The 55,143-nt window shown below is 63.4% G+C and carries 59 protein-coding genes and 1 riboswitch (2 of these 60 running past the window's edge); of the genes, 24 read left to right on the forward strand and 35 right to left on the reverse strand.

All coding sequences use genetic code 11. The features are described from left to right. Positions 1 to 445, reverse strand: partial view of an MFS transporter gene (locus V1294_RS05575; RefSeq protein WP_334495687.1) — the 5' portion only. The gene continues 794 nt to the left of window position 1, outside the view; 445 of the gene's 1,239 nt are visible here — the first part of the coding sequence; it begins with the start codon at positions 443 to 445; its stop codon lies beyond the left edge, outside the window. Here V1294_RS05575 and V1294_RS05580 point away from each other — a divergent pair. Further along, positions 435 to 725 carry a hypothetical protein gene (locus V1294_RS05580; protein ID WP_334495689.1) on the forward strand — a complete coding sequence of 97 codons (291 nt, stop codon included), beginning with the start codon at positions 435 to 437 and terminating at the stop codon, positions 723 to 725. The two genes, V1294_RS05575 and V1294_RS05580, sit on opposite strands and share 11 nt — an antisense overlap. After that, on the forward strand, positions 718 to 1,968 hold the full coding sequence (locus V1294_RS05585) for a hypothetical protein (RefSeq protein ID WP_334495691.1): 1,251 nt from the start codon (positions 718 to 720) through the stop codon (positions 1,966 to 1,968). Before V1294_RS05580 ends, V1294_RS05585 begins: the two co-directional genes overlap by 8 nt. Positions 1,969 to 2,083: 115 nt before the next feature. On the opposite strand, the gene V1294_RS05590 is transcribed toward V1294_RS05585, so the two are convergent. Continuing rightward, the gene (locus V1294_RS05590; RefSeq protein ID WP_334488569.1) at positions 2,084 to 2,239 is read right to left on the reverse strand and encodes a hypothetical protein; all 156 of its coding nucleotides are present in this window, start codon (positions 2,237 to 2,239) and stop codon (positions 2,084 to 2,086) included. A gap of 167 nt (positions 2,240 to 2,406) precedes the next feature. On the opposite strand from V1294_RS05590, the gene V1294_RS05595 reads away from it, so the two are divergent. Continuing rightward, positions 2,407 to 2,649 carry a hypothetical protein gene (locus V1294_RS05595; RefSeq protein WP_334488572.1) on the forward strand — a complete coding sequence of 81 codons (243 nt, stop codon included), beginning with the start codon at positions 2,407 to 2,409 and terminating at the stop codon, positions 2,647 to 2,649. 121 nt (positions 2,650 to 2,770) lie between these two features. Here V1294_RS05595 and V1294_RS05600 read toward each other — a convergent pair whose 3' ends face one another. The 4 genes from V1294_RS05600 to V1294_RS05615 all read right to left on the reverse strand — a co-directional run bounded on the left by V1294_RS05600 (position 2,771) and on the right by V1294_RS05615 (position 6,826). Further along, entirely contained in the window at positions 2,771 to 3,061 is a 291-nt protein-coding gene (locus tag V1294_RS05600) for a hypothetical protein (protein WP_334488575.1), read from the reverse strand. Between the two features lies 1 nt (position 3,062). After that, positions 3,063 to 3,308: a transcriptional regulator gene (locus tag V1294_RS05605; RefSeq protein ID WP_334495693.1), complete on the reverse strand. Its 246-nt coding sequence runs from the start codon at positions 3,306 to 3,308 to the stop codon at positions 3,063 to 3,065. 114 nt (positions 3,309 to 3,422) lie between these two features. After that, complete coding sequence (locus tag V1294_RS05610) at positions 3,423 to 4,427, reverse strand: DUF6925 family protein (protein ID WP_334495695.1); 1,005 nt, start codon at positions 4,425 to 4,427, stop codon at positions 3,423 to 3,425. A gap of 128 nt (positions 4,428 to 4,555) precedes the next feature. Beyond that, positions 4,556 to 6,826 (reverse strand): TonB-dependent receptor, encoded by a 2,271-nt coding sequence (locus V1294_RS05615; RefSeq protein ID WP_334495697.1) that lies wholly within the window; start codon positions 6,824 to 6,826, stop codon positions 4,556 to 4,558. 112 nt (positions 6,827 to 6,938) lie between these two features. Then, positions 6,939 to 7,138, reverse strand: a riboswitch (cobalamin riboswitch). A 146-nt stretch (positions 7,139 to 7,284) separates the two neighbouring features. Here V1294_RS05615 and V1294_RS05620 point away from each other — a divergent pair. Genes V1294_RS05620 through V1294_RS05630 form a run of 3 tightly spaced genes read left to right on the forward strand, consistent with a single transcriptional unit; the run spans position 7,285 to position 9,958 of the window. After that, positions 7,285 to 8,328 (forward strand): FecCD family ABC transporter permease, encoded by a 1,044-nt coding sequence (locus V1294_RS05620; RefSeq protein ID WP_334495699.1) that lies wholly within the window; start codon positions 7,285 to 7,287, stop codon positions 8,326 to 8,328. After that, positions 8,325 to 9,107 (forward strand): ABC transporter ATP-binding protein, encoded by a 783-nt coding sequence (locus V1294_RS05625; protein ID WP_334495702.1) that lies wholly within the window; start codon positions 8,325 to 8,327, stop codon positions 9,105 to 9,107. The genes V1294_RS05620 and V1294_RS05625 overlap by 4 nt, the downstream gene beginning before the upstream one ends. After that, positions 9,107 to 9,958 carry an ABC transporter substrate-binding protein gene (locus V1294_RS05630; protein ID WP_334495704.1) on the forward strand — a complete coding sequence of 284 codons (852 nt, stop codon included), beginning with the start codon at positions 9,107 to 9,109 and terminating at the stop codon, positions 9,956 to 9,958. Before V1294_RS05625 ends, V1294_RS05630 begins: the two co-directional genes overlap by 1 nt. A gap of 118 nt (positions 9,959 to 10,076) precedes the next feature. Here the strand turns inward: V1294_RS05630 and V1294_RS05635 are convergent, their stop codons facing one another. The 10 genes from V1294_RS05635 to soxC all read right to left on the reverse strand — a co-directional run bounded on the left by V1294_RS05635 (position 10,077) and on the right by soxC (position 18,028). Beyond that, positions 10,077 to 11,117, reverse strand: coding sequence for an MBL fold metallo-hydrolase (locus tag V1294_RS05635; protein WP_334488594.1), 1,041 nt, complete (start codon positions 11,115 to 11,117; stop codon positions 10,077 to 10,079). 138 nt (positions 11,118 to 11,255) lie between these two features. Beyond that, positions 11,256 to 11,714 carry a DsrE family protein gene (locus V1294_RS05640; RefSeq protein ID WP_442895318.1) on the reverse strand — a complete coding sequence of 153 codons (459 nt, stop codon included), beginning with the start codon at positions 11,712 to 11,714 and terminating at the stop codon, positions 11,256 to 11,258. Next, positions 11,714 to 13,462 (reverse strand): thiosulfohydrolase SoxB, encoded by a 1,749-nt coding sequence (gene soxB, locus V1294_RS05645; protein WP_334495706.1) that lies wholly within the window; start codon positions 13,460 to 13,462, stop codon positions 11,714 to 11,716. Before soxB ends, V1294_RS05640 begins: the two co-directional genes overlap by 1 nt. Before the next feature lie 84 nt (positions 13,463 to 13,546). Next, positions 13,547 to 13,852 (reverse strand): hypothetical protein, encoded by a 306-nt coding sequence (locus tag V1294_RS05650; RefSeq protein WP_334490173.1) that lies wholly within the window; start codon positions 13,850 to 13,852, stop codon positions 13,547 to 13,549. Positions 13,853 to 13,860: 8 nt separating this feature from the next. Next, on the reverse strand, positions 13,861 to 14,727 hold the full coding sequence (gene soxA / locus V1294_RS05655) for a sulfur oxidation c-type cytochrome SoxA (protein ID WP_108519630.1): 867 nt from the start codon (positions 14,725 to 14,727) through the stop codon (positions 13,861 to 13,863). Continuing rightward, a complete protein-coding gene (gene soxZ / locus V1294_RS05660; protein WP_334488602.1) occupies positions 14,724 to 15,035 on the reverse strand; it encodes a thiosulfate oxidation carrier complex protein SoxZ in 312 nt (103 codons plus the stop codon). The genes soxA and soxZ overlap by 4 nt, the downstream gene beginning before the upstream one ends. A gap of 83 nt (positions 15,036 to 15,118) precedes the next feature. Beyond that, complete coding sequence (soxY, locus tag V1294_RS05665) at positions 15,119 to 15,607, reverse strand: thiosulfate oxidation carrier protein SoxY (RefSeq protein WP_334495708.1); 489 nt, start codon at positions 15,605 to 15,607, stop codon at positions 15,119 to 15,121. A gap of 60 nt (positions 15,608 to 15,667) precedes the next feature. Continuing rightward, positions 15,668 to 15,985 carry a sulfur oxidation c-type cytochrome SoxX gene (gene soxX, locus V1294_RS05670; RefSeq protein ID WP_442895426.1) on the reverse strand — a complete coding sequence of 106 codons (318 nt, stop codon included), beginning with the start codon at positions 15,983 to 15,985 and terminating at the stop codon, positions 15,668 to 15,670. Positions 15,986 to 16,065: 80 nt separating this feature from the next. Further along, the gene (locus V1294_RS05675; RefSeq protein WP_334488607.1) at positions 16,066 to 16,737 is read right to left on the reverse strand and encodes a c-type cytochrome; all 672 of its coding nucleotides are present in this window, start codon (positions 16,735 to 16,737) and stop codon (positions 16,066 to 16,068) included. Then, a complete protein-coding gene (soxC, locus tag V1294_RS05680; protein ID WP_442895319.1) occupies positions 16,721 to 18,028 on the reverse strand; it encodes a sulfite dehydrogenase in 1,308 nt (435 codons plus the stop codon). The genes V1294_RS05675 and soxC overlap by 17 nt, the downstream gene beginning before the upstream one ends. A gap of 155 nt (positions 18,029 to 18,183) precedes the next feature. Between soxC and V1294_RS05685 the strand changes: the two genes are divergently transcribed. Together V1294_RS05685 and V1294_RS05690 are read left to right on the forward strand one after the other, a co-directional pair. After that, complete coding sequence (locus V1294_RS05685) at positions 18,184 to 18,549, forward strand: ArsR/SmtB family transcription factor (RefSeq protein WP_334495710.1); 366 nt, start codon at positions 18,184 to 18,186, stop codon at positions 18,547 to 18,549. A gap of 51 nt (positions 18,550 to 18,600) precedes the next feature. Then, positions 18,601 to 19,287: a DUF938 domain-containing protein gene (locus tag V1294_RS05690; RefSeq protein ID WP_334488614.1), complete on the forward strand. Its 687-nt coding sequence runs from the start codon at positions 18,601 to 18,603 to the stop codon at positions 19,285 to 19,287. Between the two features lie 15 nt (positions 19,288 to 19,302). On the opposite strand, the gene V1294_RS05695 is transcribed toward V1294_RS05690, so the two are convergent. Then, a complete protein-coding gene (locus tag V1294_RS05695; RefSeq protein WP_334495713.1) occupies positions 19,303 to 20,172 on the reverse strand; it encodes a protein-L-isoaspartate O-methyltransferase family protein in 870 nt (289 codons plus the stop codon). 87 nt (positions 20,173 to 20,259) lie between these two features. On the opposite strand from V1294_RS05695, the gene V1294_RS05700 reads away from it, so the two are divergent. After that, entirely contained in the window at positions 20,260 to 20,754 is a 495-nt protein-coding gene (locus V1294_RS05700) for a type II toxin-antitoxin system HicB family antitoxin (protein WP_334488619.1), read from the forward strand. An 87-nt stretch (positions 20,755 to 20,841) separates the two neighbouring features. Here V1294_RS05700 and V1294_RS05705 read toward each other — a convergent pair whose 3' ends face one another. Then, positions 20,842 to 22,908 (reverse strand): prolyl oligopeptidase family serine peptidase, encoded by a 2,067-nt coding sequence (locus V1294_RS05705; RefSeq protein ID WP_334495715.1) that lies wholly within the window; start codon positions 22,906 to 22,908, stop codon positions 20,842 to 20,844. 216 nt (positions 22,909 to 23,124) lie between these two features. On the opposite strand from V1294_RS05705, the gene V1294_RS05710 reads away from it, so the two are divergent. The 3 genes from V1294_RS05710 (at position 23,125) to V1294_RS05720 (ending at position 26,162) form a co-directional block, all read left to right on the forward strand. Beyond that, a complete protein-coding gene (locus tag V1294_RS05710; RefSeq protein WP_334495717.1) occupies positions 23,125 to 24,372 on the forward strand; it encodes an MFS transporter in 1,248 nt (415 codons plus the stop codon). A gap of 26 nt (positions 24,373 to 24,398) precedes the next feature. Then, positions 24,399 to 24,761 (forward strand): nuclear transport factor 2 family protein, encoded by a 363-nt coding sequence (locus V1294_RS05715; protein ID WP_334495720.1) that lies wholly within the window; start codon positions 24,399 to 24,401, stop codon positions 24,759 to 24,761. Positions 24,762 to 24,929: 168 nt separating this feature from the next. Further along, positions 24,930 to 26,162, forward strand: coding sequence for an MFS transporter (locus tag V1294_RS05720; protein WP_334495721.1), 1,233 nt, complete (start codon positions 24,930 to 24,932; stop codon positions 26,160 to 26,162). Here V1294_RS05720 and V1294_RS05725 read toward each other — a convergent pair. Continuing rightward, positions 26,154 to 26,609 carry a helix-turn-helix domain-containing protein gene (locus tag V1294_RS05725; RefSeq protein ID WP_334495722.1) on the reverse strand — a complete coding sequence of 152 codons (456 nt, stop codon included), beginning with the start codon at positions 26,607 to 26,609 and terminating at the stop codon, positions 26,154 to 26,156. The genes V1294_RS05720 and V1294_RS05725 overlap by 9 nt on opposite strands. Before the next feature lie 74 nt (positions 26,610 to 26,683). On the opposite strand from V1294_RS05725, the gene V1294_RS05730 reads away from it, so the two are divergent. After that, positions 26,684 to 27,559, forward strand: coding sequence for a class I SAM-dependent methyltransferase (locus V1294_RS05730; protein WP_334495724.1), 876 nt, complete (start codon positions 26,684 to 26,686; stop codon positions 27,557 to 27,559). Beyond that, on the forward strand, positions 27,552 to 28,064 hold the full coding sequence (locus tag V1294_RS05735) for a DUF2938 domain-containing protein (protein WP_334495725.1): 513 nt from the start codon (positions 27,552 to 27,554) through the stop codon (positions 28,062 to 28,064). Before V1294_RS05730 ends, V1294_RS05735 begins: the two co-directional genes overlap by 8 nt. A 46-nt stretch (positions 28,065 to 28,110) precedes the next feature. On the opposite strand, the gene V1294_RS05740 is transcribed toward V1294_RS05735, so the two are convergent. After that, the gene (locus V1294_RS05740; protein WP_334495728.1) at positions 28,111 to 28,605 is read right to left on the reverse strand and encodes a VOC family protein; all 495 of its coding nucleotides are present in this window, start codon (positions 28,603 to 28,605) and stop codon (positions 28,111 to 28,113) included. A gap of 177 nt (positions 28,606 to 28,782) precedes the next feature. Beyond that, the gene (locus tag V1294_RS05745) at positions 28,783 to 29,328 is read right to left on the reverse strand and encodes a carboxymuconolactone decarboxylase family protein (protein WP_334495729.1); all 546 of its coding nucleotides are present in this window, start codon (positions 29,326 to 29,328) and stop codon (positions 28,783 to 28,785) included. A gap of 161 nt (positions 29,329 to 29,489) precedes the next feature. Between V1294_RS05745 and V1294_RS05750 the strand changes: the two genes are divergently transcribed. After that, positions 29,490 to 30,674 (forward strand): acyl-CoA dehydrogenase family protein, encoded by a 1,185-nt coding sequence (locus tag V1294_RS05750; RefSeq protein ID WP_334495731.1) that lies wholly within the window; start codon positions 29,490 to 29,492, stop codon positions 30,672 to 30,674. Between the two features lie 168 nt (positions 30,675 to 30,842). Next, positions 30,843 to 31,982, forward strand: coding sequence for an acyl-CoA dehydrogenase family protein (locus tag V1294_RS05755; protein ID WP_334495733.1), 1,140 nt, complete (start codon positions 30,843 to 30,845; stop codon positions 31,980 to 31,982). Between the two features lie 168 nt (positions 31,983 to 32,150). Here the strand turns inward: V1294_RS05755 and V1294_RS05760 are convergent, their stop codons facing one another. The 14 genes from V1294_RS05760 to V1294_RS05825 all read right to left on the reverse strand — a co-directional run bounded on the left by V1294_RS05760 (position 32,151) and on the right by V1294_RS05825 (position 45,444). Then, positions 32,151 to 33,191, reverse strand: a complete 1,041-nt coding sequence (locus V1294_RS05760) for an amino acid ABC transporter substrate-binding protein (protein ID WP_334495735.1) — start codon at positions 33,189 to 33,191, stop codon at positions 32,151 to 32,153. Positions 33,192 to 33,244: 53 nt separating this feature from the next. Next, entirely contained in the window at positions 33,245 to 33,844 is a 600-nt protein-coding gene (locus V1294_RS05765; protein ID WP_334488648.1) for a L,D-transpeptidase, read from the reverse strand. Between the two features lie 176 nt (positions 33,845 to 34,020). After that, entirely contained in the window at positions 34,021 to 34,152 is a 132-nt protein-coding gene (locus V1294_RS05770) for a DUF2474 domain-containing protein (protein WP_334488651.1), read from the reverse strand. Then, complete coding sequence (cydB, locus tag V1294_RS05775) at positions 34,149 to 35,156, reverse strand: cytochrome d ubiquinol oxidase subunit II (protein WP_334495737.1); 1,008 nt, start codon at positions 35,154 to 35,156, stop codon at positions 34,149 to 34,151. Before cydB ends, V1294_RS05770 begins: the two co-directional genes overlap by 4 nt. After that, entirely contained in the window at positions 35,153 to 36,562 is a 1,410-nt protein-coding gene (locus V1294_RS05780) for a cytochrome ubiquinol oxidase subunit I (protein WP_334504506.1), read from the reverse strand. Before V1294_RS05780 ends, cydB begins: the two co-directional genes overlap by 4 nt. A gap of 146 nt (positions 36,563 to 36,708) precedes the next feature. Beyond that, the gene (locus tag V1294_RS05785) at positions 36,709 to 37,677 is read right to left on the reverse strand and encodes a hypothetical protein (RefSeq protein WP_334495739.1); all 969 of its coding nucleotides are present in this window, start codon (positions 37,675 to 37,677) and stop codon (positions 36,709 to 36,711) included. An 86-nt stretch (positions 37,678 to 37,763) separates the two neighbouring features. Next, positions 37,764 to 38,330, reverse strand: a complete 567-nt coding sequence (locus V1294_RS05790; RefSeq protein ID WP_334488658.1) for a thioredoxin family protein — start codon at positions 38,328 to 38,330, stop codon at positions 37,764 to 37,766. Positions 38,331 to 38,346: 16 nt separating this feature from the next. After that, entirely contained in the window at positions 38,347 to 39,036 is a 690-nt protein-coding gene (locus tag V1294_RS05795; RefSeq protein ID WP_334495741.1) for a cytochrome c biogenesis CcdA family protein, read from the reverse strand. 264 nt (positions 39,037 to 39,300) lie between these two features. Beyond that, a complete protein-coding gene (locus tag V1294_RS05800; protein WP_247782850.1) occupies positions 39,301 to 39,501 on the reverse strand; it encodes a hypothetical protein in 201 nt (66 codons plus the stop codon). Positions 39,502 to 39,678: 177 nt separating this feature from the next. Continuing rightward, complete coding sequence (locus V1294_RS05805) at positions 39,679 to 40,290, reverse strand: sigma-70 family RNA polymerase sigma factor (RefSeq protein ID WP_108519611.1); 612 nt, start codon at positions 40,288 to 40,290, stop codon at positions 39,679 to 39,681. 432 nt (positions 40,291 to 40,722) lie between these two features. Beyond that, entirely contained in the window at positions 40,723 to 41,466 is a 744-nt protein-coding gene (locus V1294_RS05810; protein WP_334495743.1) for a response regulator, read from the reverse strand. Continuing rightward, the gene (locus V1294_RS05815; RefSeq protein ID WP_334495744.1) at positions 41,463 to 43,208 is read right to left on the reverse strand and encodes an ATP-binding response regulator; all 1,746 of its coding nucleotides are present in this window, start codon (positions 43,206 to 43,208) and stop codon (positions 41,463 to 41,465) included. The genes V1294_RS05810 and V1294_RS05815 overlap by 4 nt, the downstream gene beginning before the upstream one ends. Beyond that, entirely contained in the window at positions 43,178 to 45,271 is a 2,094-nt protein-coding gene (locus tag V1294_RS05820) for a sensor histidine kinase (protein WP_334495746.1), read from the reverse strand. Before V1294_RS05820 ends, V1294_RS05815 begins: the two co-directional genes overlap by 31 nt. Continuing rightward, positions 45,268 to 45,444 carry a hypothetical protein gene (locus V1294_RS05825; protein WP_334495748.1) on the reverse strand — a complete coding sequence of 59 codons (177 nt, stop codon included), beginning with the start codon at positions 45,442 to 45,444 and terminating at the stop codon, positions 45,268 to 45,270. Before V1294_RS05825 ends, V1294_RS05820 begins: the two co-directional genes overlap by 4 nt. 302 nt (positions 45,445 to 45,746) lie before the next feature. On the opposite strand from V1294_RS05825, the gene ugpB reads away from it, so the two are divergent. From ugpB to V1294_RS05865, 8 genes are all read left to right on the forward strand, one after another. Next, positions 45,747 to 47,123, forward strand: coding sequence for a sn-glycerol-3-phosphate ABC transporter substrate-binding protein UgpB (gene ugpB / locus V1294_RS05830; protein WP_334488677.1), 1,377 nt, complete (start codon positions 45,747 to 45,749; stop codon positions 47,121 to 47,123). A gap of 137 nt (positions 47,124 to 47,260) precedes the next feature. Then, on the forward strand, positions 47,261 to 48,217 hold the full coding sequence (locus V1294_RS05835; RefSeq protein WP_334495749.1) for an aminoglycoside phosphotransferase family protein: 957 nt from the start codon (positions 47,261 to 47,263) through the stop codon (positions 48,215 to 48,217). Positions 48,218 to 48,447: 230 nt separating this feature from the next. Beyond that, positions 48,448 to 50,067 carry an ABC transporter substrate-binding protein gene (locus V1294_RS05840; protein ID WP_334495751.1) on the forward strand — a complete coding sequence of 540 codons (1,620 nt, stop codon included), beginning with the start codon at positions 48,448 to 48,450 and terminating at the stop codon, positions 50,065 to 50,067. Positions 50,068 to 50,079: 12 nt separating this feature from the next. Then, entirely contained in the window at positions 50,080 to 51,093 is a 1,014-nt protein-coding gene (locus tag V1294_RS05845) for an ABC transporter permease (RefSeq protein ID WP_334488683.1), read from the forward strand. Between the two features lie 9 nt (positions 51,094 to 51,102). Beyond that, positions 51,103 to 52,002, forward strand: coding sequence for an ABC transporter permease (locus V1294_RS05850; RefSeq protein WP_334495753.1), 900 nt, complete (start codon positions 51,103 to 51,105; stop codon positions 52,000 to 52,002). Between the two features lie 109 nt (positions 52,003 to 52,111). Then, the gene (locus V1294_RS05855) at positions 52,112 to 53,926 is read left to right on the forward strand and encodes an ABC transporter ATP-binding protein (RefSeq protein ID WP_334495755.1); all 1,815 of its coding nucleotides are present in this window, start codon (positions 52,112 to 52,114) and stop codon (positions 53,924 to 53,926) included. Positions 53,927 to 53,935: 9 nt separating this feature from the next. Then, positions 53,936 to 54,118: a DUF4089 domain-containing protein gene (locus V1294_RS05860; RefSeq protein WP_334488691.1), complete on the forward strand. Its 183-nt coding sequence runs from the start codon at positions 53,936 to 53,938 to the stop codon at positions 54,116 to 54,118. A gap of 7 nt (positions 54,119 to 54,125) precedes the next feature. After that, a protein-coding gene (locus tag V1294_RS05865) for an AtzE family amidohydrolase (RefSeq protein ID WP_334495757.1) crosses the window boundary here: on the forward strand, positions 54,126 to 55,143 show its 5' portion. It continues 380 nt past the right edge of the window; 1,018 of the gene's 1,398 nt are visible here — the first part of the coding sequence; its start codon is at positions 54,126 to 54,128; the stop codon falls past the right edge of the window.

Here is a 55,143-nt window from a genome sequence, read left to right on the forward strand (position 1 = left end):
AGGTGTGGACCGAAAACGCGCGGCCCATCCGCGCTTCGTCCATATGCGTCGACAGGATCGCGTAGTCGCACGGGTGATAGACGCTGTTGGCGAGCCCAAGCAGCACGGCGCAGACGATCAGCGAGACGTAGCTCAGATGCAGGCCGAGCATGATCAGCGCCAGGCCGCCGACGGTGAGGCCGATCAGCAGGACCTTTCGCGCGCCGATATGGTCGGCGAGATAACCGATCGGCGCCTGCGTCAGGCCGGAGACGACGCCGAACACGGTGAGCGCAAAACCGAGCTCGATATAGCCGACGCCGAGCTGTTCTTTCAGGAACGGAAACAGCATCGGCAGCACGAAGAGATGGAAATGGCTGACCCAATGGGCGACCGAAATCGCAGCGAGCGTACGCAGCGAAGTGTCCGCTTTGGCTTGTTGCGGTGCGGCCAGAATGTCGACCATGTCAGCTCAAAATCCCGTGTCACTTCCGGCCCCTGGAGCGTTTTCCAGCGAAGTGGAGCCGGTTCGCGTCAAGAAAACGCGTCAAATCAAAAATCTAGAGCCCCGTTCCGATTCCATCGGAACGAAAAAGGCTCCTGGCAGCGGCGAAAATATCGTCCAGCCGTTATTTGTCCATGAATACCGCTGCATGGCTGCCCCGGCGGAGGGCAGGGACACGCCGATTGCATCATTAAATCGGGAGACAAAGGCGGCCGGCGCGGCAATGATCCGGCATGCCTGATCCCGCAAAACCGCTCCGGGTGCTCGTCTCCGAAGGTTCCTCTACCTCGGCCCGGGAGGCGATTACGATTCTGGGTCTTTCGGGCCACCACATCGAGGTCTGCGATCCCTCGCCGTGGTGCCTTTCACGGTTCTCGCGGTTGGTTGCGAAGTTTCACCGTTGCCCCGGACTGCGGGATGACCCCGCCGGCTATCTGGCCTTCATCGAGCAGCGACTGGTCGACGGGAAATTCGATGTGCTGCTGCCGACGCATGAGCAGGGATTTTTGTTTGCCCGGGCGAGGCAGCGCATGGAAGGCTGCGTCGGCCTCGCGCTGCCGAGCTTCGAGAGCTACCGTACCGCGCACAGCAAGGCAGGCTTCAGCCGGCTGCTCGATCGATTGGGACTGCCGCAGCCGCCGACGCAAATCGTGACGTCGGCGCAGCAATTGCGTGAAGCCGTCCGATTTCCTGCCGTCGTCAAGACGTCGGTCGGCACCGCGAGCCGCGGCATCTGGTTCATACGCAATGCCGACGATCTCGAAAGCCCGCTGCACGATCTCGGCGCCGGCGATGCACTTGCCGACGAGATTTTGGTGCAAGACCTTGTCGCGGGCACGACCGAGAAGGCGCAGTCGGTGTTTTGCCGCGGCCAGATGATCGGCTTTCATGCCTATCGGCAGGTCATGCCCGGCACAGGCGGCGGCGAGGCGATCAAGCAGAGCGTGAGGCGGCCCATCGTGCGCGCGCATCTCGAAAAGGTCGGACAGGCGCTCGATTGGCACGGTGCGCTGTCGATCGACTACATCATGCCGGATCATGGCGACGCGCCTTTGCTGATCGATGGCAATCCGCGTCTGGTCGAGCCAATGAACGCGTATCGCTCCGGCATCGATCTGGTTGGATTGCTGCTTCAGATCTCGCTCGGAGAGACACCTGCGCCCTTGCCGGAGAGCCGCGAGGGCGTGCTCACACATCTGGCGATGCAGGCGCTGCTCGGATGTGCCGCGCGCGGTGGGAAGCGGTCCGACGTCGTCAGGGAAATCGTGCGTCTGTGCGCGAACAGCGCGCCCTATGCCGGCAGCAGCGAAGAACTCACGCCGATGCGATCAGATTGGATCAGCGCCGTGCCGCTTGCGGTGACGGCAGCTTTGCTGCTGGCTTCGCCAAAGTCAGCGATAAAACTCGCGCGTGGCGGATTTGGTGCGCATCTGCTCGATGTCGGGAGTATTCGAGTGATAGAGGGGGAGGGGTTTGGTGCGTGAGTCGTAGGGTCGGCAAAGGCGCTCTTGCGCCGTGCCCACCATCTATCCTCGACCGTCATCTCGAATGGTGGGCACGCTTGCGCTTTGCCCACCCTACGAAGTTCCAGCTGTTGTGCTACAACGGCTCATCATCATTGCCGTGGCGGTCGCGCTTCGGCGTGGCGATGTCGCCGTCCTCGTAATCCTCGTCCTCGACCGGCGCACGTTCCGGCTTTTTCGGCTTGTCGTCCGCCGGCTTCGGAGGCTCGTTCTTCCTGCCAGTTCCGCCCATCTGATGCCTTTTTCGTCGGATGAATCGACGTTGCTCTGCTTGCCGATTCGGAGTATCGGCATGATCTCAATCCGATCGCGTTGGGCCGGCATGTTAGCGCCGGCCACAAGAACTTTCCTGCCCTTTTTGCGGCGTTCAGTCCAAAAGGGCCTTCACACGGAGCCAGCATGAAGAAGCCCCGCCCTGCGGCGGAAGAACCGCAGCCGCGCAAAACCATCCGCGCCGACAAGGCGCCGACCACCGGTTACTCGCTGGTGGTGGACGGTCATTTCAAATCGCATCACGACACAGTCGAGGCCGCCGAAGAGGCGGGCATGGCCCTGAAGAACAGGTTCCAGATGCTTCAGGTGCAGGTCTACGATGCCGAGAACAAGACGCGTTCGATGATCGATTGGCCTGGGCCGGCGTAAACGCGGCGGATATCTGACCGACTTTTCGTTTCGGCCCGGCAAAAGCGCGAAGCGCGTCTTCGCGCTTTTGTCCGGGCGTGACGAGACGCCCGCATGACGAGACACCCGTAAGAGTCCGACCTCAGGTTCGCCGTCCGCCGTTTTGTTGGCTCGCCAGCCAGTCGGACAAGGCCACCGGCTTCTCGTTCGAGCGCTTGGTGCTGGCGGGCGCCTTTCTTGCGGCCTTCGCGGCGGGAGCTCGTTGCGGCTCGGCTGCCTCGCGCGCGAGACGCAACGCCTTCAGCTTCGCCATATTGTCGAGCACAGCCTTGGCGCTGGCGTCGCGTTCGGCCTTGCCGGATCTCGCGTCCTGGGCGGCCTTTGTCGCCTTGTCCACACGGGCCTGGGCGCGATCACGATCTTCTTTCGTCATTTCAGGTCACACCTCTTTTCGCGGCCCGGGTCTTGGCCTTGCTTTTGACCACCGGTTCCGGCGGGTTTTCACGTTCGGCCGCTTCCTTTGCCAGACGGAGCGCGCGCAGCTTCTCGGTCCGCTTTCGGATCGCGATGTCGGCGGCCGCGATCTCGGCCATCGCCTTGATGCCTTCGACTTCCTGCGCGCGCTTGCGATTCAGCCGAATCTCCTTCAGTTCGGCGGCGCTCTTCGGCTCATCGTCCATGTCATACCTCTGAAATCACGACAGATATCGTCGAGCGGTCTGCCGGCGGTTTACCACGGATCGGGGCGTAGAGGACGTTATTTTCGGTCGAAAAAGCCGCACTTTCTTGTCAAATCAGCCCTCATTTTGAAGGGCCGCGTCGTCGTCGGCCTCGTCGGGCGCCGCAGCATCGAAGCTCGCCAGCCAGGCGCTCAGCGCCGCCGACGCATGGCCCTGCGACTTCATCTGCCGCAATGCGATGCGGACGCTGATCCGGCCGTGGCGGTCACCGGCCACCGCCGTGGGCGGCTCGCCGGCAAGCACCGCATCGACCACCCGCTGCTTGGTCGCAAGGGCTGCGGGATCGCCGCACGCGGCCATCATCCGCTGAAAGGCATGATGGTGGGTGGCGTCGAACGGCCGGGCCTCGCCCAGGCCGTCCCGTGCCGGATGCGGCGGATAGAGGTGCGCGCAGGGAATCCACCCCTGAGGCACCGGCTCGGTCGCGGGATGGGTTCGCCGGCTTTGCAGGAGCCGCGGCAGCACATGCGTGTGCGGTCCCTCCGGGCTCTTGCCCAAGGGCGGCGGGATCGGCTGATAGACCTCGATGCGGCCGAGCCGGCTGATGAAGACGCGGTGCGGATTGGCCGCGAGGATCATTGCCATGGCGGGATTGCCGGGCTCGAACACGGCGCGGCCGGCATGTTCGCGCAATCGCGCGGCGAGGCTGTGATCGTCGATTCGAATACAGCAATCGATCTGCAGCGCGCCGAAACCCAGATCGAACAGAACGCAATTCCGGTCTTCCTCACGCGGCGCTTCGTGATCAGGGCCGATCTCCGTCAGCGCAATGCGCTGGTGCATGGCGCAATCATCTCGCGGCAGGCAAAGCGCGACCCGTTGATTCCACCCGGTCCTGGTGATGCCTTCCGACGCGAAGGGGCGGATGGCGGGATGAGATTTGAGGGCAATGCCGCCGCGCGCCGTCACGGCCGAAACGGCCTCAGGCGTTTGGCTCAAGCGCACCGGCTCGTCAGGGGCACGCGAAAATTCGGCGATGGCGCCGAAGGTGCCGAGGCTCCATTGCGTATCGGGATTGGATATCTCCCGCGGCAGGAGATCGATGGCTGCGGCGCTCATCGCCGCCTGCGGAACGGAAGCGGGGCAGGCATGAAAAAACATTCTCCCGGGCAATAGGCGCAAGGAGAATACCGTCTTGTCAGGTCAGGACAAGCCGGTTCGGCATGGCGCCGAACCGGCTATTGCGGTCAGAACGTCGCGCCGACCTTCACCATGTAGGTGCGGCCGGGAAGCGGATAGGCCGAGAAGCGGCCCGGCGTAAACGAGCTCGCGATCGCGTAGTCGTAGTACAGCGCATCGAACAGGTTGTTCACGCTCAGCGACCAGAAGAAGTGTTCATAAGCGCCACTCAGCTTCAAATCGACGGTAGCGTCGGCCGGGATGCGGCGCTGGGTGTTCGCCTGGTCATTGTCCATGGTGCGTTCGCTCCAGGCGCGCAGCGTGGCGTCGAATACCAAGTAGTTCTGCCAGATGTTCCAGGTCACGCCGCCCATGGCTGTGTAGCGGGAAACCAGTGGCACGTCGTTGCCGGCGAACGGCCCTTCGCGGAAGACAGCACGCGTGTAGGCCGCGCCCGCCCGCAGCGACAGGTTGTCACTGACACGCAGCGACGCGCTGGTCTCGGAGCCGTAGCGGCGGGTTGGACCGAGGTTCACGTTGAAGAACAGCGCCGGGATGAAATGGATCTCGTTCTCGAGGTCCATACCGTAGATGCTCGATTGCATCTGGAATGCGCCGGCCTTGACGCGGAAGCCGCCTTCGATGTCGTGCGAGGTCTGGGTTTTCAGCTGAAAGGTCCCCGGAACGAAGAAAGGGCCGCTGGAGACGCGTTCATCGACGGTCGGAGTACGGAACGCGCGCGCGGCGCGGCCAAACAGCGAGAATGTGTTGTTGAGCCGGTGCTCGAGCCCGACGTGCAAGGCGTACTGGGTCTCGTTGCTGTCCAGCGGGGAGGCTTGATCGCTGCAATTAAAGAACATGGCGCAACCGGGCGCGTTGGCGTCGAACCGATCCCGGGCGCTCAGGCTGGTGTTTTGAATCCTGGCGCCATAGGAGAAATCAGTCGTCGGCAACAGGCCTACCGTGTGCTGCCAGTAACCGGCCAGCGTCTGCTGCGACAGATCGTAGATGTGGGTCGGCGCAAGGCCCTTGAACGCCCCGCGGTCCTGGCGGAACGTCGCATCGTAATAATCGATACCGGTCAGGATCTGTGAGGGCACCCCGAGGATCGAGTTCTTGATGCTCAATCGTGGCGTGATCGACCAGGTCTGCAATGATGCGTCGTTATAGGTGGAGGAGAAGCTCGGAAATGGCGACGCAAACGGTATCGCGCCGAAGAATCCGCTTTGCGTTTTCTTGTCTCTGACGCCGCCATCGACGATCAGTTCGGCGCCGTCCCACAGGGTCTTGGTGAAGCCGGCGGTCGCGCTGGCGCCCTGCTGGTTGCCGTAATCGAACGGCGTATTTGTGCCCCTGCGATCGGTGACGAGTTGATTTAGCCCGATCGAAGGATCGACGGTGCGTCCGCCCGGAAAACCGAGCTTCTGGTCGTCGCCGGTCACCGTAAGGAAGGCCTTGAGGTCGGGTGTGGTGTAATTGAGATTGCCGACCCCATTGCGCTGATCGAGCGCGTTGTTGACCCGGTAACCGTCGGACTTGATGGCGTTGCCGTAGAATGACGTCGACCATGGTCCCGAATTCAGCGCCGTCGAGACCGAGGCCATACGCTGGTTGAAGGAGCCGACTCCGGCCTCTGCGCGCATGGCGACCGGCGGGCCGCTGACGCCGTTCTTCAGGACGATATTGATGACACCGCCGACGGCATTGTCGCCGTAGAGCACCGCGCCGCTGTTGCCGCGCGTGATTTCGATACGCTCGATCGAATCGCGCGGAATGGTCGAGAGATCGACGCCGGCCATGTCGATGTCGTTGAGACGTCGGCCGTTGATGAGCACCAGGGTATTTGAGGTCGCGAACGCGCCGAAGCCGCGCAGGTCGACCGACGTCTTGGCGCCGTTGACGCCGCCAAAGAGGCTGGTCAGCTGCACGCCGGGCGTTTGCGCGATGATTTCCTGCAACGTTTGGGCCGGCGAATGCGCGATCTCTTCGGCAGTAATAACCGTCGACGCCGTGCCGACGATGCCTGAGAACTGACGGCCGCCGCTGCCGCCCGCGCCTTGCGAAACGCTTTGCGATGCGGTGCCGGTCCCTGCCGCGGGCCGCGTGCCGGTCGACGGCGCAGCCGCTGGTACGACGCGGCGCGAGGTCGATGCTTCATCGTAGGTCGGTTTGGCGCGGGTCCGGTTCGGGTCGGTGGGCGAGGTGATCTCGATCGGCGGCAATTGCTCGGATGGCGTCTGCTGCGCCTGCGCGCCGGAAATGCCGAGCGATGCGACAGGTATCAGGAAACTGGAGGCAAGCCAGTAGCGGCGCTGCCGCGTGGCGATGGTGGAAGACATGGTTCAGACCTCGGTATGACGTCAGTGGCACGTCACAGCGAACCAAGTCTCACCATGTGCTAATGCAGCTTAGGTGAAGCTAATGCCTGTACTCCCCGACCGACATCTTCGCGTGTGACCACGGCTGACGGCAGGTCTCCTGGCTCGCGGGTCGTTACCCATCGTCGCCTTCCCAGGACCGAGATTCCCAGTGGCCTATGACGAAGGATTCGCCGCTTACAGTTGCGGGGGCAGCCGCGGAATTGGGGGACTTCCCCGCACCGCATTCCCTTTTGATCCCCAAAAACGGGAACCGTCGGGAACTATGGTAGAAGTTTGCCAAAGTTCGAGTCAATCCGCCTTGGGCGCGCTTGCGATGTCAACTGGACGAGTGCGCTATTTTTGCCGCATGAGCACTCCTGCCTGTTCTTTGCCTGCGCTCCTGTACCGGAGCGGGTAAACCTGCTTTAGGACGATCAATGAGTGTTGAGGCTGTAACCGTGACCAACGAGGATGCCGCGCGCCGGCGGATCGGCGCGACCGCGGCGCTTGCCGCCCTCGTTGGGCTGCTGGTGCTGATCTCGCTGGGTATTGGTCCGGTGCGGCTGTCGCCGCTTGCCGTGGCGGAAGCGCTGTTCGGCGGCGGCAGCGAGGTTTCGCAGGTGATCGTGCGGGAAATCCGCCTGCCGCGGACGCTCTTGGCGCTGGCGATCGGCGCCATCCTCGGGCTGTCAGGCGCATCGCTGCAGGGCCTGTTGCGCAATCCGCTGGCCTCGCCCGAGCTGTTCGGCGCGCCGCAATCGGCCGCCTTCGGCGCGGTGCTGGTGATCGCCTTGGGGCTGGCCGACGTGCGCTCCTACGCGCTGCCGGTCGCGGCGATCATCGCGGCGTTCGTTTCGGTGTTCGGGCTGCTGACCATCGCCGGGCGCAATGCCGGGCTGCTGATACTCATCCTCTCCGGCCTCGCGATTTCGAGCTTTGCGGGCGCGGCCACCGCGCTGGTGATGAACCTCTCCAGCAATCCCTTCGTGGTGCTGGAGATCGCGTTCTGGCTGCTTGGCTCGCTGGAGGATCGCAGTTTTCAGCATGTCATGCTGGCATTTCCCTTCATCATTGCCGGCGCGATCATGCTGTTCAGCCAGCGCCATGCCTTTCGCGCGCTGAGCCTGGGCGAGGAAACCGCGCAAAGCCTCGGCGTCGATGTCGGCCGCCTGCGGCTGTTCGTGATTTCGGGCGTGGCGCTCGGCGTCGGCGGCGCGGTCGCCGTCACCGGCACCATCGGCTTCATCGGGCTTGTCGCGCCGCATCTGATGCGGCCATTGATCGGCCACGATCCGGGACGGCTGTTGGTGCCGAGCGCGCTCGCAGGCTCGGCGCTGCTGCTGGCGGCGGATGTCGCGGTGCGCATCATCCCCTCGACATCGGACATCAAGGTCGGCGTGCTGACCTCGATCATCGGCGTGCCGTTCTTCCTCTATCTGATCATGCGCGAACGCCGCGCGCTCGGCGGAGGCGTCGCATGAGCGAGGTGGCGCTGCTGACCGCAAGGCGACTCGGCGTGCGGCTCGCCGGCCGCGTCGTGCTGAAAGACGTTTCGCTGGCGCTGTCGCCGGGACATCTGGTGGCGCTGGTCGGGCCGAACGGCGCCGGCAAGACCACGCTGTTGCGGGCGCTGGCGGGATTGATCCCGTCCGAAGGCGAGATCGAGATCGGCGGCGTCGCATTGGCTTCGCTGCCGCTGCGCGAGCGCGCAAAACGCTTTGGCTATCTGCCGCAGGGGCATGTGGTGCACTGGCCGCTGCCGGCGCGCGACATCGTGGCGCTCGGCCGCTATCCGCATGGCGCCACCGATCCGGCGCGGCTGTCGCCCAAAGATGCGGAGGCGGTGCTGCGCGCGATGCAGGCGGTGGACGTGATGGCGTTCAGCGATCGCCGCGTCACGGAATTGTCCGGCGGCGAGCGCAGCCGCGTCGCGTTGGCCCGCGCGCTGGCGGTGGAGGCACCGGTCATCCTGGCCGACGAGCCGACCGCCTCGCTCGACCCGCGGCACCAGATCGATGTCATGAAGAATTTGCGCGCGACCGCCGACAAGGGCGTGCTCGTCATTGTCGTGACGCATGATCTGGGATTGGCGGCGCGGTTTGCCGACCATGTGCTGGTGCTGCGCGAAGGCCGCCTGGTGTCGCAGGGCGGGCCGGCGGCGGCGCTGTCCGAGCAGGTGATGGCTGACGTGTTCAGGATCTCGGCCTATCGCGCGGAATTCCAGCGCGAGGCCGTGATCGTGCCGTGGGCGGATATCTGATGGGCCGATATCTGGTGCGATGGCGGCTTGCATTTCTGGTCACGGTGATGGCGCTTGCGTTGCCGGGCAGCACTGCGTTCGCAGCCAATCTGCCGCGCCTGGTGTCGATGAACGTCTGCACCGACCAATTGCTGCTGACGCTGGCCGACCCCGAGCAGATTCTGGGATTGAGCCGGTTTTCGCGGGACGGCTGGCAATCGCAGGCGGGCGACATCAGCCGCTATCCGGTTCTCTCCGGAGGAGCCGAGGACGTGCTGCTCATCAGGCCCGACATCGTCGTCGCCAGCGCGTTCGACAAGCGTTCGACGCGAGAGTTGTTGAAGGCCAAGGGGCTTCGTCTCGCCGAACTCGCCGTGCCGCGAACCCTCGACGAAGCGCGGCAGCAGATCCGCGAGGCTGGCGACATCACCGGTCATCCCGATCGCGCGGCGGCGGAAATCGCACGGCTTGATGCCGCGCTGGCGCGCGCCCGCCACGCGGTCTCGGAGCGCCATTACCGCGTGCTGCCGTTGTCGCGGCGCGGCTGGGTGGCGGGCAGCGACAGCTTTGTCGGTTCGCTGCTCAGCGAAATTGGCTTGCGCAGCGCAGCCGGCGATCTCGGCTTTGCCTTCGGCGGCTTTGCTTCGCTGGAAGCGATCGTGAACTTACGGCCGGACTTCATCGTGGTTTCGCAGGCCGGCGACACGGCGAGGGACGACGGCCAGGCGTTCCTGCTGCATCCGGCGCTGGAGCGCTTTTATCCACCGGAAAAGCGCATCGTGATTCCGGAGCGCATGACCGAGTGCGGCGGCGTGCTGCTGGCCGATGCGCTGGATGCGCTGACGGCAGAGGTGAAGCGGGTGGGAAATTAATTTCGTAGTTCGTAGTTTCGTAGGGTGGGCAAAGCGCAGCGTGCCCACCGTCCAGAGCGAATGTGTTGATGGATGGTGGGCACGGCGCAAGGGCGCCTTTGCCCACCCTACGGGCATCTCACCCCATCACCACCGGCCCGCCGACCTTCTTCCACGCATCGATACCGCCCTCGATATGCGCGGTGTTGGCGAGCCCCGCGTTCTTCGCGGCAGTCACCGCCATCGCAGAGCGTTCGCCGAAGGCGCAGAAGAACACCACGCGGCGGCCGGTGGCGGCGGCGACTTCGCGCAGCATGCCGCCGGGCTTGAGGCTCTCGGCGATGCCGGGATAGGGCGCATGCAGCGCGCCCGAGATCGTGCCGTGCTTGGCGCGCTCGCTGGTTTCGCGCAAATCCACCAGCAGGATGTCGGGCCGGCCGAGACGGTTGATCGCGTCGCGGGCAGAGAGCGCGAGCCCCTGCTTGGCGAGATCCTCCTGATGCAGGCCGACATGCATGTTGGCGGGCACCGCCACGTCCATCATCTTCGGGTTCGGCAGCTTCAGATTGGCCATCAGCTCGATATATTCGTCGACCGAGCGCACCTGAAGACGCGGATTGTAACGCCGCTCCTCGCCGATGGTGGAAACCGTGTCGCCCTTGTAGTCGTGGGCGGGGAATACCATGGTTTCATCCGGCAATTTCAGCAGCCGGTTGAAGATCGATTCGTATTGCGCGCGCGAAGAGCCGTTCTGAAAGTCGGTGCGGCCGGTGCCACGGATCAGAAGCGTATCGCCGGTGAAGACGCGGTCGCCCATCAAATAAGAGTAGGAATCGTCGGTGTGGCCGGGCGTGTACATGACGTCGAGGCTGAGACCCTCGATCATCACCTTGTCGCCGTCGGAAACCCGCATCGACACCACGTCGGCCTTGCTCTGCTCGCCCATGATGGTGATGCACTGGGTGCGGTCGCGCAGTTCGCCGAGGCCCGTGACGTGGTCGGCGTGCAGATGGGTGTCGACCGCCTTCACCAGCCGCAAATCCAGTTCGCGCAGCAGCTGGCAGTAGCGGTCGGCTTTCTCCAGCACGGGGTCGAGGATCAACGCCTCGCCGCCGGCGCGGCTGGCCAGCAGGTAGCTGTAGGTGCCCGAAACACTGTCGAAGAGCTGACGAAAGATCATGGCTACACGTCCGCGTTAATTCAGATCGGATCAGGGGCGGATGTAGCTCCAGCCCTGCTCCTACAATCCATCAATTGTACCACGGCCCACGGGGAGAGGTGATTTGTTTCGCTTCACTCGCAATCACGATGTCGGTGATCATGGCCGCACCAGCGTATATCCGTTTTCGGTCAGAAAAAGAATTTGCGCGACGCCGACCTGCACCGGCGTCGCTGCTGAAATGAACTCCGGCCGCTTGCCGGCTTCGCGTTCGATTGTATCAACCGTGTTGAGACAGATGTCGAAACGCGCACCCTGCGCCACCAGGCTCTCGACCATCTTGCGGTTGGGATTTTCCGGACGCAGCAGCTCGATACCGGGACCGAACGCCACGACCTCGATCGCGACCTTGTCGGGGTCGTAATGCTTCATCAAATTGCTGGCGACGCTGAGCACGAGCCTCTGCTTGCGCGGGTCGTTGTCGGAGAGTTGCAGCACGATTCTGTGCTCGGCGAACGGCTTGTCCTGCAGCGGCGCCTGCTGGGCGTGCGTCGCAGACGCGGCGGCTGCGATGAGAAGCGCCGCGGCCATGGTGCGCATGATGGTCGAAAAACCCATCATCCTTGTCCCGCAATGCCCGGATTGTCCTCGACGCCTTTCAGCGTGACGCCAGGCAGCGACCGGTTGGGCGGCTTGCCCGACCGCAGATGTTTGGCGACCACGTCCCAGATCGGCGCGCCGGTCTGCTCGTTGACCGAGGCCCACCCCGCCACCTTGTAGCGCTTGCCGGCTTCCAGCGCGTGGCCGTTGTCGAGCTTGAGTTCGGAAATACGCTTGCCCACGCTCTCGTTCGGACTGCAGGTGTAGGCGAGCCCGCCGACGCGCACCATGTCGCCGCCCTGCTGGTAATAGGGATCGGCGTTGAAGAGATTGTCGCAGATGTCTTCCAGCACGTCCTTGATCTGGCCGCCGGTCATGGTCTGGATGTAGGTCTCCGGATAGGTGACGGCGGTCTGCGCCATCACGTCCTCCATCGTCAGCGGCTGGCCTGCGAGCGCCGTAGTGCCCCAGCGAAAGCCCGGCGACAGCGCTATCTCGGCGTTCAGTTCGCCGAGCAGTGCGTCGCAGATCAGTTGATCCATGCTGCCGCTGAAATTGCCGCGGCGATAGAGCAGGCGGTCGGCGGCGGCGATCTTTTCATCCAGCGTCGCCGCATGCGGCGCGCGTATCTTGTCGATCAGCGCCTGCATCGCCGGATCGGGCTTCAGCAGTTCCGAAAACACCGGGAGCAGCCGGTATCGCACATTGCTGACCTTGCCCTTGCCGACCTCGAGATCGAGCACCGCCAGAAACTTGCCGTTCGAGCCGGCATTGGTGACGAGCGTGACGCCCGCCGGATTGGTCACGGCAATCGGCTGCGGCACGGCGTCGTGGGTATGGCCGCCGAGAATGACGTCGATGCCGGTGACGCGGCTGGCAAGCTTGAGGTCGACGTCCATGCCGTTATGCGAGAGCAGGATGACGGCATCGGCCTTGTCGGTGTTGCGATGGATATCGACGAGCTTTTGCAGCTCTTCATCGCGGATGCCGAATTTCCAGTCCGGCGTGAAACGCTTCGGGTGCGCGATCGGCACGTAGGGGAACGCCTGCCCGATCACGGCGATGCGATGCCCGCCGATCTCCTTGATGATGGACGGCTTGAAGACGCGTCCCGAGGCTGGATCGAACGCCTTGGCGTCGTTGAAGGCGGCTTCTTCCGTGAGAAAGACGTTCTGCGCCAGGAATTCGCCCTTGAAGCGTTCGAGGTTGGCGCGCAGCGCCTTTTCGCCATAGGTGAATTCCCAATGGCCGGTCATCGCCTCGATGCCGAGCAGGTTGGCGGCGTCGACCATGTCGGCGCCCTGCAGCGTGTTGGAAAGGCCGCTGCCCTGCCAGAGATCGCCGCCGTCGAGCAGCAACGCGCGCCCCGCGCCGGCCTCGCTGCGCATCCGGTCGACCAATGTCTTCAGATGCGCAAAACCGCCGAGCTTGCCGAATCTCCCGGCGGCCTTCTCGAACTCGATGCAGGTGAAAGCATAGGCGTCGGCACTGTCGGGCCGGATGCCGAAGCGATCGAGAAACGCCCTTCCGACCAGATGCGGCGGGTTGCCCCGCATCGGTCCGACGCCGAGGTTGACGCTCGGCTCGCGGAAGAACACCGGCCGAAGCTGCGCATGGGTATCGGTGATGTGCAGGATGCGCGCATTGCCGAAGCGCTCAAGATCGTAAACGCCCGCATTCTCGGCGCCGCGCGCCAGCCGTGGCAGGCTGCCGGACAGGGTGGCGGCGCCCGCTAGCGTCAGGAAATCGCGGCGGCGGATGGTCATGCGGGTCTCCGCGCGTCGTAAAGACTCTTAATTGTTGAGCATGATCTTGGCGGAAAACCGGTTTCCACTTTTCCGGATCATGCTCTAGCGAATTTCCATATCCTTCCAGCGGGTCTTCTCGCTGGTGGCCTGGAAGATCGAAGCCTTGGCCAGGGCCTCGGCTTCCTTGGCCGACGCCGTGGCCTTGTCGAAATCGCCGGCGTCCGCCGCCTTCTTCGCCGCCGTCAGCGTCGCCGCCGTGGTGGTCCATTGGTTGCGCAGTTTGCCGGCCTCCTTGTTGGCCGCTTCAGCCGCGGCGTAAGCCGCCTTGAAGTCGTCCTCGGAGCCTGCGGCGAGCGCGGACACCGCGCCCGCGGCAAGCAGTGCCAGAATCAACGCGGATTTCTGCATCACGTTCCTCATGGCCGCGCTCCCGGGCCTGAAATCGGCAGTCCGTTGCTGACATAGGACAGGTAGTATTCGACGTTGCGGTATTCATCATCCTGCGGGCTCAGCGGCACGCCGCGGATCTGGCTGTTGCAGGTGGTGAAGCGGCGGCTGGTGGTGCCCATGCCGCTCCATTCCGAACGGTAGATCGGCATCGCGTTGACGATGCCAAGCGCAGGCGCCAGGATTTCGGCGCGGATGCGCTCGCCCGGGCTCTGCACGTGGCAGGTGGCGCAGGAGAAGTTCAGCTGGCCGCGTCGCGTGTAGAAATATTCCTTGCCGTTCTCGTAGGCCGCGAGCGCGCGGGGATCGTTCGGGATCTTGATGTCCATCGGCTTGCCGCGCGAAGTGAAGGCCATATAGGCGGTCAGCGCTGCCATTTCGTCCTTCACATAGGAGTACGGCGGTTCGCCATTGGCCTCGCGGCAGCGGTTCAGTGCGAGCTCCAGCGTGATGACCTTACCTTCCTTCTCATCGAAGTAAGGATAGTTCTGGCGGATGCCGATGCCCTTGTTGGGGAAGCAATCTTCGTAGCTCTTGCCGTTCTTGAACGGCTTGGAGAACATTTCCTTGCCCATCTCGAGCGAGAATTCGTAAGGAGGGAATTGCTCCTTCTCCTGCCACTGCCGGTGCAGGTCCTCGTTCATCGAATAGGGGCCGTTGACGAAATCCTCGAACTTCACCTTGGGAAACTTGTCGGTGAAGAATTTCTGGAACGCCTTGGCGTCGGCGACCGGGTCGATCTTGTCTGCGGCATCAGAGGGCAGGCTGCCCGCAAGCGTGAGCGCTGCGAGTGCAAGCGCGGCGGACGCCAGATAGATCGCGGATCGCAGCTTCATTGGATCTTCGCCGTGGTGGTGTCGGTCGCGCCCTTGTTGTCGACCCAGCTGATCTTCAACTCGTCGCCCTTCTTGCCGCCCTTGAAGGCGAACTTGACGTAGGGATCCTTGGACACGCCACCGCCCCAGTCGGCGGTGAACACGTTCTTGCCTTCATACTCGAAAGTCAGTTGCTGGATGAAATGCGGCGGAATGATCTCGCCCTTGGCGTCCTTGACGAAGCCGGAATCCATCGGATGCTGGATCAGCGCCTGCACCTCGGTGGTCTCGCCGCTCGAAGTGGCGCGCACGCGAATGGTCGATGCCATCTGAATTCTCCTAGCCTGTTCCTTGGCGCATGATCTTGTCGAAAAACCGGTGTCTGGTTTCCCGGATCATGCGGCGCTGCCCGTTAGCCGCCGCAACCGCCGACGGTGACCTTGACTTCCTTGTTGGCGCTGTAGAGCTTGCCGCCGGCTTCCACGACCACGATCACGTTGCTGGTTCGCGCCATCTTGATGCGGTTGGCGACGTTTGGAAGCGTGCCGGCCGGAATCTTGTAGGACGCCACCAGTGCGACCGGATTTTCGCTGACCAGGAACGAGATTGAGGTCACGTCCGGCAGCGTCGTCGTCACCGATATCGGAACCACGGCGCCGTTCTCCGCGATTTCGGGCGCGTCCATCTTGACCTTGTCCGAAGGCTCCGCCGTCTTGCCGTAGAGCGCCTTGATCGCGTCGGCTTCGCTCTTGGCCTTGAACGCCTCTTCCGGATATTTGTCGTTGGCTGCGGCAAGCGCCGGTGTCAGGCCAAAGGGAAGATTACCGAGTCCGACGAGCGCGACTGCGCCTGCACCCTGCAGGATCAGCCGCCGCGTGGCCGAAAATCCGACGTCAGTCATGTCCATCGTCTCCTAAAGCGTGCGCGCGCACGTCACAGCCTTAAATCTCTTGGTCCTGCGTCACAACGTTTGCAGGAAATCAACGACCGCTTCGATTTCCTTTGGAGTCAGAATCCGGTTTCGTCCGAATGGCGGCATCACGGTCAGGGGATTGCGCTCGGTTTCATCGTGAACGATCGCGACGAGGTCTGCGCGATTGGGATACTTGCTCTTGATGTCGATCAGTTCCGGTCCGATCGTGCCTGGAAGGTTGCCGCCCTTGATGACGTGGCAGGTCAGGCAATTGCCCTTGCTACGATCGAAGGCGAGCTTCTGGCCTTCGGCCGCGGCGGACTGCGCATGCGCCGTGCCTGCCGACAGGAAAGCGCCGATCACCAGCGCCAGCGCCGGGAGCCTTAACGCCAGAAGTCTTGCGGATTCCGTCAGGGAATGATCGGTCACAGGCGTTTCCGTCGTTTCTATTTCGATTGCATCGTGTCGAGCGGCCCGGTCGTGCGTGGCGTCAGGTCTCTGCCTTCCGCCGTCGACGATAGCCTGACATCGGCGGCGTTGACGCAATTATTCATGCAGGGCTTGGCCATCGTATCGGGGCGCGGGTCGGTCCAGATGAAATTGTCGCGATTGCGCATTTTGACTTTCGGCAAGCTGTTGCGATCGGCAACGAATTCATTGGGAACGAGGTCGTTCAGGCTCAGAATATAGGCGGTCAAAGCATAAACGTCATCCGCTGACAATGTGTGCGGCGCGGACATCGGCATGGCGCGGTTAATATAGTCCCATAGGGTCGGGGCGAACGGCCAGTAGCTGCCGACCGTCGGCTCCGGGCGCTCGTCCCGGAGCGATCCGACGCCGCCCACCAGCTTGGGGAAGCGGCCTTCGCCTTCGCCGAAGGTTCCATGACAGGCGGCGCATTGTTCGGCATAGACGTCGGCGCCCCGGTCAACCGTGCCCTTGCCCGGCGGCAGGCCTGCGCCGTCCTCGCCGCGCACGTCGATGTCCCATCCGGCGATCTGCGCCGGGCTCGCCACGCGGCCGTAACCGAACGAGCCGGGCTCTGCCGCGCCGGCGAGGCCTCCAGCCGCCAGCAGGATGGCCACGATCACCAGGCAAATCTTACGCGAGCTGAACATTGAAGACGCTTCCGTCTGATTTAACCTGCCAGGTCTGGATTGAATTGTTGTGATAGACCGAGTTCGAGCCGCGCTGCCTTCGCAGCTCCGCAATCGTCGGCTGCACATAACCGGTCTCGTCGATGACGCGGGATGCGACCAGCGCCGGGCGGCCGTCCCAGCGCCAGGGCAGGGTGAATTTCGTCAGCGCCTTCGACAGCACCGGCTCATGCAGCCGCGCGGTCTGCCAGTTGACGCCGCCATCCATGGAAACGTCGACACGCCTGATCTTGCCGCTGCCGGTCCATGCCAGTCCCCTGATTTCATAGAGGCCGGGCCCATCGAGCGGCTTTTCCGGGCAGGGAAAGGTGATGACGGATTTGGCGTCGATCAGCCAGGTGAAGCCGCGCGAGGTGCCGTCCGGCATCAGGTCGGTGTATTTCGAGGTTTCCTCGCGGGAATGCCAGGGTTTGTCGCCGAGCTTGATCCGGCGCAGCCACTTGATGTTGACGTTGCCTTCCCAGCCCGGCACCACCAGCCGCAGCGGATAGCCCTGTTCGGGCCGCAGCGCCTCGCCGTTCTGCGCGTAGACCACGAGACAATCGTCGAGACATTTGTCGAGCGGCAGGCTGCGGTTCATATGCGCGCCATCGGCGCCTTCGACCATCGCCCACTTCGCTTCCTTTTTGACGCCGACCTCTTCCAGCAGCGTCGACAGTCTTACGCCGGTCCATTCGGCGCAACTGACCATGCCGTGGCTGAACTGCAGCGAGTTCATCTGCGCGGCGCGCCAGTTCATGCCGCCATTGGCCGGGCATTCGATGAAATGGATGCGCGTGATCTGCGGGAAGCGCAGGATGTCCTTCATGGTGAGCAGCAGCGGGCGCTCGACCAGCCCGTGGATCATCAGTTTGTGCTGCGCCGGATCGATGTCGGGCCGTCCCGCATGGTGGCGCTCGAAGAACAATCCATTGGGTGTGATGATGCCGTGCAGGTCCTGCAGCGGCGAAAAGCTTACGGACGATTCCGCGCTGGCGGTGAGCCAGGGAACGTTGCGCCGGATGACGGAGGCTTCGGTATCCGCAGGCCGGCCATAGGGCCGATCGACCACGCCAGCGCCGATCGATTGCGACCACGGAGCGTCCGCGGGAGGAGACGCCTGCGCGGGGTCGGCCGTGGCGGGTTTGCTGCCGAGGGCGAGGCTGCCGGCCAGCGCTGCGCCGAGGCCAAGAACGCGGCGTCGCCCCAAAGGCGCGTCCGCGCCGGCAAGATCGGAGAGAACAGCCTTGCTGCGTAACGGGTCAGGCCGCACGTTTTCTTCCCCTCGCGGCCGCATCGCCGCATCATTTCTTGCTTTTTTGAACCGGTATCGACATTTGCTAATTTAGTCAATGCTAAATAAAGGCTCGGACGTTAGTATGTCATGTGTGCTTCGCAGGCACGGAAAACCATCCTGGATTGGACGCGATGAGAGCAACCGCGGCGACAGCCCAAGAGCCACAATCGGCCCCCGGCGCCGACGATGCGGCGGCGCTGAAGCAACTGGCGAAGCAGGCCGGCGAAGCTACCCAACTCCTGAAAATGCTCGCCAACGAAAAGCGCTTGCTGATCCTCTGCTTTCTCGCCGTGCGCGGCGAGATGACGGTCGGGGAACTGGTCGGCATCGTCAAGCTGAGCCAGTCCGCATTGTCGCAACATTTGGCGAAATTGCGCGCCGACGGCCTGGTCGAATTCCGGCGGACGTCGCAGACGCTGCACTATCGCGTGGCCGATGAGCGTGCTTTGCGCCTGCTGCAGGTGCTGAAGGAAATGTATTGCGGCGAATTGAAGTGACGCGCCGCATCCACATGTTCAGGACCACGGCGATTTTTGCGCGAGGCTGACATGGCGGAATATGTGGTGGAATTCGGCAAGGATGGACGGCCGGTCGAACCCGACGGCCGGCTCGATGCGGCGGCGTTTCATCGCAACCATGCGCCGATCTGGGCGGTGCTGCAAAAATTCCTCGCCGGCAAATCTGGTGACGTGCTGGAGGCTGGCAGCGGCACCGGCCAGCATGTCGTGCACTTTGCAAAACATACTCCTGATATCATTTGGTGGCCGAGCGATCTCAACGAGCGGCACCTGAAGAGTATCGAAGCGTGGCGCGCTTATGCCGGCATGCCGAACATCCGTCCGCCGCTGCGGATCGATCTCACCGATCCCGCATGGTCTTCGGCCATGCAAGACGGCGGCGGTCCGGCGGAATTGCTGGCGGTGTTCTGCGCCAATGTGATCCACATCGCTCCATGGCGCGTCGCCGAGGGCCTGTTCGCCGGCGTGGGGCGATATCTGCGCGCTGACGGCCGGTTGTTTCTTTACGGTCCTTTCAAGCGCGACGGCAAGCACACCGCGATGAGCAACGCCGTGTTCGACACCAGCCTGCGCGAGCAGGATGCCGAATGGGGCGTGCGCGACATCGCCGATCTCGAGAAGCTTGCGGCGGCAGCGGGTCTTGCCCTGATCGAAACCGTGCCAATGCCCGCCAACAACCTGATCTTGGTCTACGGGCGATCGGCCGCATCGGCGTAGCGTCCTCTGCGCACCTCAGTGATAGGCGAGGCACCACTCTGATCCGCGAAGCCAGCAGCGCTCGTCAGGAACGTCCTGGTCCCGGTACAGTCGTGTGACCTTTTGCCAGCCGCCACGGGCGAAGGCTTCAGCAAGCGCTCGTTCGGACGCCTCGTCGCGGCCGCCGGCGCAGGGGAATATCGCAACTGGCGAAATCCATTGTGCCAGATAGTTCGCGGCTCTTCGCTCAATTCGGAACACTGCGCCGGCGCTCGCCAAGCGCTCCGGCGCAATGCCGCCAAATCCCAGATCCGACGTCATCGGCATGATCAGGCGGCCGCCATCGGCAAGGCCATCGAGCCAGCGTGCCGCTGGCTGGGTGCAGCCGGCATTGACATAGATGACATCGGCGGGATCGAACGGCACCTGTGTGCCGTCGCCTTCAATCACCGCGACATTCGCGTAGGGCGCCAGGCTGGCTCTGGCGCGCGCGGCAAGGCTTCCATCATATTCGATTCCCGTTACCCGCCCTGACGGCCCGACGAGATGCGCGAGGATGGCAGTGTAATAGCCCGTACCTGTTCCAACATGCACCACGTGCCCGCCGACCGCGGGTAGGGCCTGATGGATGAGATGGGCGTGCAACGACGGTTGCCCGTTGTTGACGCCACGCTCGGGCACGAGCGCGACCAGATCGTCGGTATAGAGATAGACGGGGTCGGCGTCGGGTGTCGACACATAGTCGCGCATCCATCGTCGCACCAGCCACGGACCTGGGCCGAGAAAATCCTCGCGGGGGATGACAGCAAACGCTTGGGCAAGGCGCGCATCGTCGACGCTTGCGGCGGCAAGTACCTGCTTGGCGTATGCGGCACGAACGATGCGGAGTTCGGCTTGCGCGTCCATTTTGCTCTCCATCCCGGCCCATGCTATTGTGTGATTTGACACACCGATAAGTGTGTTAAATAGCATACTCATCGTAAGGAGGCCAGATTGAAAAAGCGGCTCTATCCGGCCGTGCTGGAGCGCGGTCCGCGCGGTGCGCTCGGCGCATGGTTTCCCGATTTTCCGGGCTGCGTGGCCGGCGGGCGGTCGCAGGAGGAGGCGATCGAGAAAGCGGAGGGTGCGCTGGCGCGAGCGGTGGACGGCATGGCAGAGCAGGGCAGGCCGCTGCCGGCGCCGACGCCGATCGCGCAGATCGCGTTGCCCAAGGGCGCCGACGTCGTCGCCTATTTCATTGTCGGGGTCGATCCGCCCGATCCGTCCGAGCGGGTGAACGTCTATTTGCCGAAGAGCCTGATTACGCGGATCGACAAGCGCGCCACGGAGCTTGGCATGAGCCGCTCCAGCTTCTTCGGCTTCGCAGCTACGATCGCGCTTGATTGGAATCCGGGTTTCCCGCACGCCGGCGCAGCGGATCCTCGCTCAAAGGTCCACAAGACCGGTGCGGTGCGAGCCCAAAGGAGACCAGGCAAGAGGCGGCCGTGAAGGCGCGTTTTCGCGTGGCGTAATCTGCTGGCCGCGCGCGAGAGCGGCTGCGGTGCGCTGGCCCGCGCTTCGGCCCAAAGCGAAACACTACGTGGCGTTATCCGCCCAGCCGATCTTGTTTCTCAGGAATGTGTAGCCGAGTGCGATGAACCCGGCGCGTTCGCGGTTGTCCTTGCCGTAGCCGTGACCGCCCGCCGCCGGCTCGTAGAAATGGGCTTCGTATCCCATCGCTTGCAGCTTGGCCGCCATCTTGCGGGCGTGGCCGGGATGCACGCGGTCGTCGCGGCGCGTGGTGGCGATCAGGATCGGCGGGTAGTTCTGGCCCGGTGTTGCCGTGTGATAGGCGGAATAGGTTTTCAGCCACTCCCACTCTTCGGGCTTGTCGGGATCGCCATATTCCGCGATCCAGCTCGCGCCCGCGAGCAGCTTGGTGTAGCGGCGCATGTCGATCAGGGGAATCGTGCAGAACAGCGCGCCGAATCTTTCGGGGTAGCGCACCAGCACGTTGGTGATCAGGATGCCGCCGTTCGATCCGCCTTCGGCGGCAATTCGATTGGCGCGCGTCACGCCGCGCTTGACGAGGTCGGCGGCAACAGCCGCGAAATCATCATGCGCCAGCCGCTTTCCGGCGTAACGGCCGGCATCGTGCCAGCGCGTACCGAACTCGCCGCCGCCGCGGATATTGGCCTGCACCGTGGTGCCGCCGCGCTCCAGCCAGAGCTTGCCGAGCGCGGAGTTGTAATATGGTTTCACCGCAACGCCGAAGCCGCCATAGGCGCTCATATAGAGCGGTGCATCGCCGGTCTCGGCGGCGGGGCCGGTCTGCACATAGGGAATGCGCTCGCCGTCCACCGAAATCGCCTCATGGCGGGTGACGATAAGTCCGTCGGCGGCAAAGGTCTTCGGCGCCCGCTTCAATACAGCGGGGCTGGCTGTGCCCTCGATCAGCATCAGCGAAGGCGGCGTCACGGGATCCTGCACATTGGCGAGCAGGTCGCCGTTGCTCTCGGCTTCGTGACGGTCGAGACGCCAGACATCGACCACACCGATTTCGGGAAGGCCGCGCAGTTCCTCGCCCGCCCAGCCGCTTGCCGACGGCGTGCAGATTTCGAACACCGGGCGCAATTCGTCGAGAACAGACAAGATAAGTTTGCCGGCCGTCCAGAAAAAGCCTTGTAGCGCCCGCCGTGGCTCCGGCTCGAAAACGACGGTGAAGTTTCGCTCGCCGGCCAGAAAGGCCGAGAGCGAGATGCCAAGCACGCTGTCGGGCGCATAGCTCTTGCCCCCGACCGTCCAGGCACCGCGCAATTTCACGGCCAGCCAGTCCTGATGCGCTTCCATCCAGATGTCGGTCGGCAGGTCGAGCTTTGTGCGCGGACCGGCCTCGGTCCCGAGCCAGAGATTAAGATTGAAGAAGTCGATCCGATCGATGAACCACATCCGCTGCGTTGGCCCGGTGTCGTCAACGCTGCAGTACGCGGCCATCCGGTCGGCCGGCACTTCGAACAGTACCGGCGCTCTTTCCACGGGCTCGCCGCGGCGCCACAGCCGGACCGTTCTCGCATAGCCGGAATTTGTCGCCATGCCCTCGCCCAGGGCGCTCGAAAGCAGCAATGTGTCGGCGTCGACCCATTCGACTCCGCTCTTGGCTTCCGGCAGGGTGAATCCGTTTGCGACGAAAGCTTTGGCATCCAGATCGAATTCCCGCAGCGTTACCGCGTCACTGCCTCCCCGCGAAAGGGCTGTTATCACGCGTGAGTTGCCCGGCAGCGGCTGCGTCCAGCTGAGCAGCCAATCCTTGCCTTCTTCAGTGGCGAGGCGGTCGATGTCCAGCAGCGTCTCCCAGACCGGCTCCACGTTGCGAAAATCTGCAAGCGTCGTGCGCCGCCAGAGGCCGCGCGGATTTTTGGCATCCTTCCAGAGATTGTAGACGAGCGCGCCCTGGCGCGTGACATAGGGAATGTTGTCGGTGCGATCATAGATCGCCGCAAGGGCATCGCGATCAGTCTCGAATGGTCGGCCGCCGAAGGTTTCCAGCGTCAGCCGGCTTTGCCGGTCGACGAAATCAAGCGCGCGTTCGCCCTCGACTTCCTCGAGCCAGAGATAGGGATCATCGTCGGGCGCGGCGATGGTCGGCCTGTCGTCGATTGGCATGGCTTGAACTCCAGGAAATGCCGGTCGCTTGTACCGCAATAGGGCATGATCGGGCGACCCTCGATGTAGGCTGTTGCCGGTGTGCTGTCCAATGCGCGCGCTTCGCATAGCGCGCGCCCGTTTGCGCCGGTTGATCGCGTCGCCCAGCGTCTTCATAGTGCCCGCAAATGAATCGATAAGGCTCCTCCCCGGGGCCCTGCCGGGGCGGAATTGCCGATGTTGGATACCACCACAGCTACCGAAGAGATCGCCAATGACGCGCGTGCGCGCGGCAACGTGCTGCGGCTTGCCGCGGCGCAGGCGCTGACCGGCGCCAATTCGGCGGTCATTTTCGCCACCGGCTCGATCGTCGGCGCGACGCTGGCGCCGAGCATCTCGTTCGCCACCGTGCCGCTCTCGATGTATGTGCTGGGGCTCGCCGCCGGCACGCTGCCGACCGGCGCGATCTCGCGCACCTATGGCCGCCGCATGGCTTTCATCATCGGCACGTTCTGCGGCGTGCTGACCGGCGCGCTCGCCGCCATCGCTGTCCTGTATGCCTCGTTCTGGCTGTTCTGCGGCGCGACGTTTCTCGGCGGTCTCTACGGCGCGGTCGCGCAGTCCTATCGTTTTGCCGCCGCCGACGGCGCCAGCACAGCGTTCCGGCCCAAGGCCATGTCGTGGGTGATGGCGGGCGGCGTGTTCGCCGGCGTGCTCGGTCCGCAACTCGTGCAGTGGACCATGGATATCTGGCCGCCTTATCTGTTTGCGTTCAGCTTCGTGGTGCAGGCCTTCGTCGCGCTGGTGGCGATGGCGGTGCTGTGGGGCGTCGATGCGCCGAAGCCCGCGCCGGCGGATATGCACGGCGGCCGGCCGCTGTTCGAGATCGCGCGGCAGCCGCGCTTCATTGCAGCCGCGCTATGCGGGGTGATTGCGTACCCCATGATGAATCTGGTGATGACATCGGCGCCGCTCGCCATGAAGATGTGCGGATTGACCGTCAGCGATTCCAATTTCGGCATTCAGTGGCACATCGTGGCGATGTACGGGCCGAGCTTCTTCACGGGCTCGCTGATCGCACGTTTCGGCGCGCCGAAAATCGTTGCGCTCGGTCTGCTGCTGGAGGCGGCCGCGGCGGGAATCGGCCTTGCCGGCATCACCGCGATGCACTTTTGGGCGACGCTGATCGTGCTCGGGGTGGGTTGGAACTTCGCCTTTATCGGCGCGTCGGCGCTGGTGCTGGAAACGCATCGGCCGCAGGAACGCAACAAGGTGCAGGCCTTCAACGATTTCCTGGTGTTCGGAATGATGGCGCTGGGCTCGTTCTCGTCCGGCCAGTTGCTGGCGCATTACGGCTGGTCGATGGTAAACATGGTGGTGTTCCCGCCGGTGCTGCTCGGCCTTGCGGTGCTGTCTCTGGCCTCGCTCGCCAAGCGTCGGGCGAGGCTGCAGGCGGTCAACGAAATTCTTGATCCGAGTATTTGATTACTGCCGAAGCTGGAGGAGGCCCCATGCCGACGCGCGCCCGTCTCGATGAGTTCATTGCAGCCGTCGTCTCCGGCGACCACGCCGGAGCGATCGAGCGTTTCTACACGGAAGATGCCAGCATGCAGGAGAACGCGGCGCCGCCGCGGGTCGGTCGCGACGTCCTGGTCGCGCATGAGCGCGCGGTGCTGGAGCGCGTCAAGAGCGTGACGTCGACTTGCGTTGCCTCGGTCGTCGAGGGCGATCGCGTCGCGATCAACTGGGTTTTCGAGTTCGTTTATCATTCCGGCAAGATCGGCAAATTCGACGAAGTCGCGCTGCAGGAATGGCGCGGCGACAGAGTCTTTCGCGAGCGGTTTTTCTACGATCCGTCGAAGCCGGCGACATAGCTTTTTGTTTGACGCGAACCGGGAACCACTTCGCTCGAAAACGCTATAGCTGCCACCTGCTGACAGTTCGGTGTCCGTCGAATTGATGGCCCTTGCAGCCTTGTTTGCTGTTGCCGACATGTGCCGGGCAAGCACGGAAATGACGCGACAGCAACGAAGAGGCCTCTATTGGACGCTCTCAACTACACCCCTCGCGACGAAACCTCGATCCGCTACGACGGCTGGCGCATCGTCGTCGTCTGTTTCCTGCTGGCGACCTTCGGCTGGGCGTTCGGCTTCTATGGCCAGAGCGTCTATGTCGCCGAGTTGCAGCAGTTGCACGGCTGGCCGGCGTCGCTGATCTCGTCGGGTACGACGTTCTTCTATCTGTCGGGCGCGGCGCTGGTCGCCTTTGTCAGCGAGGCGATCAAGGGGTTCGGCCCCCGGAATTGCATGATCGCGGGCATCTGCACCATGGCTTTGGCCGCGATCTCGATCGGCCAGGTACGCGAGCCCTGGCAGCTCTATCTCGCCAACGCCGTGCTCGCCTTCGGCTGGGCCGGCACCAGCCTCGGCATGATCACCAACACGCTCGGCCTCTGGTTCGACAAAAAGCGCGGCATGGCGATCAGCCTGGCGCTGAACGGCGCGAGCTTTGGCGGCATTGTCGGTGTGCCCTTGATGGTCATGGCGATCGGCTATTTCGGCTTCGCCGGCGCGATGACCGCCTCGGCCGCGGTGATGGTTATCGTGATGATTCCGGTGATCCTGCTGGCCGTCGGACGGCCGCCGGCTCATTCGGGCGCGGGCGCGATCGACGCTGCCGACGCGCCGTCGCCGACGCAAATTCGCGCACGGGCGTTTCGCGATGTCGGCTTCCTCTCGGTGTCGGCGGCGTTCGCGCTGGTGCTGTTCGCGCAGGTCGGCTTCATCGTGCATCTGATCGCGTTTCTGGATTCTGTGATCGGGCGGCAGCAGGCGGCAATTGCGATGGCGCTGTTGACGGCGATGGCCGTGGTCGGCCGCGTGCTGTTTTCCTTCGTGATCGACCGGATGAACCAGCGGCTGGCGTCCTCGCTCTCCTTTGTCAGCCAGGCGGTCGCGCTCGTCATCGTCATCAACGTGCATCATGATTACGCGCTGATCGCAGCCTGCGCGCTGTTCGGGTTTTCGGTCGGCAATCTGATCACGCTGCCGGCGCTGATCGTGCAGCGCGAATTCGACCCGCGTTCGTTCGGCGTGCTGGTCAGTTTGATCACGGCGATCAACCAGATCACCTACGCGTTCGGCCCCGGCGCGGTCGGCCTGCTGCGCGATCTCTCGGGAAGCTATACGCTGCCGTTCTACGGCTGCATCGCGGTGGAGCTGACGGCGGCCGTGCTGGTCATGATTCGCGGGCGCCACGCAAAGACCTCATCCTGAGGAGCGGCGCTTAAGGCGCGTCTCGAAGGATGGCTCCCGCGTCCTTCGGCCTATTGCGCCGGAGGCGGCGGCTCGCAGCATGCGGCGGAAAGTGGGGCATTCCATGTGGGTCCGCGCGGGGCAGGCAGCGGCGTGACGCAGGCCGTCGCGCATGGCGCTTAGCCTGCGGATATTTCTGTCAATTTCGTCCGCCTTGGCCGCAAGCATCCGCCGCTCGATGCGTGGCCGTCCGTCCGGCGCGAACATCAGCGCGATCTCGTCGAGCGAAAACCCGGCGGCGCGCCCGAGCGCGATCAGCGCGAGCTGTTCCAGCACCCCGGCATCGAACAGACGGCGCAGACCCCGCCTGCCGATGGAGGCGATCAGCCCCTTCTCCTCATAGTACCGCAGCGTCGATGCAGGAACGCCGGACCGCTGTGCCACCTCAGCTATGTCCATATATTTCATCTCTTGACCTCAAGTCGACTTGAACTGGCAGAGTGCAGCCTTCGGCGTCTCAAGGCAAGAAAAAGGAGACCATCATGGATACCGCCCATCAGACCGATGTCGAGCAGACGGCGCTTTGGAACGGCCCGGCTGGACGCGCGTGGGTCGAGACGCAGGATCTGCTCGATCAGATGTTCAAACCGTTCGAGAATCTTCTCCTCGGAACGGCTCCCGCCGGACCCGCAGGTTGCGTGCTCGACGTCGGTTGCGGCACGGGCGGCACGACGCTCGCCATCGCGCGGGCGCTCGGAGGCAAGGGCCAGTGCGTCGGCGTCGACATTTCAGAGCCTATGATTGCGGCTGCCCGGATTCGCGCCGAACGGCAAAGCGCGCCGGCAAGCTTCATCCGCGCCGACGCGCAGCGCCACTCGTTCGAACCAGCAAGCTTCGACCTGATTACTTCGCGCCTTGGCGTGATGTTCTTCGACGATCCTGTCCGGGCGTTTGCGAACTTGCGGCGTGCCGCAAAGGATGGCGCCGAACTCCGGTTCATCGCCTGGCGCAGTGCTGCGGAAAATCCGTTCATGACCACAGCCGAGCGCGCCGCGGCACCACTGCTGCCAAACCTTCCCGCCCGCCGGCCGGACGCGCCGGGGCAATTCGCCTTCGCGGACCGGCACCGGGTCTGCACCATCCTCGAGGAGAGCGGCTGGACCGATATCGATATTCGGCCGATCGATGTTGACTGCACGCTGCCCGAGAAGGAGTTGGTCCGTTACCTGACCCGGCTCGGCCCTGTGGGCCTGATCCTTCAGGAGACGGACGACCAGACCCGCGCGCAAGTCATCGAAACGGTTCGCCCCGCCTTTGATTCCTACGTGCGCGGAACGGACGTCCGGTTTACCGCCGCCTGCTGGATGGTCGGTGCCCGAGCGCCGTCAGTTGCATCGAGGGTCACCGCGCGTGGCTGAGGCGGCGGACTATCTCGCGTGCATTGTTCTGATCGGGATCGGCGCGACGGCGGTGATGGACTTGTGGTCCATCGCCCGAAAATGGCTGTTCGGCGTTCCTGCGCTGGACTATGCCTTGGTCGGTCGATGGCTCGGCCATCTGGCGCGTGGGCGCCTTCGTCATGATCGGATTGCTGCTTCGCCGCCAGTGTGGGGTGAGCGCCTGATCGGGTGGACCGCGCATTATCTGATCGGTATCGCGTTCGCGGCCGTGCTGCTGGCGATCTGGGGTCTCGACTGGGTTCGCCACCCGACGATCGGCCCCGCACTGATCGTCGGAATTGGCAGCGTGGCGGCGCCCTTTCTGTTGATGCAGCCGGGAATGGGCGCCGGCATTGCGGCCAGCCGCACGCCGCGTCCCGTTGCCGCCCGGCTCCACAGCCTGACGACGCACGGAATTTTCGGCGTTGGCCTCTTTGCAGCCGGCTGGCTTACAAGTCTGTTGAACGCGTTTCTACAGCGCTAACAACACAAGGCGCGGTTCGCTCGCTCGAGTTACGATGAATACGTGGCTACGTTTCCCGCTGCCGCAGCAAATCCTCTAGATCCAGCCGTTTCGTGAACATCGCGAGCGAGCCGTCCGGCGCGCGAGGCCAGTCCTCCTGCGGCCGGTCGCGGTAGAGCTCGACGCCGTTCTGGTCGGGATCGCGCAAATACAGCGCCTCGCTGACGCCGTGGTCGCTGGCGCCGTCAAGTTCGATGCCGGCCTGGATCACGCGATACAGTGCATCCGCCAGCGCCGGGCGGGTGGGATAGAGAATGGCGGTGTGAAACAGCCCGGTGGTGCCCGGCGGCGGCGGATGGCCGCCTTTGCTTTCCCAGGTGTTGAGCCCGATGTGATGGTGATAGCCACCCGCCGAAATGAACGCCGCGCTGGCGCCCATCCGCTGCATCACCTCGAAGCCGAGCACGCCGCAATAGAAGCCGAGCGCACGCTCGAGATCGGCGACCTTGAGATGAACATGCCCGATCCGGGTGCCGGCAATAATGGGTGGGTTTTGGGGCATGGTTTCTCCGCTTGTCGTTCTGAACCTCGCCCCGCTTGCGGGGAGAGGTCGGATTTTACGCGAAGCGGAAAATCCGGGTGAGGGGGTACAGGTCTATCGTCGGGTCACAATTCGCGGAGGGAGCCCCTCACCCCGACCCTCTCCCCGCGAAGAGCGGGGAGAGGGGGAGGAGAGAGCTCACGCAAGATCCGATATCTCGCCTTCCGGCAGTCCGAACTCAAACGTGTTCAGCGTCATCGACACCATCGTGTAATAGCCGCACAGCCCGATCACTTCCACAATCCCGCGTTCGGTGAGCACCTTAACGGCCTCATCGTACAGCGCCTGTGACACGCCGTGGCCTTCATGCAGCGATTTCGCGACGTCGTAGATCATCCGGCCCTTGGGGTCGTCGAACACAGGCGTGCGGCGGTCGCGGATATCCTCGATGATCTTCGGGTCCATGCCGCCCTTCAGCGCCAGCCGCTTATGCGCATACCATTCGTAATGCGAGGTCCAGTGCCGCGCGGTGACGAGAATCGCGATCTCGGAAAGCTTTGCGGGAAAGATCGTGTTGAAACGGAGTTGTTCGCCGAGCCGCGTGGCGTGTCGCGCCATGTCCGGGCTGTTGAGCCAGGCCATCATCGGCGCCGGCGGGGCGCCGCGCTTGCCGGATACCGCTTCGTCGTAGGTTTCTTTTTGTTCGGCGCTCATTTCGCCAGGCGAAAGCAACTTCAACCGCATGCCCGTTTCCTCTTGTTTTTCAATCGGTACGGCTTTGCGCATACACCCGATCGGGCATCATGACCACCGTCGGCGCGGCATGGGCTGACGTCAGACATATATTGAATTCCGCAACGCGAGGGCTAAGGTCGATGCAAATATTCCACATGGAAACGCCTGATATGTCCGATCTGGAAACATTCCGCCGTGAAACCCGCGCCTGGCTGGAGGCCAATTGCCCGCCGGAGATGCGCCGTCCGATGACCTCGGAGAACGACACCTATTGGGGCGGGCGTAACGCAAAGTTCTCGTCCGAGCCGCAGCGCGTCTGGTTCGAGCGGATGCGCGACAAGGGCTGGACCGTGCCGGACTGGCCGAAGGAATATGGTGGCGGAGGGCTCGATCGCGCCGAGCACAAGGTGCTGCGCGAGGAGATGGCGGCGATGGGCGCCCGCTCCCCGCTGTCGAGTTTTGGTATCTGGATGCTCGGACCGGCGCTGTTGAAGTACGGCAATGAGGCGCAGAAGAAGGAGTATCTGCCAAAGATCGCTGCTGGCCTGATCCGCTGGTGCCAGGGCTATTCCGAGCCGAACGCCGGATCGGACCTCGCCTCGCTGCAGACCCGCGCCGAGAGCGACGGCGACGATTACATCATCAATGGCCAGAAGATCTGGACGTCATACGCCAACTACGCCGACTGGATTTTCTGCCTGGTGCGGACCGATCCCGCGGCGAAGAAGCATGACGGCATCAGTTTTATCCTGTTCGACATGGCCTCAAAGGGTGTTTCGACAAAACCCATTCTCCTGATCTCAGGTTATTCGCCGTTCTGCGAAACCTTCTTCGACAATGTGCGCGTGCCGAAGTCGCATGTGGTGGGCGCCGTCAACCGCGGCTGGGATGTCGCGAAATATCTGCTGCAGCATGAACGCGCGATGATTTCGGGGATGGGCGAGCGCGGCGTCGGCCGGCCGCTCGGCCAGGTCGCCGCCGATTCCGTCGGCACCGACGAGCAGGGCCGGCTGGAAGACGCGATGCTGCGCAGCCAGATCTCGACCTTCGAAATCGACGAGGCGGCACTTAGCGCAGCGGCCGAACGCGCGGTCGATCTGGCGAAAGCCGGGCAGTCGCATCCGGCGTTTTCCTCGGCGATGAAGTATTACGGCACCGAGCTCAACAAGCGCCGCCACGAAATCCTGATGTCGGCGGGCGGCATCGATGCGCTGGAATGGGAAAGCGAACGCTCCAGAGGCGGCGCCCGTCCGCGCGCCTGGCTGCGCACCAAGGCCAACTCGATCGAAGGCGGCACCTCCGAGGTGATGCTCGGCATCGTCGCCAAGCGCATCCTCGATCTGCCGGGGGCGTGAGCCCAACCCTCTCGTCGTCCCTGCGAAAGCAGGGACCCATAACCACCGCTGTTAAGGGTTGATTGTGACGCTAACACTAATCCTGCTCGATAGGCCGCGGCGTATGGGTCCCTGCGTTCGCAGGGACGACGAAATAGCTTAATTCACCTCTGAAGCGGAAATGCCCCAATGCCCCTCGTCCTCACCGAAGAACAATCCATGCTGCGCGACAGCGCGCGCGGCCTTATCAGCGACAAGGCGCCGGTGTCGCATCTGCGCGGTCTGCGCGACAGCAAGGACGCAACGGGCTTTTCCCGCGAGCTGTGGAAGGCGTTTGCCGAGATGGGTTTTTCCGGATTGCTGGTGCCTGAAAATTTCGGCGGCAGCGGGCTCGGCTGTGTCGAGGCCGGCGTGGTGATGGAGGAAATCGGCCGCACGCTGATGCCGTCGCCGTTCTTGTCGACGGCGGTGCTGGCGGTCTCCGCGTTGTCGCGCGGCGGCAGCGAGGCGCAGAAATCGGCGCATCTGCCTGGGATTGCCGACGGCTCGCTGCTGGCCGCGCTTGCGATCGACGAAGGCGCAAAACATCGCCCGCTGCAGACCAAATTGCAGGCGGTTCGTTCCGGCAACGGTTTCAAGCTCAACGGCGCCAAGGCGCTTGTGGTCGACGGCCACACCGCCGATCTCCTGATCGTCGCTGGCCGCACCGGCGGTGCTGCCGGCGAGCGCAGCGGGCTGACGCTGTTCCTGGTCGATCCCAAGGCCAAGGGCGTCGCGATCGAACGCACCGTGATGGTGGATGCGCATAACGCCGCGCGAATCGAATTCGCCAATGTCGAGGTCGACGCGGATCAGGTGCTCGGCGAAGTCGACCAGGGCGGGGCGCTGCTCGACGGCGTGCTCAATATCGGCCGCGGCGCGGTGGCGTCCGAAATGGTAGGCTTGAGCGAGGAGGTGTTCGGCCGCACCGTCAGCTATCTGAAGGAGCGCAAGCAATTCGGCAAATTGATCGGCGAATTCCAGGCGCTGCAGCACCGCGCCGCCCAGCTCTACATCGATATCGAGATCACCCGCGCCGCCGTCCTGAAGGCGCTGCAGACGCTTGACGGCGATTTCGATCGCGCAAGCGCGGCGGTCGCAGTCGCCAAGGCCCGCGCCGGGACGACGGCAACGCTGGCGGTGCAGGAGGGCGTGCAGATGCACGGCGGCATGGGGATGACCGACCAGTTCGACATCGGCTTCTTCATGAAGCGCGCGCGGGTCTGTCAGGAATTATTCGGCGACAGCAATTACCACGCCGATCAGTTGGCGCGGATGAAGAGTTATTGATACTCATCGGCCTGCGCCCGCTCGCGCCCCACACACTAGTGTCGTCACCCGCGAAGGCGGGTGATCCAGTACGCCGCGGCCTTTCGTTCAATCGCCGACGTCTCTGGAATACTGGATCGCCCGGTCAAGCCGGGCGACGACAGTAGTGGGTGTGGCTAGCGGAGAGACCTACCTGATCGGCGGGGCGTACTGGATGCCGCCATTGCTCCAGAGCGAATTCAGCCCGCGCGGGATCTTCAGCTTCGATCCTTCGCCGACATTGCGGTCATATATCTCGCCGTAATTGCCGACATGACGGATGATCCGGGCGGCCCAGTCCTTGGATAGTCCGAGGTCTTCGCCGTAACTGCCTTCGGTGCCGACCAGCCGCATGACGTCGGGCTTCTTCGACTTCAGCGCCTCGTCGATGTTCTTCGAGGTGACGCCGAGTTCCTCGGCGTTGATCATCGCATACAGCGTCCACTTCACGATCATCATCCAGTCGTCGTCGCGCTGCCGTACCACGGGGGCGAGCGGCTCCTTGGAGATGACGTCGGGCAGGATGACGTTGTCGTTCGGTTGGGTAAGGTTCAACCGGAGTGCATAGAGCTGGGAGACGTCGCCGGTAAAGGTGTCACATTTGCCGGACTCATAGGCTTTGAGCACCTCTTCCAGCCTGGAAAACTTGACTTCCGTGTATTTCATGTTGTTGGCGCGGAAGTAGTCGGCGAGGTTGAGCAGCGTCGTTGTCCCCTCTTGCACGCAAACCTTGCTGTTATTGAGGTCCAGCGCTGAATCGATGTTACGCGAGCGCGGCAGCATGAAACCCTGGCCGTCATAATAGGCCACCGCCGGGAAATAGAGGTAGTTGTTGCTCTCGCGCGACATGCTCCAGGTCGTGTTGCGCGAGAGGATGTCGACCTTGCGGCTCTGCAGCTCCTTGAAACGCTCGCTGGCGTCCAGCGGCACGAATTTCGCCTTTTTGGGGTCGTCGAAAATGGCGGCGGCCACCGCGCGGCAGAAATCGACGTCGAAGCCGGTCCAGTCACCCTTGTCGTCGGGAATTGAGAAGCCCGGCAGACCCTTGTTGACGCCGCACAGCACGTCGCCGCGGCGGATGGTCCGCTTCAGGGTCTTGGTATCGTAACGCTCATAGGTGATCGCGATAGCCGCGACCGCGATTGCGACCGCCAGCCCGATGAGGAGGCCGCCTCGAAATGTCCGTAGCATTTTTAAACTCACTAATTTCAGGGAATGGATCGGCAGGAGAGGCCGTGTCGCAATTACAGTTCCGGCTTTTGCCGGATGATGACCTTGGTGCCGACCGGCACACGCTCATAGAGGTCGGCGACGTCGGCGTTGACCAGCCGGAAGCAGCCGGATGAGACGGCGGTACCGATGGTGTCGGGCCGGTTGGTGCCGTGAATGCGGTAGACGGTGGTGCCGAGATACATCGCGCGCGCGCCGAGCGGATTGCCGGGGCCACCGGCCATGAAGCGCGGCAGATAGGGCTGGCGCGCGATCATCTCCGGCGGCGGCGTCCAGTCCGGCCATTCCGCCTTGCGCGTGATGTTCACGAGTCCCTGCCACTGAAACCCTTCGCGGCCGACGCCGATGCCATAGCGCAGCGCGCGGCCGTTGCCCTGGATCAGATAGAGATGGCGCTCGGCCGTGACGACGATGATGGTGCCCGGCGCCTCGCTGGTGCGATAGAACACCGCCGTCTTCTTGAATTGCGGATCGAGTTCGACGGATTCGTCAGCGATAAGCCCGGGCTGGTCGCCGACGTCGGGCTGTCGCGTCTGGGCCTGGCTCTGCGGGGCCGAGAGGATCAGGCCGCCCGTGGCGATCAACATCCAGATCAGGTGCCGAAACTTCGTCATCGCGAACTCTCCTTCTGGCGCGCTGGGCCAAGTGGCGGTGGACTTGGCCAAATCAACGGAACCATAAAATCTCAGGGCCAGCTAGATGGCAAGTTTAGGGCGAATGTGGCGAATATGTAACTGAAATGCCTTCTAATTTTACGCTCTGCCATATTCATGGGGCCGTCTGGCTGGCCTTATTTCGGCGCGATCCACAGCCTCAGCAAAAATGAAATCAGCGTCACGGTGCCGACGCCGCCGAGCCAAAGCGCGACGAACCACAGCAGACGCTGTGTCAGCGGGCGCTGTTCTGGCTTGATCTGGCTCAATGATACCCGCTCTCGGGTTTGACCTTGCCGCGAAACACCCAATAGGCCCAGGCGGTATAGCCGAGGATCAGCGGAATCAGCGCGGCCACGCCGAACAGCATGAAGATCTGGCTGTTTGCCGGCGCTGCCGCCTGCCAGATCGTGATGCTCTGCGGCACGATGTAGGGATACATGCTGATGCCGAGCCCGGCATAGGACAGCGCGAACAGCGCCAGCGTCAGGAAGAACGGCTGGTAGTCATATTTCCTGGCAAGGCTGCGCAGCAGCAGGGCGGTGACTACAGCAACCGAAATCGGTACCTGTGCCGTCATGAGGACGTTCGGCCAGGCGAACCAGCGCTCGGTGTACTGTATATGGAGGAACGGCGTCGCGATGCTGACCGCGGCGATGGTCCCGAGCATCGCGAGCAACAGGACCCAGCTCAGGTGATAGGCGCGGTCGCGCAACTCGCCTTCCGTCTTCATGACAAGCCATGTCGCGCCTAACAGCGCATAGCCAACCACCAGCGATACACCGGTCAGGATGCTGAACGGCGTCAGCCAGTCCCACCAGCCGCCGGCATAGCTTCGTCCTTCGACATGCACGCCTTGCAGGATGGCGCCGAGTGCGATTCCCTGCGCCAGCGTCGCCAAAAGCGATCCGCCGAAAAAGGCGATGTCCCAGCGGTTACGCTGGGCCGTCGTGCGCCAACGGAATTCGAAGGCGACGCCGCGGAACACCAGGCCGAGCAGCATCACGATCATGGGCGTGTAAAGCGCCGGCATCAGTACCGCATAGGCCAGCGGAAACGCCGCCATCAGCCCGCCGCCGCCGAGTACCAGCCAGGTTTCGTTGCCGTCCCAGACCGGGGCGACGCTGTTCATGACGACGTCGCGATCCCGCTTCTCCGGGAACAGCGGAAACAGGATGCCGAGGCCGAGGTCGAAGCCGTCCATCACGACATAGACGAACACCGCAAAGGCGATGATGAAAGCCCAGATGATGGGAAGATCGATCGGGATCATCGGGTGGCTCCCTCGGTAACCGCGCCGGCGGCAGGCGTGATGCCCGCCGTGCGGATCGGGACCTCGTGCGACGGTCCTTCTTCGCCCGGATGCGGCGCCGCCGCCATCAGGCGCAGCAGATAGATCACGCCGGCCGTGAAGACGGCGAAATAGACGATGATGAAGGCGATCAGCGAGGAGGCGACCGCGGGCGCCGCCAGCGGGGAGGCGGATTCAGCCGTGCGCAGCAATCCATAGACCGTGAACGGCTGGCGTCCGGTCTCGGTGGTGATCCAGCCCGCGAGCACGGCGATGAATCCCGCGGGCGCCATTGCGACCGCGAACAAGTGCAACAGCCGGGAATCGTAGAGTTTGCCCTGCACGCGCATCAGCAGGCTGAACAGGCCGAGCGCCAGCATGAGCAGTCCCATGCCGACCATGATCCGGAACGACCAGAACGTGATCGGCACCGGCGGCCAGTTTTCGCGCGGCACCGTGTCGAGGCCGGCCATCGGCGCGTCCGGCGAGTGCTTGAGGATCACCGAACCCAGCTTCGGCACTTCGATCGCGTAGTCGACCCTGCCGGCGCTCTGGTTGGGCAGGCCGAACAGGATCAAGGGCGCGCCGTCCTTGTGGCTCTGGAAATGGCCTTCCATCGCCATGATCTTCACCGGCTGATGCTCCAGCGTGTTGAGCCCGTGCTGGTCGCCGGCGAGGATCTGGATCGGCGCCACCAACGTGGCCATCCACATCGCCATCGAAAACATCACGCGCGGACCAGCGAGGTGGCGGTCGCGCAGCAGGTGCCAGGCGCCGACCGCGCCGACCACCAGCGCGGTGGTCAGATAGGCCGCCAGCACCATGTGCACGAGACGGTAGGGGAATGACGGGTTGAAGATCACTTTCAGCCAGTCGGCGGCGATGAACTGCCCGTCGGCGTTGATGGCGTGGCCCGTCGGCGTCTGCATCCAGGAATTCGCTGATAGAATCCAGAACGCCGAAATCAGCGTGCCGATCGCGACCATCAGCGTCGCCAGAAAATGCAGCTTTGGACCGACGCGCTGCAGGCCGAACAGCATCACGCCGAGAAAACCTGCCTCGAGGAAGAACGCAGTCAAAACCTCGTAAGCCATCAGCGGGCCGATCACCGGACCGGTCTTGTCGGAAAACGCCGACCAGTTGGTGCCGAACTGGTAGGACATCACGATGCCCGACACCACGCCCATGCCGAAGGCGACGGCAAAGATCTTCAGCCAGTAGTTGAACAGGTTGATATAGACCTCGCGTCCGGTCCAAAGCCACAGCGCTTCGAGCACGGCGAGATAGCTGGCAAGCCCGATCGAGAAGGCAGGGAATATGATGTGGAACGACATTGTGAAAGCAAACTGCGCCCGGGCCAATACGACCGCATCCCAGCCTTCGAACATCGGCACCACCTGTCGCAGTTTCATCGGGCGCGATCTCGAAAAAACCGAACCAGAGTTTTCGAAAATTGCGCCCGAACCAGGCGTACATCCTACCACGCCCGATACGACGATCATACCTGCGCGCCAAGCGGAACAGGCGTGCAGGTCTAGCCGACGTCCGATGGATTCAGTGCCAGTCGCCGGGCGATCTCTGCCCGCACGGCCCGGGTCTGCTCCTTGCCGACCAGCACCGGACTGCGGATCTTCCTCCCGGTGCGGAGCCGGATCGCGATGACGTAGTGGCTGCCCCTCCGGCCGCCGCTTTCGATGTCGATGCGCTCGACATCGTCATCGCCGACCGTATCCGTCTCTATCGTACCCTTCAACGACAGCCGTTCAAACCTGATGGCGCCGTCGCGGACAATCCAGAATGCACTGGTCCGATAGAGATGCCTGATCAGCACGAAGGCCATGATCGCGCCGAGCGACCAGACGGCGATTCCAAGGGTGGACAATTTGCCGCTCCAGAGCGCATAGACGAATGGAAGGCTCAGCGAGCAGGCGAACAGCACGACGAGAGCCCTGTAGGCCCGGACGCGTTTGGAACTGATCGGCTTACCCAGTCGTATCCGGGGATTGGCGGCGTCGAGGGGGTTCTCGGCTAATTCGGGAGCGGGCAACTGAAGCAGCCAGGCGATCTGCAAAGTGGTTTTTTGCACTTGGGTGACATCAGGCAGCGGAGGTGAGGTGAGCGTATCCCCCGATTCGGTCTCGACTACGAGGGCGAACTCCACTGATTTGCCGATGCTCTTTCGCAGACGCATCCCGGCTATTTCGTCGTCTCTGATCAATCTTCGGTGCAACTTCCCGAATGGACGCTGTTCGCCGATCAGGATTTCGCCTGACGTAATGATCCAGACGACGTTGCGATCAAAGAGCGCGGCGCTCAGCAGCAGGCACCCGAACAGCAACGCAAACAGGGCGGCGATGCCGAGCCATTGGTCGTTTGCAAGGTGAGCGAGGCCTGGCAGGGCGATCAAACACAAAATTGCGGCAATGCCTGCGAGAACGAGCCGCTCATTGAGCGACGTGCCCTTGCGCAGCCTGACTTCATTCTCGCTTGCCGCGGTATCCATCGTCGGCGGCAAACATCATGACCGGCGTGGTCACGTCAAGCCGCAAAAGTATGCGACCGTAATGTGACAGCCTCAGTTGATTTATCTCAGCTCGCCGCGTTCAGCAGCCGCGCCACCGTTCGGTCGATCTCCTCGTACTGGCCTTCACCATCGTGCTGGAACACGATCTTGCCATTCTGGTCGACGATATATTGCGCTGGCCAATAGCGGTTTCGGTAGGCGTTCCAGGTCTGCGAGTCGTTGTCCTGCGCCACCGGATAAGTGATGCCGTGCCGCTTCAGCGCCGTCCGGACATTGGACGCAGAGCGTTCGAACGGAAATTCCGGCGTGTGGATGCCGACGACGACGAGACCGCGATCCCTGTATTTGGCGTAGAGCTTGGTGACATGCGGCAGCGTGTTCACGCAGTTGACGCAGCCATAGGTCCAGAAATTCACCAGCACCACCTTGCCGCGGAGATCGGCCAGTTTGAGCGGCGCGGAATTGAACCAGTTGCCGAGGCCGACGAAATCGGGCGCGGTGGCCTGTGTCGCGGCGACCGTGAACGGTGTTTCCGTCGCGCGTGCCGCATCACCGCAGAAGGCTGGCACCGCGGAGCCTGCGAGAGAAAGCATCGCAATCCCGGCGGATGTGGCGAGCGAGCGTAGGGTCATGGTGGTCTCCATTGGATCAGAGGCCGATCTGGCCATTGGGGTAAAATCCGGTCAGCCACGCCACGATCAGCGTGTCGTACTGGAAGTAAGCGAGCAGCGCGAAGGCGATCACGACGACGCCGAACCCCTGCTGCAGGCGCGGGGCAATCCGCGCGACGCTGCGAACGCGGGTGGTGACGGCCTGGCCGCCATAGGCGATGGCAAGCATCGGCAGCGCCGCGCCGATGGCGTAGACGACGAGCAGCAGGCTCGCCCAGGCGGTGTCTTTCGACGTCGCAATGACGGTCAGGATCGAACCCAGCACCGGGCCGGCGCAGGGCGTCCAGACCAGGCCGAGCGTGGTGCCCAGCACGAAGCCGCCAATCACGCCCTGACGGGATGCGGCCGAATGGCCGTTGAATCTGCCGATCCGGGTTGCGAGCCACTCCAACGGCGTCGGCCAGATCATCAGCAATCCAAAGCCGACCAGCACGACCGCCGCGGTGTTTCGCAGATGATTCGGATCGAAATCGAACACGCGCGTGATCGCACTCAGCAGCAATGCCACCATCGAGAATGACATCACAAAGCCGAGCGCGATCATCGCCGGCCGTGCCTTGCCGGTCTGGCCGACCGATGCCCCGAGGAGGATAGGCAGCATCGGCAGCGTGCAAGGCGCAGCCACGGTGACGACACCTGCGAGCAGCGCGAGAACGAGATTGAGCATCGAAGACGTCCATCACCGGGGCCCGGCGGAACCATTGCCGGGTGCTTGATGAAATTCGCGGTGATGGGGCAGGGCGTTACGCGCGCGAAGGTCGGGAGGCGTCACGTCTCTGTGAGACTTTTTCGCTCGATGCACACGAAATCAGGCGCCAACGCAAAGCGACCCGGCTGGGGGGCATCCCGGCCGGGTCGTTGGAGGTTACTTGGGAGGTTGAGAGCTTGGAAGGCTAGAACTTGGAAAACCAGAACTTGGGAGGTGAGAAATTCAGCGGGGGGTCTCGCTGTCGTAGGAGATCACGCAGACCTCCTTGGGACTCTTGGTGCCGCAGTCCACCACCTGTTCACGCACGAACGTCGAACCGCTGTCGCGCTGGGCGCGGGGCTGAACGTTCTGGGCCGACAGGGTGGCCAGCGTCGCGACGGCGCCGAGCGGGACGATGAAAAGGCGGAAGGACGGCTTCAGCATGTTCGCTCTCCTGTTCGGCGTTGGCGTTTAAGTTGTTGGTGAAAGGTATAGGGGCTGAGTTTTTCCGGGTGATGTCGCCAATTGTTTCATTTGTTTCGCCGGAGGTAATCTTTGTCCGTCGAAATCGACCCGTTCCTCGCCCCCAACACCGTATTAACCTATTGAAATAGCTTCACTTTATGCAGCGATACTGTCCACGCCGGCGCCCTTAAGCAACTCGGCCAATTGTTTGCGGGCATAGAACATCCGGGTCTTCACCGTGCTCTGGGGAATACCGATGATCGCGCCGGCCTCTTCCACCGACTTCTCGTGGTAGTAGACCAGGTTGATGATCTCGCGATGGGCCGGCGACAGTTTTGCGACGCAGGCGCGCAGGATCGCGCTGGTGTTGCTGCGGTCGAGCGAAGCTTCCGGCGTGTCGGCCTCGTCGGCGATCTCCAGCACGTCTTCCTGCTCGATGTCCTCATGCTTGCGCTGGCGCAGCGCGGTCAGCGCCTTGAAGCGGGCAATCGACAGCAGCCAGGTCGAAACCTGCGAGCGGCCCTCGAACTGGCTGGCGGTCCGCCATACGTCGAGGAACACCTGGCTGACGAGGTCCTCCGCCATCGTGGTGTCGCGCACCATGCGCAGCACGAAGCGGTAAACCCGGACGTTATGACGGGAATAAAGCACATGCATCGCCGTGCGGTCGCCCTTGGCAATACTCTGCAGCAGCATTTCGTCGGATGTCGCGCGGGCGGCGGCAATCGACTTCTTGGCTGCGGCGTTGATGGCGATGACGTTCGACATGACAGGCTCCCCAATTCCGACGCCGGGCGGCGTTTCGTTGGGAGGATTGTTAATTAGGCTCGGTTTCGGGATGTCTGCACCAAAAGGGAAAAATGGTTTCGTGCAGGAAAGAATTGTTTCGTCGCGGGGCCTGCGACGAAACATTCGGGGGTGAAAGGTGAGTAATTTCAATATGTGGAAAATTGGATGATTTCGGACGCGGATTTGTTCCGATGCTTTTAGCAAGGACGGGGCTTTTTACCTCGCCCCGCTTGCGGGGAGAGGTCGGATTGCCTCGGCGATGCGAAGCATCGTCCGGTGCAATCCGGGTGAGGGGGTACAGGTCCATCAATTGACAGCAGTGTTCGCGGAGAGAGCCCCTCACCCCAACCCTCTAAGAGCGAGCTTCGCTCGTCTCGACCCCGCAAGAGCGGGGCGAGGTAGCGCACAACGCTAACCCTTCTCACCCGTCGGCGAGAACAGATAGCCGCCGCCCCTGATCGTGCGGATCACGGCGGGCTTGGTCGGGTCGATCTCGATCTTGCGCCGGATGCGCATGATCCGCAGGTCGACCGCGCGGTCGAAGGCTTCGGCGTCGCGCGCATTGGCCAGCTCCAGCAGCCGCTCGCGCGACAAAACCCGCTTCGGGTTGGCTGCGAACACTTTCAACAGGCCGAATTCGGAGGCCGTCAGCGGATGTTCGTTGCCTTCGTCGTCGCGCAGCGCCTGGGCTTCAAGGTCCAGCCATTTGGTGCCGAACCGCACCAACTGCGCCTTCTCCGCCTTTGTTGCAGCCGCAGCCTCAGGTGCTGCCGCCGCCTTGGCCGGCGTGCTGCGGCGAAGCACCGAGCGGATGCGCGCCATCAGTTCGCGCAGCTCGCAGGGCTTTGCGATGTAGTCGTCGGCGCCGAGTTCAAGCCCGACGACGCGGTCGATCGGGCTCGCGGTCGCCGTCAGCATGATGACGGGAACATTGACGCGGCTCTTCAGGTCTCGAATGATCGAAAGCCCGTCTTCCTCGGGCATGTTGAGGTCGAGCACGACGAGGTCGGGCACGTTGGTCTCGATCACGCTGCGCAGGCTTTTTCCGCCGTCGCACAGCGTGACGCCGAAACCGTGCATCTTGAGGTAATCGCCGACCATCTCGCGGGCCGGCGCCTCGTCGTCGACGATGATGATGTGCGGGCTCTGGGTCATGTCGTCTCTGTCGCAGGCAGTGTAACGGTAAATGTCGATCCCTGTCCGGGGCCGGCGCTTTCCGCGGTCACATGGCCGCCATGCATGTCGATGATACGTTTGACGATCGACAGTCCAAGGCCGGTCGAACTTTCCCCGGCCGTCGGCTTGGCCGAAAGCCGCTGGAAGCGGCCGAACAGCCGGCCGAGATCCTCCGGCGAAAGGCCGGCGCCCTGGTCGGCGATGCGGATCACCGTGTCGCCACCCTCATGGGTGACGGCTACCGTGATCTTGCCGCCGATCGGTGAATATTTGATGGCGTTGCTGAAGAGGTTGTCGATCGCCTCGCGGATCCGGTCGGCATCGCACATGGTGACGATGTTCGGCGGGGCGGACACGCTGATGGTCTGCTGCTTGTTGACCGCCGAGGGCAGGTTGGAATCCGCGACTTCGGTCACGAGCGCTGCGACATCGACCGGTTCGCGGCGGATCGTGATGTCGAAGGCATCCGCCATCGCATCCGAAATCAGGTGATCGACCATCGAGGTCAGGCGCTTGGTGGCGTCCCGGATGTGCTCGACCTGGGCGGTGACATTCTCCTTGGGCGAGCCGGCGCCGATCAACTCGGTCAGCATTTCGGTGCGGCCGAGGATCACGCCGAGCGGGTTCTTCAAATCATGCGCGACGGTGCCGAGAATCTCGTTCTTGAAGCCGTTGGCGCGCTGCAGCCGCAGCCACTGCGCCGAGAGCCTTCGGTTGGCCTGCATCAGCGCGCGGGTGCGCTGGGCGACGCGGTCCTCGAGTTGGGTATTGGCCTCGTGCAGTTGCCGGTAGAGGATGACGTTGTCGAACGCGATCGACAGCCGGCTGGAGAAAATCTCGACCAGCGCGCGGTCGGTGTCGGAAAGCTGGCGCTCGGCCTGCAGCAGCACCACCACTTCGCGGCCAGAGCCGGTGCGCAGGTAAAGCACGCTGCGGTGGTCGGCGAATTCGTTCTTGCGACGCTGGAAGGCGGCTTCTACCATCTGCCGCAAATCCGGATCGAGCGCCTTGGAGCTCGTGGTGCCGATGAAGCGGCTGTAGCAGCCCGAGCCTGCGAGGACCGAGAATTCGCTCCCAGGGGCGCCGTCGTCGCGCAGCACCAGGATGCCGGCGCAGTCGACATTGAGCAATGATGCGAGCTGGGTCAGCACGCCTTCCGCGAGCCGCTGCATCGATTTGAAGTCGTACAGCGTCGAGGCGGCGTCGATGATGATTTCAAGCCCGCGCCTGGTCTGCACCATGCGCTCAAGCTGCTGGTAGCTGCGCAGCGCCGCCGTGAGCGAGGTGAACAGCTTGTCGGCCGTGAGCTCGGTCTTGGCCTTGTAGTCGTTGATGTCGTACTGGACGATGACGCGGCGCTCGGGCGCTTGTCCCGGCTGGCCGGTGCGCAGGATGATGCGGACAGTCTCGTTCTTGAGCTCGTTGCGGATGTACTCGACGAGGTCCAGGCCCGCGACATCGGTTTCCATGATGACGTCGAGCAGCACCGCCGCCACGTCGGGATTTTCGCGCATCAAGGTGCGGCCCTCGGCCGCGGAATAGGCCGACAGGATTTCCAGCGTCGCGCCGTGGAGATTGTAGTCGCTCAGCGCAAAGCGGGTGCCCTCGTGCACCGCGGCATCGTCGTCGATGACGGCGATCTTCCATTTGCGGGCGGACGAGTCCTCCGGAACGGTCCCGGTATCGTCGATCAGGTGGAGGACATCGTCCTGTTCGGCCATTGAGGAGTTCCGTCGGCTGCTGTCTGGTCTGTAATCGTGGGTTCGCCCCGGGCGACTTTAGGCATGATAATGCGGAATGTGGTGCCTTGTCCCAGCCTTGACTCCAGCATCATCCGGCCGCCGAGCTGTTGAGTGACAAGATTATAGACGATATGCAAGCCCAGCCCGGTACCGCCTTGGTTGCGGCGCGTCGTAAAGAAGGGGTCGAACGCCTGCCGCTGCACGTCCGGCGTCATTCCGGCCCCATTGTCGGCAAAAATGATCTCGACATCGTCGCTGCCGCGCGCCCGCGCCGAGATCGTGATCGCCCCGGACCGGCCGTCGGCAAAGGCATGATTGGCGGCGTTGAGGAAAAGATTGGTTAATATCTGGCCGTAGGAGCCGGGATAGCCGTCGATGAAAAGCCCTTCCGGCACGTCGACCGACAGCGTGATCGCGGCCTTCTTCAGCACCGGCTTCAGGCTGGCGACGATCTGGTCGGTGGCCTCGCTGAGGTTGAATTGCCGGCGCTCGGCGTGCGAGCGGTCCACCGCCACCTGCTTGAACGACTGGATCAGCTCGCCGGCGCGGTGCAGGTTCGCCACCAGTTGCCCTGCGGCGTCGCGCGAGGACTTGACGAATTCGTCGAGCTTGGAGCGGCGCAGCGGCTCGGTGCGCAATTCCTGCTCGAACGTTTCAGCCCGGCGCGCAAAGCTCGACGCCACCGTCAGGCTGATGCCGATCGGGTTGTTCACCTCATGGGCGACGCCGGCGACCAGTCCGCCGAGCGCCGCCAGCCGTTCGGCGTCGATCAGGTTCTGCTGCGCGGTGTTGAGCTCGAGCAGCGCGCTTTCGGCCCTTTCCTTCGAGGCGCGCAGCTCGTCCTCGGTCTTGCGCTTGGCGATGGCGTTTTCGCGGAAGACGTCCACCGCGCGCGCCATGGCGCCGACCTCGTCCCGGGCGGTGGTGCCCTGCACCCGGCGATCGTAATTGCCCGAGGTGATCGCATGCATCGCCCGCAGGATCTGCTGCAGCGGCAGGCGGATCGAGAGCGCGATCAGGACGCCGGCGGACAGGATGATGCCGAGGAACATCACCGCGATCGACAGCACCCGGCGCGAGATGCCCGCCAGTGTCTTGTCGAACGTCTCCTGCGCCTTCTGCTCGCGCTGGCGCATCTTGACCGACAACTCGTCGATGACGCCGATCGCCTCGGCCTGGCTGGCATCGATGGTGTTGCGCAAGAGCTCGGTCCGGATCGTGAGCTGCTCGGTCAGCTTGGCCATCCCCTCGCGCAGCGCCACCGTCCGCGCCTTCAACCGCGTCAGCGCCATGCGCTGCAGGTCGTTGTCGGCGAGGTCGGCCATCGCGGGGATGGTGTTCTCGATCGTCTCGGTGTTCCTGCGGGCGTCCTCGGCGGAGGTCGAGGCGCGCGACAGATAATAGGCGTTGGTAGCGACCAGCATGGCCGTGAATGCCTCGCGGGATTTCCCGAGTGCCGGCCAGATCTGCGCATCGCGATGCCCGGTGGCGCCCTCGATGATCGAATACAGCCCGGCCATTTCCCGGGCCGGGCCCAGCACCTGCTGCTCATAGGTCCTGGTGATGGTGGCCTGCACGGCGCGCAATTCGCCGAAGCCGTTGAGGAAACGGTCGGTGACGTGTTCGAGCCGCTCGACCGATCCTGACAGCATCGGATCGTTCGCGGCGCGCGTGGTCAGCGTGCCGAGCACCGCTTCCCGCAGCAGCAGGATCTCGGCGAACAGGTCGGGGCTCGGCTGGTTGATGTAGCGATGGATCAGGTTCTGCAGCCGGCTGGTTTCGCTTTCCAGCAATGCCAGGATCTTGTCGGACTCGCGCACCTGCCGGACGTCGTCCCAGGCCGAGCCCAGCACCTTGGCGCCGTTCCAGATCAATACGGCGAGCACCACGACGACGGCGGAGTTCAATCCCGCGATCGACAAGATGCGCCAGCGGATCGGCACCGCGCGCAACCACTGCACGACGCGAAAACGCCCGCGCGCGGCGAAGCTCGCCGGCCGTTCCGCTGCTCGCTGTTGTTGCGGTGCGCCGGTCAAATTCATTCCACTCCACGAAGACGCGTGATCAATAGCGGCGTCGTCGCCCCGATCAATGCAACGATGGTACGGTTGAGACCGGCCGCGCCGGTCTTGATATGTTCGAGGGCTTCCTCCGCGCCGAGCCGGCGGGAATGGAACGCGTCGATCAAATGCCTCTCGTTCCGGGGATCGGGCATACCAAACTCGCGCGCAACAGCACCCGTTGAGACCGCCGTAAGCAACAGCGCACCAACAAGCACGAAGGTCCGCGAAAGGTTGGCGCGGCGATACACAGGCGACAAATCCCCTTAGAGATTGAGTCTGCGGTGGGGGAGAAAAGGTTCAAGCATTTTTAGCAGAATTTACCGATGCTTGGCTATTGGCGGTTGGGCCGGCAGCCGGTTTTCCGCCAGTAATCCTGATAATCTCGCTACAATCTTAAATTGTGTTGTGCGCTGCGGCGATGCCGGGCGGATTGAAACCGCAGCCGCAGCGATTTATGAGGGCTTGGGAACCCATTTATCGAAGGCGCGGCAGAGCAAGGAAATCACCAGTGAAATTGGCCTTGAGATTCTTGCAATTCGCAGCCCTCGCCGCCACGGCGCTTGCGTCTCCGGCGCAGGCCGCCACCGAAATCATGTGGTGGCACGCGATGTCGGGGGAGCTCGGCAAGCAGCTCGAAAAGCTGGCGGCCGATTTCAATGCGTCGCAGTCCGACTATCGGATCGTGCCAACATACAAGGGCAACTACACCGAGACGGTGACGGCAGCGATCTTCGCATTCCGTTCGCGAAGCCAGCCCGCCATCGTCCAGGTCAACGAGATCGCGACTGCGACCATGATGGCGGCAAAGGGCGCGATCTATCCGGTGTTCGACTTGATGCGCGATCAGTCGGAGCCGTTCTCGCCGGAGGCGTATCTGCCGGCCGTGACCGGCTATTATTCCGACGTCGCCGGCAACATGCTGTCGTTTCCGTTCAATGTCTCGACGCCGATCCTGTACTACAACAAGGATCTGTTTCGCGCCGCGGGCCTCGATCCGGAGGTGGCGCCGAAGACCTGGGCCGAGGTCGGCGCTGCGGCGAAGCGCCTGCGCGCGGCCGGCTCGCCTTGCGGGCTCACCACGTCCTGGCCTTCCTGGGTCCATGTCGAGAATTTTTCCGCGTTCCACAATCTGCCATTGGCGACCCGGGCCAATGGCTTTGGCGGTCTCGATGCGGAGCTGACCTTCAATAACCAGGACGTGGTCCGGCACATCGCGCAGCTCGCGGAATGGCAGGCGACGAAAGTTTTCGACTATAGCGGCCGCGGGCAATCGGCCGAGCCGCGTTTTCAGAAGGGCGAATGCGCCATCTTCATCGGCTCGTCCGGGACGCGCGCCGACATCAAGGCCAATTCCAAATTCGAGGTCGGTTACGGCATGATCCCGTACCGGCCCGAAACTACAGGCGCCCCGCAAAACTCCATCATCGGCGGCGCCACGCTTTGGGTGCTGCGCGACCGGCCGCGCACCGAATATGCCGGCGTCGCGCGGTTCTTCGCCTATCTGTCGAAGCCGGAAGTCCAGGCCGCCTGGCACCAGCACACCGGCTATCTGCCGATCACCCGCGCCGCCTTCGACCTCACCCGCGCGCAAGGCTTCTACGATCGCGATCCCGGTGCGGCGATCGGTATCGAGCAACTCACCTTGAAGCCGCCGACCGAGAATTCGAAGGGAATCCGGCTTGGGTCCTTTGTGCTGATCCGCAGCGTGATCGACGAAGAACTCGAGCAGGTTTTCAGCGCCAAGCAGTCCGCGCAGGCAGCCCTCGACCTCGCCGTCGAGCGCGGCAATCGCCTGCTGCGCCAGTTCGAGCGGGCCAATCCGGACAGATAGATCCACCCCGTCATTGCGAGCGAAGCGAAGCAATCCATCTGTCCCCGCGCCGAGGCGTGGATTGCTTCGCTTCGCTCGTTGAGCTACGGCGGACAAGTCGCTTCGCTCGCAATGATGATAAATAATGATCAGGCACCATGACCGCATCGCTGCCGGCATTCACCGACTACGAACCCTTCCGCGCCTGGCGCGCCGATCCGGCGCAATGGCTGCCGATCGCGCGCGATATCGCCCGCAGCCACGGCCTGGCATGCGCGGCGCCGCACGTCTTCACCACCGGCACCAACGTCGTAGTGGCTCTCGATGAAAAACTCATCCTGAAGATTTTCCCGCCATTTCTTCGCAGCCAATTTGCTTCAGAACGAAGCACGCTCGCGCAGCTCCGTGGACAGCTTCGTATCGCGATCCCCGAAACCGTCGCCGAAGGGGAGCGCGACGGATGGCCATATCTCGTCATCACGCGGCTGTCGGGGGTGTTGGGTGGGGACGCGTGGCCGTCTATGCCGGAAGCGGACAAGGAACGCGTTCTTGCCGAAATAGGCGAGACCATTGCCGAGGTGCAGCGCGTTCCTGCCGGGGTGCTCGCGCAGATCGAGCCGAGCTGGGACGTCTTCATGCCCGGGCAGATCGAGGGATGCCGTGCGCGGCACGAGCGTCTCGGATTGCCGCAGAAATTTCTGGATGGACTGGACGAACTGCTGCGCGATACGGCGCCCATGCTGATTGCGCTGGACGGGCCGCCGGTGATCCTGACCGGCGAATACATCCCGGAGAATTTCCTGCTGAGCCGCGATGGCGGCGGTTGGCGCCTCGCTGGGTTGATCGATTTCGGCGACGTGATGACGGGCAGGGGCGAATACGACCTGCTGGGGCCGAGCGCCTTCATGACCGCTGGCATGCCGCGGCGGGTGCGGAGCCTGTTTGGGGGCTTCGGATATTCGGCTGCGGATATCACGCCCGACCTGAAACGGCGGCTGATGGTGCTGTTGCTGCTGCATCGTCACAGTGATCCCGCCAGAAGCATCTGTATCGCGGGCTGGCAGCAGAAGGCCGCTGACCTCCGTGAACTGCAGGATTTGCTCTGGCCCATTTGAGTGCCGCACAGCAATGGAGCGCTCAAAATATCTGCGTTAAAAGTAGGCAAATATGCCTCTTTGTATGCAATCAATGGGCCGGCACGCTCAATCGAGAATCCCTGTTTGTTGTCCATCCTGCCGATAAATCAGCGGCTTAGGCGAGGATTAGCTTTGTTTTAACGGTTGGCACAAACCTTGCGATTCCTGTTCCAAAGCCGTTTTCCCCTCAGGCGTTTGGAGCATCACCCATGAAGCGTCGCGATTTCCTGAAATCCGTCACTGGAGTTGCCGCGGGCGCGATGGTGCCCGCACCGGCGATCTGGTCCGTGGCCAAGGCTGATGCGCGGTCGGAAACGCTGTTGATTGTCTCGGAAAGCGGCCCCAACAACCTCGACATTCACGGCGTCGGCACCAACGTGCCCGGCTATGAAGTGTCGTGGAATTGTTACGACCGCCTGATCAGCCACGAGATGAAGAGCGGTCCGGGCGGCGTGCCGTATTACGACCGCGACAAGTTCAAGCCCGAACTCGCCGAGGACATGAATGTCGGCGACATGTCGGTCACCTTCAAGCTGAAGAAGAAAGCCACGTTCCACGACGGCGCGCCGGTCACGGCCAAGGACGTCAAGTGGTCGCTCGATCGCGCGGTGAGCGTCGGCGGTTTTCCGACCTTCCAGATGGGCGCGGGCTCCCTGACCAAGCCCGAGCAGTTCGTGGTCGTCGACGACAACACGGTACGGGTCGATTTTGCCAAGAAGGATCGCCTGACTCTGCCGGATCTCGCGGTCATCGTCCCCTGCATCGTCAATTCCGAGCTGGTGAAGAAGAACGCCACCGAGAAGGATCCCTGGGGTCTCGAATACACCAAGCAGCAGACCGCGGGCTCCGGCGCCTACAAGGTGACGAAGTGGACCGCCGGCACCGAAGTCATCATGGAGCGCAACGATTCGTGGGTCGGCGGTCCCTTGCCGAAGGTCAAGCGTGTGATCTGGCGCATGGTGCCGCAAGCCGGCAACCGCCGCGCGCTGCTGGAGCGCGGCGACGCCGACATCTCCTACGATCTGCCGAACAAGGATTTCGTCGAGCTGAAGGACAGCGGCAAGCTCAACATCGTCTCGGTGCCGTATTCCAATGGCGTCCAGTACATCGGCATGAACGTCAAGATCCCGCCGTTCGACAATCCCAAGGTTCGCGAGGCGGTTGCCTGCGCGATCCCCTACCAGAAGATCATGGATGCGGTGCTGTTCGGCCTGGCCAAGCCGATGTTCGGCGCCGCTGCCGACAAGGCCACCGAGGTGGCGTGGCCGCAGCCGACCAAATACGTCACCGATATCGCCAGGGCCAAGGCGCTGTTGGCGGAGGCCGGCCATCCCAACGGTTTCGAGACCACGCTGTCGTTCGACCTCGGCTTTGCCGGCGTCAACGAGCCGCTCTGTGTGCTGGTGCAGGAGAGCCTCGCACAGATCGGCATCAAGACCACCATCAACAAGATCCCCGGCGCCAACTGGCGCACCGAACTGAACAAGAAGGTACTGCCACTCTACACCAACGTGTTTTCCGGCTGGCTCGATTATCCCGAGTATTTCTTCATCTGGTGTTACGACGGCAAGAATTCGATCTTCAACACCATGAGCTACCAGTCGAAGGCGATGGACGAATTCATCAGCGGCGCCGTCGACGCCGCGGCGATCGGCAACACCGCCAAATACGACACCGACGTAAAGGGTTTTGTCGATCTCGCCTTCAAGGACATCCCGCGCATCCCGCTGTATCAGCCCTATGTCAACGTCGCGATGCAGAAGAATGTGTCGGGCTATCAGTACTGGTTCCACCGTCGCCTGGATTATCGCGCGCTCGTGAAAGCATAAGAGGCGAGCGTCATGCTGACCATGATCGGCAAGCGGCTGATGTTTGCGATCCCGTCGCTGATCGGGGTCGTGATCGTCACGTTCCTCCTGACGCGCGCATTGCCCGGCGATCCCGCGGCTTATTTCGCCGGACCCGCGGCGAGCAAGGAAGCCATTGAGCAGATCCGCAAGAAACTCGGCTTCGACAAGCCGCTGATCGAGCAGTTTTTCCGCTACACTAACGATCTCGCGCATGGCGATTTCGGCAACTCGCTCACCACGGGCCAGCCGGTCGCGACCGAAATTCGCAACCGCCTGCCGGCATCTGCCGAACTGACGCTGCTCGGCCTCGTCGTTTCGGTCATGATAGCCATCCCGCTCGGCGTGCTGGCGGCAACGCGCCCGGGCTCCTGGATCGACCATCTCTGTCGCATCACCACGACGGCCGGCGTATCGCTGCCGGTATTCTTTACAGGTCTGGTGCTGGTCTATGTGTTCTATTTCCGCCTCGGCTGGTCGCCGGCGCCGCTCGGCCGCCTCGACGTGTTCTATAGCGCGCCGCCCGCCGTGACCGGCCTTTATCTGATCGACGCCCTGATCGCGCGCGATCTCGAGACATTTCGTTCCGCGCTGAGCCAGTTGATCCTGCCGGCGGCAACGCTTGCAATCTTCTCGCTGGCGCCGATCGCGCGCATGACGCGGGCCTCGATGCTGGCGGTGCTGGCGTCCGATTTCGTCCGCACCGCGCGCGCCAGCGGGCTGTCGCCGTCGACCGTGATCGTCACCTACGCGTTTCGCAACGCGATGCTGCCGGTCATCACCACGCTCAGCATGGTGTTCTCGTTCCTGCTGGGGGCCAATGTGCTGGTCGAGAAAGTTTTCGCCTGGCCCGGCATCGGCTCCTACGCCGTCGAAGCATTGATCTCGTCGGACTTCGCGCCGGTGCAAGGCTTCGTGCTGACCATGGCGGTCATGTACGTGCTGCTCAATCTGATCATCGACATTCTCTACGGCGTGATCGATCCGCGCGTGCGGCTGGAAGGGTGAGGTAGGAAGATGAGTAGCGTTGCGCCTGCCGCTGAGCCCGTCGGACCCGCGCGTACCTCGGGACTATCAGCGATGTTTGAGCACACCCGCTACGTGCTCGGCGAGAACCGCGTCACGGCGTTCGCCTTCGGCCTCTTGGTGATCATCCTGTTCGCCGCGATCTTCGGCCCCTACATCGTGCCTTACGATCCGCTCGCCAGCGATACCGCGGCAGCCCTGAAACCGCCATCCGCGGCGCACTGGTTCGGCACCGATCAATTGGGCCGCGACATTTTCAGCCGCGTCGTCGTCGCCACAAGGCTCGATACCTTCATCGCGGTCGCTTCCGTGGTGCTGGTGTTCCTGATGGGCGGGCTGGCCGGCATCGCCGCCGGTTATTTCGGCGGCTGGACCGATCGTATCGTCGGCCGTGTCGCCGACACCATCATGGCGTTTCCGCTGTTCGTGCTGGCGATGGGCATCGTCGCAGCGCTTGGCAACACCGTGCAGAACATCATCATCGCCACCGCGATCGTGAACTTTCCGCTCTATGCGCGCGTCGCGCGGGCCGAGGCGAATGTGCGCCGCGACGCCGGCTTCGTGCAGGCGGCGCGGCTGTCGGGCAATGGCGAGATGCGGATTCTGCTGGTGCACATCCTGCCCAACATCATGCCGATCATGATCGTGCAGATGTCGCTCACCATGGGCTATGCGATCCTCAACGCTGCCGGGCTCTCCTTCATCGGGCTCGGCGTGCGGCCGCCGACGGCGGAATGGGGCATCATGGTCGCGGAAGGCGCGGGCTTCATGGTGTCGGGCGAATGGTGGATCGCGCTGTTCCCGGGGCTTGCGCTGATGATCGCGGTGTTCTGCTTCAATTTGCTCGGCGACGGCCTGCGCGACATCGTCGATCCGCAGCGGAGGACGTGATGGCTGATTCAAGCTTTGCTCGTCTCGGTCCCCGCACGGGGAATGCGACAGGGGGGCTGACCGTTCTACTTTGCATGGGGTTGTTTTCGATATTTTTGCGGAGGCCGTCATGACCGCCCAGCCCCTGCTCGACGTCAACGACCTCACCGTCGAATTCACCACGCGCCGTGGCATCGTCAAGGCGGTGCAGCACGTCAACATCTCGGTGGCCAAGGGCGAAACGCTTGGCATCGTCGGCGAGTCCGGCTCCGGCAAATCGGTGACATCTTATGCCGTAATGCGGATCCTCGACCGCGCCGGCCGGATCGCCGACGGCTCGGTGATGTTCTCCGGCATCGACGTCAAGGCCGCGAGCGAGAACGAGATGCGCGACCTGCGCGGCCGCGAAATCTCGATGATTTTCCAGAACCCGCGCGCGGCGCTGAACCCGATCCGCAAAGTCGGCGACCAGATCGAGGACGTGCTGCGCCAGCACGTGCAGAGCGCGGCCAGCGATCGCGGCGAGAAGGCGATCGAGGCGCTGGAGCAAGTCAAGATCGCCCGTCCCCGCGAGCGCTATCACGCCTATCCGTTCGAACTTTCCGGCGGCATGTGCCAGCGCGTCGTGATCGCGCTGGCGCTGGCCTGCAATCCGCAGCTCCTGATCGCGGACGAACCGACCACCGGCCTCGACGTCACCACGCAGAAGGCGGTGATGGATTTGATCGTCGAACTCACCAAACGACGGCATATGTCGACGATCCTGATCACGCATGATCTGGGCCTCGCCGCCGCTTATTGCGACCGCGTGGTAGTGATGGAAAAGGGCCGGGTGGTGGAGACCGCGAAGTCCGCCGATATCTTTGCCAGGCCCGAGCACGCCTATACGAAGAAACTGATGCGCGCGACGCCGAGGATCGGCGTGTCGTTGCGCGATTTGCTGCCGGAGGAGGAGGCGGTCTCCGCCTCTCCCCGCGCGCGGGGAGAGGTCGACGCGCGGAGCGCGGCGGGTGAGGGGGACTCTCCGCGGACTGCGCTCTCGGAGGCAGCCCCTCACCCCGACCCTCTCCCCGCGAAGAGCGGGGAGAGGGAGGAAGTACCCCTCCTTCTCGTCGAAAAGCTGGTCAAGGAATATCCGCGCCAGGGCGCGACCGCCGTCCTCGGCAAACTGTTCTCCCGCAAGCCGCCGGTCGAAGCCGAGATATTCCGCGCCGTCGACGGCATCAGCTTCACCGTCGGCCATGGCGAGAGCGTTGGCCTCGTCGGCGAATCCGGCTGCGGCAAGTCGACGACGTCGATGATGGTGATGCGGCTCCTCGATCAGACGTCCGGCCGCATCCTGTTCGATGGCGAGGAGATCGGCGCCATCCTGCCGCAAGCGTTTGCGCGGCTGCCGCTGCGCAAGAGCATCCAGATGGTGTTCCAGGATCCCACCGACAGCCTCAACCCGCGCTTCACCGCCGCACGTGCCATCGCCGATCCGATCATGCAGCTTGGCGACGTCAGGGGACGTGACGCGCTGCGCGCGCGTTGCGAGGAGTTGGCCGGCCTGGTCGGTCTGCCCATCAACCTGCTCGATCGCTTCCCGCACCAATTATCCGGCGGCCAGAAGGCCCGCGTCGGCATCGCACGCGCCATCGCGCTGCATCCAAAGCTCGTGATCCTCGACGAGCCGACGGCGGCGCTCGACGTCTCCGTGCAGGCCGTCGTGCTCAATCTGCTGCAGGATCTCAAGCAGTCGATGGGTATGAGCTATTTGTTCGTGTCGCATGATCTGAATGTGGTGCGTTTGCTGTGCGATCGTGTCATCGTGATGCGTGCGGGACGAATCGTCGAGCAAGGTTCATCCGAGCGGGTGCTCGGCGATCCGCAGGATGCCTACACCAAGGAATTGCTGACGGCGATCCCGCATCCGCCGTTGCCGGTTCACTATAAAGTTGAGTGAGAACGAAAAATGCCCGCCGATCCGCTGGACGATTACATCAACGCCGTATCCAACGCGCTGGCGCTGCCGGTCGAGGAAGCCTGGCGGCCTGCCGTGCGGGCAAATCTCGAAGTGTCGCTGAGGCTGGCGCGGCTGGTCGATGAATTCCCGCTGCCGGACGAAACCGAGCCGGCCAGTGTCTACACAGCCTGATAGCGCCATGACTGTAAACACCGACGGGCTGTCAGCCCAACAAATCGCGCAGGCCGTAACAGACGGCAAGCTGTCCGCGCTTGACGCGACCGAGGCTGCGCTGGCGGGAATCGCCAAACACGATTCCGTGCTGAATTCGTTCACCGACGTCACCGCCGACCGCGCGCGTGCGAAAGCCCGCGCGGTCGATGCCGCAATCGCCGCCGGCCAGAAGGTCGGCCCGCTCGCCGGCGTGCCGTTCGCGGTGAAGAACCTGTTCGACGTCAAAGGTCTTTCCACCCGCGCCGGGTCGAAGATCAATCGCGATCTGGCGCCGTCGCCGCGTGATGCCACGCTGATCGAGCGCATGGAGGCCGCTGGCGCCGTGCTGGTCGGCGCGCTCAACATGGGCGAATACGCCTACGATTTTACGGGCGAGAACGTGCATGACGGCCCGTCGCGCAATCCGCATGATCCGACGCGGATGACCGGCGGCTCCTCGGGCGGCTCCGGCAGTGCGGTTGGCGGCGCGCTCGTTCCGATCGCCCTGGGATCCGACACCAATGGTTCGATCCGCGTGCCATCGTCGTTCTGCGGCGTCTTTGGCTTGAAGCCGACCTACGGCCGGCTGTCGCGGGCGCGGTCGTTTCCCTTTGTCGCAAGCTTCGATCATCTCGGCCCGTTCGCGCGCAGCGTCGGCGATCTCGCGCTGGCCTATGATGCCATGCAGGGCCCTGACGCCGATGACGCGGCCTGCACGACGCGGCCGGTTGAACCGGTCACCTCACTGCTGGCGCAGGGTGTCTCGGGCCTGCGGGTCGCGGTGGCCGGCGGCTATTTTCAGAAGAACGTCTTTCCCGAAGCGGTCGAGGCTGTCGCGCGCGTTTCCAGGGCGCTCGATGCCACGCAAACAATCGAAATTCCGGAGGCCGCGCGCGCCCGCGCGGCGGCTTACGTGATCTCCACCACCGAAGGCGCATCGCTTCATCTCGACCGGCTGCGAAAACGTCCGAATGATTTCGATCCGGCGGTGCGGGATCGCCTGA

It is taken from the genome of Bradyrhizobium sp. AZCC 1678, from assembly GCF_036924765.1.
GTDB classification, from domain to species: domain Bacteria; phylum Pseudomonadota; class Alphaproteobacteria; order Rhizobiales; family Xanthobacteraceae; genus Bradyrhizobium; species Bradyrhizobium algeriense.

Coding starts and splice junctions, on each gene's coding strand:
- V1294_RS05635 (WP_334488594.1), bottom strand. CDS start 11,117: ATGATCTTTCGTCAGCTCTTCGACAGTGTTTCGGGCACCTACAGCTAC.
- V1294_RS05840 (WP_334495751.1), top strand. CDS start 48,448: ATGAAGCGTCGCGATTTCCTGAAATCCGTCACTGGAGTTGCCGCGGGC.
- V1294_RS05615 (WP_334495697.1), bottom strand. CDS start 6,826: ATGTCTTCCACCATCGCCACGCGGCAGCGCCGCTACTGGCTTGCCTCC.
- V1294_RS05755 (WP_334495733.1), top strand. CDS start 30,843: ATGCCCCTCGTCCTCACCGAAGAACAATCCATGCTGCGCGACAGCGCG.
- V1294_RS05790 (WP_334488658.1), bottom strand. CDS start 38,330: ATGACCCTACGCTCGCTCGCCACATCCGCCGGGATTGCGATGCTTTCT.
- V1294_RS05690 (WP_334488614.1), top strand. CDS start 18,601: ATGGCGGAATATGTGGTGGAATTCGGCAAGGATGGACGGCCGGTCGAA.
- soxY (WP_334495708.1), bottom strand. CDS start 15,607: ATGACTGACGTCGGATTTTCGGCCACGCGGCGGCTGATCCTGCAGGGT.
- V1294_RS05820 (WP_334495746.1), bottom strand. CDS start 45,271: ATGAATTTGACCGGCGCACCGCAACAACAGCGAGCAGCGGAACGGCCG.
- V1294_RS05780 (WP_334504506.1), bottom strand. CDS start 36,562: ATGTTCGAAGGCTGGGATGCGGTCGTATTGGCCCGGGCGCAGTTTGCT.
- V1294_RS05705 (WP_334495715.1), bottom strand. CDS start 22,908: ATGCCAATCGACGACAGGCCGACCATCGCCGCGCCCGACGATGATCCC.
- V1294_RS05730 (WP_334495724.1), top strand. CDS start 26,684: ATGGATACCGCCCATCAGACCGATGTCGAGCAGACGGCGCTTTGGAAC.
- V1294_RS05595 (WP_334488572.1), top strand. CDS start 2,407: ATGAAGAAGCCCCGCCCTGCGGCGGAAGAACCGCAGCCGCGCAAAACC.
- V1294_RS05845 (WP_334488683.1), top strand. CDS start 50,080: ATGCTGACCATGATCGGCAAGCGGCTGATGTTTGCGATCCCGTCGCTG.
- V1294_RS05805 (WP_108519611.1), bottom strand. CDS start 40,290: ATGTCGAACGTCATCGCCATCAACGCCGCAGCCAAGAAGTCGATTGCC.
- V1294_RS05620 (WP_334495699.1), top strand. CDS start 7,285: ATGAGTGTTGAGGCTGTAACCGTGACCAACGAGGATGCCGCGCGCCGG.
- V1294_RS05715 (WP_334495720.1), top strand. CDS start 24,399: ATGCCGACGCGCGCCCGTCTCGATGAGTTCATTGCAGCCGTCGTCTCC.
- V1294_RS05750 (WP_334495731.1), top strand. CDS start 29,490: ATGTCCGATCTGGAAACATTCCGCCGTGAAACCCGCGCCTGGCTGGAG.
- V1294_RS05835 (WP_334495749.1), top strand. CDS start 47,261: ATGACCGCATCGCTGCCGGCATTCACCGACTACGAACCCTTCCGCGCC.
- V1294_RS05850 (WP_334495753.1), top strand. CDS start 51,103: ATGAGTAGCGTTGCGCCTGCCGCTGAGCCCGTCGGACCCGCGCGTACC.
- V1294_RS05580 (WP_334495689.1), top strand. CDS start 435: ATGTCGACCATGTCAGCTCAAAATCCCGTGTCACTTCCGGCCCCTGGA.
- ugpB (WP_334488677.1), top strand. CDS start 45,747: ATGAGGGCTTGGGAACCCATTTATCGAAGGCGCGGCAGAGCAAGGAAA.
- V1294_RS05640 (WP_442895318.1), bottom strand. CDS start 11,714: ATGGGTTTTTCGACCATCATGCGCACCATGGCCGCGGCGCTTCTCATC.
- V1294_RS05745 (WP_334495729.1), bottom strand. CDS start 29,328: ATGCGGTTGAAGTTGCTTTCGCCTGGCGAAATGAGCGCCGAACAAAAA.
- V1294_RS05630 (WP_334495704.1), top strand. CDS start 9,107: ATGGGCCGATATCTGGTGCGATGGCGGCTTGCATTTCTGGTCACGGTG.
- V1294_RS05815 (WP_334495744.1), bottom strand. CDS start 43,208: ATGGCCGAACAGGACGATGTCCTCCACCTGATCGACGATACCGGGACC.
- V1294_RS05695 (WP_334495713.1), bottom strand. CDS start 20,172: ATGGACGCGCAAGCCGAACTCCGCATCGTTCGTGCCGCATACGCCAAG.
- V1294_RS05600 (WP_334488575.1), bottom strand. CDS start 3,061: ATGACGAAAGAAGATCGTGATCGCGCCCAGGCCCGTGTGGACAAGGCG.
- V1294_RS05810 (WP_334495743.1), bottom strand. CDS start 41,466: ATGACCCAGAGCCCGCACATCATCATCGTCGACGACGAGGCGCCGGCC.
- V1294_RS05610 (WP_334495695.1), bottom strand. CDS start 4,427: ATGAGCGCCGCAGCCATCGATCTCCTGCCGCGGGAGATATCCAATCCC.
- V1294_RS05710 (WP_334495717.1), top strand. CDS start 23,125: ATGTTGGATACCACCACAGCTACCGAAGAGATCGCCAATGACGCGCGT.
- V1294_RS05625 (WP_334495702.1), top strand. CDS start 8,325: ATGAGCGAGGTGGCGCTGCTGACCGCAAGGCGACTCGGCGTGCGGCTC.
- cydB (WP_334495737.1), bottom strand. CDS start 35,156: ATGATCCCGATCGATCTTCCCATCATCTGGGCTTTCATCATCGCCTTT.
- V1294_RS05795 (WP_334495741.1), bottom strand. CDS start 39,036: ATGCTCAATCTCGTTCTCGCGCTGCTCGCAGGTGTCGTCACCGTGGCT.
- V1294_RS05725 (WP_334495722.1), bottom strand. CDS start 26,609: ATGAAATATATGGACATAGCTGAGGTGGCACAGCGGTCCGGCGTTCCT.
- V1294_RS05855 (WP_334495755.1), top strand. CDS start 52,112: ATGACCGCCCAGCCCCTGCTCGACGTCAACGACCTCACCGTCGAATTC.
- V1294_RS05760 (WP_334495735.1), bottom strand. CDS start 33,191: ATGCTACGGACATTTCGAGGCGGCCTCCTCATCGGGCTGGCGGTCGCA.
- V1294_RS05605 (WP_334495693.1), bottom strand. CDS start 3,308: ATGGACGATGAGCCGAAGAGCGCCGCCGAACTGAAGGAGATTCGGCTG.
- V1294_RS05675 (WP_334488607.1), bottom strand. CDS start 16,737: ATGTTCAGCTCGCGTAAGATTTGCCTGGTGATCGTGGCCATCCTGCTG.
- V1294_RS05800 (WP_247782850.1), bottom strand. CDS start 39,501: ATGCTGAAGCCGTCCTTCCGCCTTTTCATCGTCCCGCTCGGCGCCGTC.
- V1294_RS05765 (WP_334488648.1), bottom strand. CDS start 33,844: ATGACGAAGTTTCGGCACCTGATCTGGATGTTGATCGCCACGGGCGGC.
- soxA (WP_108519630.1), bottom strand. CDS start 14,727: ATGAAGCTGCGATCCGCGATCTATCTGGCGTCCGCCGCGCTTGCACTC.
- V1294_RS05825 (WP_334495748.1), bottom strand. CDS start 45,444: ATGCCCGATCCCCGGAACGAGAGGCATTTGATCGACGCGTTCCATTCC.
- V1294_RS05785 (WP_334495739.1), bottom strand. CDS start 37,677: ATGGATACCGCGGCAAGCGAGAATGAAGTCAGGCTGCGCAAGGGCACG.
- V1294_RS05685 (WP_334495710.1), top strand. CDS start 18,184: ATGAGAGCAACCGCGGCGACAGCCCAAGAGCCACAATCGGCCCCCGGC.
- soxB (WP_334495706.1), bottom strand. CDS start 13,462: ATGACCATCCGCCGCCGCGATTTCCTGACGCTAGCGGGCGCCGCCACC.
- V1294_RS05860 (WP_334488691.1), top strand. CDS start 53,936: ATGCCCGCCGATCCGCTGGACGATTACATCAACGCCGTATCCAACGCG.
- V1294_RS05585 (WP_334495691.1), top strand. CDS start 718: ATGCCTGATCCCGCAAAACCGCTCCGGGTGCTCGTCTCCGAAGGTTCC.
- soxZ (WP_334488602.1), bottom strand. CDS start 15,035: ATGGCATCGACCATTCGCGTGCGCGCCACTTCGAGCGGCGAGACCACC.
- V1294_RS05590 (WP_334488569.1), bottom strand. CDS start 2,239: ATGGGCGGAACTGGCAGGAAGAACGAGCCTCCGAAGCCGGCGGACGAC.
- V1294_RS05650 (WP_334490173.1), bottom strand. CDS start 13,852: ATGCAGAAATCCGCGTTGATTCTGGCACTGCTTGCCGCGGGCGCGGTG.
- V1294_RS05740 (WP_334495728.1), bottom strand. CDS start 28,605: ATGCCCCAAAACCCACCCATTATTGCCGGCACCCGGATCGGGCATGTT.